We start from the raw sequence: 57,671 nt of genomic DNA, 5'->3' as shown, positions 1-57,671 counted from the left end.
TGGGTAGGCAAAGGCAATTCGCCGACTTCATCAAGGAAGATTGTTCCGCCGTTGGCCTCACCGAAATACCCCTTCCGTTCGCCGATAGCCCCGGTAAATGCGCCCTTCTCATGACCGAACAGTTCCGAGTCAATCGTCCCTTCGGGAATGGCTCCACAGTTCACGGCAATGTACTGTCCATGCTTGCGCCGGCTGTACTGGTGTATTATCTGCGGAAAGCTCTCCTTTCCCACACCACTCTCTCCGGTAATCAGTACAGACAAGTCGGTGGGCGCTACCTGGATAGCGATATCAATGGCACGCATCAGCGCTTCATTGTTGCCGATAATGCCGAAACGTAATTTTACTTGTTGTATTTCCGCTTTTGTCATTCTACAAATCTTCTTCTACACTATCGAGTTTCAGTTTGTCGCTATCGTCACGTTTCTCGTAATATTGCTTGCGCAGCGGATTTGCATGTGCCTCTTTCTCACGCTGGCGGTTACGGAACACATCTATTGCCACATAGATAGCCTGCCGGAATGAATCTTCAGAGGCGATTCCTTTCCCGGCAATATCGTAGGCCGTGCCATGAGCAGGCGAAGTGCGTATCACCGGCAAGCCGGCAGTATAGTTCACGCCCTCGTCCATAGCCAATGCCTTGAACGGTGCCAGCCCCTGGTCGTGATACATGGCCAGGATACCATCAAAATGGGTAAAGTTATCTGAGCCCATAAACCCGTCTGCCGGATAAGGACCATAGCAAAGCATACCCTTAGCAGCCATTTCGTTGATGGCCGGAATGATAATCTCCTGCTCTTCAGTTCCCAGCAATCCGCCGTCTCCTGCATGCGGATTCAGCGAAAGCACTGCAATACGCGGTGCGCTGATAGCAAAATCCTGCTTCAAGGAGCGGTTGAATATCTTCAGTTTTTCTTGTATCAGTTCTTTGGTGATGCTTCCGGCTATCTCTTTAACGGGAATATGTCCGGTCACCAATGCTACCCGGAAGTCATCTTTCATCAGAATCATAAGGGCCTTCTCGCCATCTCCCAATTTTTGCTCTATATACTCCGTATGTCCGGGGAAGGCAAACTCCTCCGACTGGATGGTATGCTTGTTGATGGGAGCTGTGACAATCACGTCTATCATTCCCTCCTTATATTCCTCAATGGCTTTTTCCAGTGCACCAAGTGCAGCTTTACCAGCTTCAACGTCAGGTTTAGAGAACTCAACCTTTACTTCATCATCCGTACAGTTCACTACACTCAAGCGATTGGGAACCGCTTCGGAGGCGGAGTTGACGATACTGAAGTTGGTAGGCAAGTCCAATGATTTACGATGATAAGCTGCCACTTTAGGCGAACCGTAGATAATCGGCGTGCACAATTCCAGCATCACCGGGTCTGCAAACGTCTTTAAAATCACTTCATACCCTACACCATTAATGTCGCCTTGTGTAATGCCGACTCTTATTTTGTTGTCTTCCATTTTTATTACTTATTATTAGTAGTATCTTTTGAGGTTACGCCTACCGGAATTTCCGCACCTTCCTGCTTGCTGCCGGGCAGTTTCAAGGTATAGAGCGAAGCCTCCATCTGACGTACCAGATTACGTTTCATTTTATCAGGTGAATAAATAAATATTTCAGATACGATAATACGCTGATTGGCCTTGTCCAAACGTACATGCGATACGAACGGACCGCCCATGAGGTCACCCTTTATGCGCCACAAGCCGCGGGCCTCCAGTGCATAGTCTCCCTGCACACTGATGGGGCGTACATCGGTCATCAGAGAATCCGTCGACATATACATGCCTTCACGGGCACCAGGGATATTAACCTTCATCACGGAATCGCGTTTATGAACAAAATATTCTTTAGTAAACGTATCCTTATCCGTATAAGGATAAGAGTAGATTACAAAGTTCTGGTCGCCGGTAGCTGCATTCGTACCTGCCCAGAAGAAGTTCTCACCCTCCTTGGTAGATGTCAGTTCGCCCGGCACCCATACATCGCAATCGAACTGGCTTTTCACCTTCGTTGCTATATAGTCGCTATGCTTGTCCTTCAATACTGAAATCTGACGATTCATTTCCGCATGGGTAAAGAAATCGATGATTACCTGCCTATTCTCCTCCACAAATTTCTCGAACGAAGCCTCGTCCGGTGCCTGAATAGTGAGAATAGACTGAGGAGCAGCATATACATTCCTTGCATACTTGAATTTAGGCTGGGTATAGAGGTCCTTGTTCACATCGACAATAATGATATTGCGAATCAGTTTTAAAGTGGCATCATAATTGGAAGGGGCAGTATACATGATTCGGAATGAACGTTCTGACTGGGGAAGCCCCGGAACATCAGAATCAAGCACATCGAAAAGCGCCCTACCGGCAGGACGTTCCCACAAGCCGGGCTCCACCACTACCAGAACTTCATACGCACGACCACTGGAGGTCGGAGTAAACACACCCTTTTTACCACCACCGCAAGCGGAAAAAAGTGTCAGTACGAGAACCATACTTAAATAAAACAAGTGCTTTCTCATATCTCTATCATTTTAGTTTTTCACAAAGCTACGAAGAATGCGTAATATCCTCCCTACCTAAGTTAATAATTTATATTAATTCTTCTTTATTCTCCTCCTGCTTGGCAGTGGACAACATGCCACAAGCGGCAAATATATCCTCTCCACGCGATGACCGTATAGTGGTAAACAGACCGTGCGAAGTCAGATAATCACGGAACGCAGTCATGGTTTCCATATCAGCCCCTTCAAGATTCACTCCAGGTATGGCATGAAAACGAATCAGGTTAATCCGGCAGTCCAGCCCGCGTAGCAGCTTCAGAAGTTCCTTTGCATACGGTAACGAGTCATTCACTCCTTTGAAAACAATATATTCAAAAGATAGTCTGCGCTGTTTGCTAAAATCATAGTTTCTTAACAATTCCACAATCTCCGTGATGGAGAACGCCTTCTCTGCCGGCATCAGTTCGCGGCGTTGCAAAGGTATCGGCGAATGAAGGCTGATAGCCAGATGGCAGTCCGATTCCTCAATAAAACGCTGCAAGCCCTTCTTCAATCCCACAGAAGAAAGTGTAACACGCTTGGGACTCCACGCATACCCATAAGAGGCGGTCATTATTTCCAGCGCTTTCAATACCTCGTCCAGATTATCAAGTGGTTCACCCATGCCCATCATTACCACATTGGTAAGCTTGTCCCTTTCGGGCAACGAATTGATTTGATTAATAATCTGGTTGGATGTCAGATTGGCAGTAAAACCTTGTTTGCCGGTCATACAGAACTTGCAATTCATCTTACAGCCCACCTGCGAGGAGACACAAAGCGTAGCCCTGTCTTCGTCGGGTATATAGACAGCTTCCACGAAATGCCCCTCGCCTGCCCGGTACAAGTATTTCACCGTACCGTCTACAGAGCGCATGGCATCTACCGGCGCTTCGGCACCTACCTCATAGATTTCTTTCAGCAATTCCCGATGCTTCAACGAAAGATTGCTCATTTCGTCTATAGAAGTCACCTTCTTGTCATACAGCCAGGAAGCTATCTGCTTGGCAGAGAAACCGGGCATTCCCAGATTCTTCACCACATTCTGCAATTCAGAGAGCGTCAAGCCCAATAGAGGTCGTTTCTGCATATCGTTTTTCATTAAAAACAAAACTCTTTCAAGAATGCAAAGGTAGGAATAAAGTTGCACAAAGACAACGGAGAGTATAGAAAATGAAATGTACAGAGAATGAAAAAGCCGCCCGGGAGTACCGAACGGCTTTTCAATATGGGTTTTCTATTCTTAGAAGAATAAATAACGTTGGTCTTTTACGTTGGCTTTCAGATACAAGTCACTGATGAACTGGCTTGCCATGCGTGCATGCATGTTAGCCAAGTTAGCCTCTTCAGTTTCCTTGTTGAATGTTTCGTTCAGCTTCTCTTTTGCATAAGGTTGCAGAACGAATACACCACCGTTACCCTTGATAGGAGCACTCAGCTTGTTCACTTCGGCAATAGAAGCGTATGCGCCTACCAGAGGTTCGCTGCTACGCAATGCCGGGATATAGGCAGGAGCAGAGAAAGTAACGTGCTTTACAGAATCACTAACAGCATTTGCCATATTCTTGTACTGCTCGAACGAAGTTGCATTGGCAGCCTTCATATCAGCCATAATCTTCTCTGCTTTCTTGTCACGGAGAATTTCAGCTCTCAACTGATCCTTTACCAAAGCCAGTGGGCGATAACCTTCAGGAACAATACTTGCAACACCTACTACCAGCATACGGTCGCTCTCGCCACATTCGTACAAACCGGAAACTTCACCGGCTTTTGCCTCAAACGCCCATTTCAAAGCATCTTTGGTTCCTCTGATACCACCGATACCATGTTCAGAGCTGTACAAGTCGGCTCTATCCAGCAACTTGTAACCGGCATCTTCCGCATTGGCAATCATTTTCTCTAAAGTATTGTTTGCAGCGATGAACTGGCTAAACTCATTGTATGCCTTGCTGTAAGTTTCCTTGCTGAATTCTACCGGACGCTTGATAACGGCTACCTTATATTTATCCTTGACAGCCTTCTTGTTGGTTACTTGCAAAATGACATTTGCTTGTCCCAACGCCAGATTGGTCAGTTCGTTCTGTCCCAAAGTTGTGACAGCGGTAATGTATTTCAAGTTGTCACCGTCAATCTGTGCGCCTTCGTAGTTAGCAGAAGAAATCCAGGTAGGCTCACCGGTCTGACCGTACTTCTTCGCAACTTCAGCAAAGCTGGCACCACCCTTAATAGCATTGTAGATGCTGTCGGCTAAAGTCTTCGTCTTTTCAGCATCTTCGGCAACTACCTGAATCTGACGGAACTCGATAGAGTCCGGCATAGCAGCAGTAGCCAATTTCTTGAAAGAGTTAAGAGTATTGTCCGATACGTTATAATAAGGTCCGAATACACCACCCACCGCAACAGAATCCAAACGGGCTGTCACATCAGCAGGCAGAGACTTAGTAGTGTAGAACAAGTCTGTATAAGGAGCTTCGGAACCGGTAGAACGGATGAAGGTAGTATAGTCAGAAGGATTGGCAGTAAGTTGTTCGGTGTATTCTTCCATTTCCTTCTGGAGAGCAGCTCTGTCTTCTGCACTTGCAGTAACTTGCACATCAATGAACTTGATATTGCGAGTTTCCACATATTGCTTGAACTGTTCTTTCTTCTTGTCGTATGCAGCCTTCAAATCAGAATCCTTGATAACGATGGTAGAGTCAACGATAGAAGAATAGGGAACTGCAGCAAGCAGCAGGTCTGACTGCTCTACTCTTGCATCAAAAGCGTCCTGAGCTTCTACCGGGTTGGAGAAAAGAGATTTTGTAATCAAAGCCTGATACTTCTCCTGAAGACGTGCCTGGATAAGAGACTTTTCGAGGAAAGACCAGAACTTGTACATGGATTCATAGTATTCTGCATATTGTGAAGGCATCTGCGCCTTATTCATTTTTGAATAGTCCACCAAGAACTTCTTCAACATATCCTTATCAAACGCACCGGTCTGAGGATTACGGAACGGAGTCTGTTGCAGCATCGGATGCACACCGGCATTAATGATAGCCTGAATCTCAGCCTTCGATACAACCAGACCGAGTTTCTTTGCTTCCTTTTCAATCAGCTTATTATTGACGTATGTTCTCCATACTTCATCTTTGATTTGGTTTGTCTGCTCATCGCTCAATGCACTGTTGCCACTGGAGAACTTGATGACTTCTGTATATTCTTCTACCAATGCTTGAAAATCCTGAGCGGAAATTGATTCCCCGTTCACTTCACCTACGTCTTGTGACTGGTGTGGCTGAAGCACTTTCCACGCGTCACCTGCGATGAAAGCAAACAGCGCCAAACCAATAACAATCACCAATAAAGGTCCTTTAGACCGAATGTTTTGTAATGTTGCCATTTTAGTTAATATGATTTATTTGTTTATTATTATTTTCCTAACACGTTCATTTTAGCGCACGAAGATACAAAAAATGCTAATACGCATCCATTTATTCTTTAAAAAATTATGCCTAAATGAAATTATTCAATGACTTTCAGTCTTACCAACTCAATTTTAGTGGCTGTTACCTTGATTATTTTAAACTGATAATTATCCACTTCAATCACTTCATGCAGCTTCGGGAAACTTTGATAACGGTTCAGAATCAGACCGCCCACTGTCAGATAATCATCCGATTCCGGCAGGTCGAGCCCGAAAGTCTCATTTACCTTTTCTATTTCCAGACGGGCCGAAAGCACATATTCACGTTCACCCAGCTGCTTACATACATAGGACGTATTATCATGCTCATCCTCAATATCGCCGAAAATTTCTTCCACCAAATCCTCCAAAGAGACGATACCCGCCGTACCACCGAATTCGTCCACCACTACAGCAATCGTTTTTTTCTGCTGCATGAACAGTTTCATCAGTTTGTGGGCCGACATCGTTTCGGGTACAATAGGCACTTCCTTCACGTTATTCCTCCAGTCCACCGGATTCCTGAACATCTCCGACGAGTGAATATATCCCACCACATTATCTATATTTCCATCATATACTATGATTTTGGAAATACCCGACTCCACAAAAAGACATTTCAATTCTTCCAATGTAGTGGTCAGATCTACAGCTACCACCTCTGTACGCGGTACAATACAGTCGCGTATCTTTATATTCGAAAAGTCAAGCGCATTTTGGAATATCTTTACCTCTGCATCCAGTTCTTCTTCACTTTCCGCATTCTCTATGCTCGACTGGATGAAGTAATCCAAATCCACTTTGCCAAAAGCCTTGGCCGACGCCTCCTTGTTTACTTTCATCCCAAATATCCGAAGGAACAGATACGACAATCCCGATGCAAACTTTGAAACAGGAAACAGAATGACATAACATATGAATAAAGGAATGGCACATACCCTCAGCATCAGATTGGGATTGATTTTAAACAAAGTCTTCGGCAAGAACTCACCGGTTACCAAAATAATAAGAGTGGAAATTACAGTCTGCACCAACACCATTACAAAATGATTGGAAATAATTCCGGCAAGAAGATTCACCTCTATGATTTGTGCCATCAAGATACCATAAATGACAAGCGCAATGTTATTGCCCACGAGCATGGTCGAGATAAAGTTGTTCGGGTTGCGAAGGAAATAGGAAATGATACTGGAAGTGACGCCTGACTTCCTTTCCATCTCAAAACGCAGTTTATCTACGGAAACAAAGGCAATCTCCATTCCTGAAAAGAAAGCGGAGAAAGCCATGGTTATCAATAAAAAAATAACGGTATCCATTTTATCAATTTATGGTATCAGTCTGCAAGCTGTCTGCTGCGGCAGCTTCCTCGTCAACATAGAAGATGCCCTCCGGCTTGCGAATCGTGTAAACGGTCATCTGCTGGTTGGATTCAAAGCCATGTCCCGTAATGATACGGTCAGGCTGTTCGATACGGATAAACTCATCCGAATAAATTCTTTGTGTCCGCTGGTCCCAATACAGCAGCTCTGTATCAAACTGCTCACCTTTCAAATTCTGTATATGCACATTCCCCATCAGTTTCCATAACTCTTCCTTATTAAAGAAGTAGGCTGTATCAGCCTTGATACTCGCCTCCACTTGGAAGATAGAGTCGAACTTCTCCAAATAGACCCCCTTTTCAAAAGCCCAGTAAGGAGGATTCTTCCGGTCAAAGACCAGCCACTCTTCCGTATTGATGCGATAACGTGTTACACCGGAATCAGACACCAGCGTAGTCACCCCACGGGTGTCCATCACCGCCATAGAGTCACGTTCGGTAATGGCATCGCCCAGTTCCTTCTTCTTCCCGGAACACGAAGAAAATAAAAGAAGCATAACCATTGCCCCAAGGACAATGGTTATGCTTGCATTTTTATGATAAACAACGTTGATGGGTTGTAGCAACATAGTTTTATCTGATAGTTGTAGATTCACCTATCCATCCGCCGATAGTGATACGGTCACCGGCTTTGTAACCCAACATAAAGAGGTCTTTAGCCTGGGGAGTGTGGCGGGAATAAGTACCAATCAATTCGTTAGCACGTTCTGTAACTGAAGGATCTACAGCTTTAGCTCTCTGCAGCTTGTCAATTACTACAAAGTAAGTACACTTATTCAGAGCAGGCTCATCGGTCCAGTTAGGATTGGAGCCGTAAAGCTGTGCCAGTAAAATATAAGGCTCTCCATAGTTCTCCTTAAAGCTCATAGCCTTTTGGCAGTAGCTTCTTGCCTGAGAGAGTTTCTTGGCCTGCATCAAGGCTGCGGCAGTAGCGTATGCCATTTCAGCCTTCTTGTCATTATCTGTTTCTTTAGCCAATGCTTCATCAAAATACTTCACGGCATTGTCATAGTCACCTTTCTTATAGTACATGTATGCTACACCTACAGCTGCATCGGCAGTCGGGTCAATCTGATACATGTACTCAGATGCCTTGAAGTAAACTTCGCTTTCGTTGCACTTCATCAATTTCAGGATGTTCAATGCCTTCTTCAAGAAAGCGGAGTCAGTCTTGCTTGCTTCCACCTTAGGACCATAGATATTCTGCAAAGATTCACAATCAGCTACACCACTCTGAATGAACATGGCCACGAGGTTATCCTTGATAGCTTGCAAGTTAGCCTTCTTAGCTTCCTTGGTTTCAGCAGCAAGTGCGTCATCTGCATACTTGGAAGCATCAATATAATCCTGGAAGAACTGGTCGGTATGATTATCATCAGCCTTTACCTTCTGCATGGAAGTATCCAGGAAATAGTGCAACACCGCACCTTTGGAACCACCCTTTTCAGCATGAACAGATTCTTTCAGCCAATTATAAGCCGTATTAAGGTCCGGAGCAGGAGCGAACTGAAGATAATCCACAGCTTTGGCACCCAAGGCATCAGCCACACTCGGCACGCCCTTCATTCCCTTACCAATGAATTCAGGAATATACTTCATTCTCAAATCATATACATCCATCAACTCATCAAAATACTTCTTGTAATCAGCAGAATTTCTATCCTTAATCTGACTCAAGAAACCCACTAAAATCTTCTGAGCATCTGTAAATGTGTAATACCGCAGTGTAGGACAATCCTTCAATACAGCCATACAAGGAGCGTATGCATCCTTAAAGTTACCAGCTCTCACTGCTTCATGAGAGATACTACTGTTCGAATTACAATTTTCAGTCTGTGCGAAAGTGCTGGTCACTCCACCCGAAAGGAGCAAGACAGCCACAAGCGTCTTAATTTTCATTGTATTTAAATTTTAGTTGTTATATTTTTGTCTATTCAATTTCCATTAATCCACTTTACGCTTGAAGAACCAACGTTCGTTAAAGGTTACTCCGATACAAATGCGCAATGTATTTTCGTTCAAGAACGCTGCTTGGGTTCCTTTGGTTCGCACGTATTGCGCAGAAAGGCTCAATACAGAACGGGTTCTCGGTATGGGTAATCCAAAACCGGCAGTAACACCATATTCATCAGCGGCACGTACACCGTCTATCTTATAATAAGGTTTGGAATAATAAGCTCCCAAACGATACTTCACATGAGACAAATAACTTCTTCCCATAGGATTCGGCAGATACTCTGCACCAACGGATATTCTTCCACGGTCGCAAAACGCCTCGTCATTGTTCATATAGCTCACTTTGCTCCAATTCTGGAACATCACATCCGCTCCTACCGTCAGACGATTGTCGTACACGTACGTCACACCTGCGCCAAATGTTGTCGGAATGCCGCAAGTAACAATAGTATCCCTCGTTGCCGAAGTAGCTCCCGTATTGCTATCACCAGTCTGCGTAACTTCGTACGCATCGTTACTCAAATCATGCCCCGGAGAAAAGACGACTCCCAACGTTGCAACATGCTTTTTCCCAAACTGATGGGTGTACTGCGCTCCAAAATCCAACTTATAACTCTTTACAGCCACATTAGACTGTATTGTAATAGGAAATACACTTGAACTGGACGGAAAGGTTTCCGCAGCGGTTCTTGTTATATCTCCCCAAAGATACGAAAAATTCGCACCGACAGAAAGATTTTTAATTATTTTAAAGCCCGCACCTAAATAAAGCTGATGCAGACCTCCTTCTCCCGAATAGCTTACCGTCGTAGATTTGTCTGGGAATTCCGTATCTTCCCGGTACTCTCCCATGCTGTATCCCACATTCGAATAAGGCAACAATCCCAAGCTTATGGCAGCCCATTTACTTGCACGAAACTGCATCGTGATGTAATCAAAACTGGAATTCTTGGCATTTCGTTTCAGAGTACCGTTACTGAGGTTTGTATTCTGTAAAGAGACTGCTCCATCAAAGATAAAAGTCAGCGAATCTACCGCCGTATAGGATGCTGGATTAGCGAAGTTTGTCTGATACTTGTCCCGTAAACCATAGGCAATACCACCCATCGCCCTACTGTTGCTCGAGCCTTGTTCAGATAACTGTCCATATCCATATCGTGTATAGGGAGAATTTGTATTATTTTGAGCGACTGCCGCTCCTGATAATATCGTGAGCAAGAGCACTAACAGTGTTTGTCTATAGCCTGTCATTATTATAGTTTAAAATTCTATTTAATCCTTTCAACACTAAAAATCTGTCTGCAAAGATGATACTTTTTAAGTTTGTATCAAAAGAAAAATCATCCCCGCCCGTTAAAAAAACCAAAAGTTCAGGATATTTATGCTTCATAACCGTAATGTAACCTGAAATTTCATATTCAATACCCTTCAGTACTCCGGCACGGATAGCCGTATCGGTATCCTTCCCCATGGGCACCATCCGCCCCTCAAGAGCCACCATTGGAAGCCGTCCGGTAAACTGATGAAGCGCCTTGAAACGCATCTGCAGGCCGGGAGAGATATTCCCGCCATGATAGCGGGCAGCAGCATCGACAAACTCATAAGTGATACAGGTACCGGCATCAATCACCAGTATATCCCTGCCAGGAAATTGCTCATTGGCTCCTACCACCGCCGCCATACGATCATACCCCAGCGTCCGGGGAGTTTCATAGAGGTTTTCTACCGGAAGAGAAGTCTTTTCATTGAGCCACAGAATGGGGACAGCCATATCTTCCAGTTGCGACAACACCTCTCTACTCAAATCAATGACAGTAGCCACTATCGCTTTTTCAATCGTATATGTACGGCATACTTCAGGCAACCGTTCCAACGTCAGATTGGAGTCATACACCACCTCCACGATACGTCCACCATCAAACACCGCCATCTTGGCGATTGTATTTCCTATATCAATAATGAGATTCACCGTATTGCATAAATTTAGCGGCGCAAAGATATAACATTAATATTGAAATTCAGCAGAAACCATCTCTTTATTAGAAGAACAACTGCACAAGAATTCTTATTCACATCCACACCAAACAACCACAATGCCACTTTTACATTCTGTTGAGATTTATTAAAGCCGCAACATCATACCACAACCACCTGATTATCAATACAACTAAATGCGCTACATTCAGTATACGACTGAGCCCTATTCAGTATACGATTGAATGGCATTCAGTATACGACTGAATCAGGTTCAATATACCACTATTTCTTGCACCCGTATCGTTTGTAAATAGAAAATACCTACCACTCGTACTCGACAGTTGATTCAAAACAACCAATAATGCGAATTAAGAATTGTATCAAGTTCATAATTAAAAAAGATTCTTCGGACACAGATGACCGGAATAACGCGAATAACCGCTTTAGTTCCTAATCACAAATTGGGATAATATTAGTTTTTTCCGTAAGTTTGCAGCATGAAACGAAGCCTACTTATACATATATATATAGTAATCTTTTTCTTCTGTTTGCCTTCAGCAAATGCCCAGGTGACACAACAGCAAAAGACTGCTGCAACAGACTCCGTACGCGTCAGCCTACTGACTTGCGCTGCAGGAGGAGAGATTTATTCCCTATTCGGACACACTGCCATACGGTACGAGAACTATACACGTGGCATTGACGCCGTCTTCAATTACGGCATGTTCAACTTCAACGCCCCTAACTTCATCTTCCGTTTTGCCTTGGGAGAAACGGATTATCAACTTGGAGTAACCGATTATGAGCATTTCGCCGCCGAATACAACTATCTGGGACGCGATGTCTGGCAACAAACGTTAAACCTAACAGAAGAGGAAAAAGAACGCCTGATAGCACTATTAACAGAAAACTACCGCCCTGAAAACCGAGTATACCGCTACAATTTTTTCTACGACAATTGTGCCACCCGCCCGCGGGACCGGATAGAGCGTGCCATCAACGGCACTCTGCAATACGCTGACAATATGACTGCTAACAGTACGGGAATCTCTTTCAGGGATTTGCTGCATAAATACAGTGAAGGCCATTTGTGGTCACGTTTCGGCATGGACCTATGCATGGGCAGCAAAGCAGACGAACCCATCAACCGGCGGCTGGCAATGTTCGTCCCCTTCTACATGCAGGAGTATTTCAATAAAGCGCAGATTGTGGACAAAGAAGGACAAGCACGGCCACTGGTTGCCAAAGAAGAAAAAATCGTAGTAACGGGTAAAACACCAGCCGACTTCGTCAGCAGAGGCATCACACCGATGCAGTCGGCTTCGCTATTACTGATACTTGTAGCAGGCATCAGCATTTACGGCATACGAAGAGGGAAAACTCTTTGGGGCATAGACCTCATACTCTTCTTGGTTGCCGGAATGGCTGGATGTATACTGGCATTTTTAGCACTATTCTCACAGCATCCGGCAGTAAGTCCCAATTATATATTATTTGTATTCCATCCATTTCACCTTTTCTGCCTTCCATTCATGCTATCCAGGGTACGAAAAAGGGAAATAAGCCGCTATATGCTGGTTAATTTTGTAGTTTTAACACTTTTTATAGGGCTTTGGACAATAATTCCGCAGAGAATTCCGCCAGCAGTATTACCTTTGGCACTGTGTTTGCTGATACGTTCTGCAAGCAACCTCATTCTAACATACAAACGAAAGTAATGAAAAAAGGACTGATAACTTCCATACTCGCACTTACATTCAGTGGTCTGCAAGCCCAACCGCTGCCTGCCTCCCCAAAGCTGGTGGTAACATTGACCATTGACCAGTTGCGTACAGACTATATGGAAGCATTTTCGTCCTTATACGGAGAAAAGGGGTTTAAGCGCTTACTGCGTGAAGGTAAAGTATTCCGTCAAGCAGAATTTCCTTTTTGCGGAACGGACCGAGCCTCGGCCATTGCCGCCATCTATACCGGGACAACACCGTCCATGAACGGCATCATTGCAGAGCAGTGGCTGGATGCAGGTACACTACGCCCCATAAACTGTGTAGAAGACCCCAACTTCATGGGCAACTATACCGACGAAAGCACTTCCCCCTCCCAATTACTGACCTCTACTATTGCCGACGAGCTGAAAATAGCTACCCGCAACAAAGGTCTGGTCTATGCCATCGCGCCTTTCCGCGATGCCGCCATATTGGGTGCCGGGCACGCGGGGAACGGTGCTTTCTGGCTTAATAACAATACCGGAAAATGGTGCAGTACGACTTATTATAATGAATTTCCGTGGTGGCTGAGCCAATACAACGACTGGAAATCTCCTGACTACCGTATCAAGGATATGGTATGGACACCTGCACTTCCTTTTACCAACTATACATTTCTGCCCGAATGGCGCAACGAGCCATTCAAATACAAGCTGGATGGTGAACGGACAAACAAGTTCCGCCGCTTGATAACCAGCCCTTTCATCAATGAGGAAGTCAACCTGCTGACCGAAGAGCTGCTGAATAAGAGCACTATCGGACAAGATGACGTGCCCGACCTATTATCGCTGACTTACTACGCAGGAAATTATAACCACCGAAGTACGCAGGAATGTGCCATGGAAATGCAAGACACCTACGTGCGACTGGACCGTAGTATAGCTTCCTTATTAGAGCTCATAGAACGTAAAGTTGGGCTCCACAACGTACTTTTCTGCATCACCTCCACCGGCTATGCCGACCCGGAAGCAGCCGACCCGGGCGTATACCGGATACCGGGTGGTGAATTCTACCTGAACCGCTGTGCCGCCCTGCTAAACATGTACCTCATGGCATCCTATGGCGAGGGACAATATGTGGAAGCTTATTATGACCAACAAATCTATCTCAACCATAAACTTATTGAGAACAAGCAGTTGAGCCTGACTGAAATTCAAGAAAAATCTGCCGAATTTCTGGTTCAGTTTAGTGGCGTGAGCGAAGTATATTCAGCTCATCGCCTGCTTTTGGGCCCCTGGTCACCGCAAATAGAACGTATACGCAATAGTTTTCATCGCAAGCGCTCTGGCGATTTGCTCATGGAAATACTCCCGGGCTGGACTATCATGCAGGAAAATAGTACTGATAACCGTGTAGTACGTACGGCCGATATTCCTGCTCCCCTCATTTTATTGGGAGGTGGAATGAAGGCTGAAACCATCCGTACCCCCATCAGTATTGACCGCATTGCCCCTACCTTGGCAAGTGTAATGCGCATCCGCGCCCCTAATGCAAGTACAGCATCTCCCCTTGACTTTTGATTCTAAAATAATCTGTGCAAATCTGGATAATCTGTATAGAAATCAGTAACTTTGCACGCTCAACTAACTCAGCAATAATAATAAAAACAAATATATAATGGGATTTAATGAATTTTTAAGCTCGATTTTCGGCAACAAATCCACACGCGACATGAAAGAAATACAACCGTGGGTGGAGAAAATCAAAGCCGCTTACCCGGAAGTAGCCAAACTCGACAACGACGCCCTACGCGCCAAGACAGAAGAACTGAAAGCCTACATCCACGATTCGGCAGCCGAACAACGCGCCAAAGTGGAAGAACTGAAAGCCAGCGTTGAAGATACCGAACTGGAAAAACGCGAAGACCTCTTCAACCAAATCGACAAAATCGAGAAAGAGATATTGGAGATTTATGAAAAAGCGCTGGACGAAGTATTACCCACCGCTTTCTCTATTGTAAAGGAAACAGCCAAACGATTCTCTGAAAATGAAGAAATAGTGGTTACAGCTACCGATTTTGACCGCCAACTGGCTGCCACTAAAGACTTTGTACGCATCGAAGGCGATAAAGCCATCTACCAGAACCATTGGATAGCAGGTGGTAACGATACTGTATGGAACATGGTACATTATGATGTACAGCTATTCGGTGGTGTGGTTCTACATAAAGGTAAGATTGCCGAAATGGCAACCGGTGAAGGTAAGACATTGGTAGCTACCCTACCGGTATTCCTCAATGCCCTGACTGGTAACGGCGTGCACGTGGTAACAGTGAACGACTATCTGGCAAAACGTGACTCCGAATGGATGGGTCCTCTTTACATGTTCCACGGTTTGAGTGTAGATTGCATCGACAAGCACCAGCCCAACTCTGATGCCCGTCGCAAAGCTTATCTGGCAGATATCACGTTCGGTACAAACAATGAATTCGGTTTCGACTACCTGCGTGACAACATGGCTATCAGCCCCAAAGACCTGGTACAACGCCAACATAATTATGCCATTGTCGATGAGGTAGACTCAGTATTGATTGATGATGCCCGTACTCCGCTGATTATCTCCGGACCGGTTCCCAAAGGCGATGACCAACTCTTCGAACAGCTCCGCCCGCAAGTGGAACGTCTGGTAGAAGCTCAGAAAAAACTGGCTACCCAATACCTGGCCGATGCCAAGCGCCTGATTGCATCAAACGATAAGAAAGACCAGGAAGAAGGCTTCCTCGCTTTGTACCGCAGTCACAAGTGCCTGCCCAAGAACAAGGCACTCATCAAGTTCCTCAGCGAACAAGGCATCAAGGCCGGTATGCTGAAGACCGAAGAAATCTACATGGAGCAGAACAACAAGCGCATGCACGAGGTGACTGACCCGCTGTACTTCGTTATTGAAGAGAAAATGAACAGCGTGGATTTGACGGACAAGGGCGTAGACTTGATTAGTAGCAATGTAGAGGACCCCACTTTCTTCGTACTCCCCGATATCACAGCGCAACTCTCTGCCTTGGAAAACGAAACAGAGCTGACAGACGAACAGCGCCTTGAAAAGAAGGATGCCCTGATGACCAACTATGCCATCAAAAGCGAACGTGTGCATACCATCAACCAACTGTTGAAGGCATACACCATGTTCGAGAAAGATGACGAATATGTGGTAATTGACGGCCAAGTGAAGATTGTGGATGAGCAGACGGGACGTATCATGGAAGGACGTCGTTATTCTGACGGTTTGCACCAAGCCATCGAAGCCAAAGAAGGCGTGAAAGTAGAAGCTGCCACCCAGACTTTTGCCACCATTACATTACAGAACTATTTCCGTATGTACCACAAACTATCCGGTATGACCGGTACGGCAGAAACAGAAGCCGGCGAGTTGTGGGACATCTACAAACTGGATGTAGTGGTTATTCCGACTAACCGCCCCATTGCCCGTAATGACATGAATGACCGCGTTTACAAGACAAAACGTGAAAAATATAAAGCAGTCATCGAAGAGATAGAAAAAATGGTGGCAGCAGGACGCCCCGTACTGGTGGGTACCACTTCTGTTGAAATCTCTGAAATGTTGAGCAAAATGCTTACCATGCGTAAGATTGAACATAGTGTATTGAATGCCAAACTGCATCAGAAGGAAGCGGATATTGTGGCTACTGCCGGTTTGAAATGTGCTGTAACCATCGCTACCAATATGGCCGGCCGTGGTACCGACATCAAGCTGAGTCCGGAAGTGAAAGCTGCAGGCGGTCTTGCCATCATCGGTACAGAACGCCACGAATCACGCCGTGTGGACCGTCAGTTACGTGGTCGTGCAGGACGTCAAGGCGACCCGGGTTCTTCTGTATTCTTCGTATCTTTGGAAGATGACCTGATGCGTTTGTTCTCCAGTGACCGCATTGCCAGTGTAATGGACAAACTGGGTTTCAAAGAAGGTGAAATGATTGAACACGGCATGATTTCCAAGTCCATTGAACGTGCACAAAAGAAAGTTGAGGAAAACAACTTCGGCATCCGTAAGCGTCTGTTGGAATATGACGACGTGATGAACAAGCAACGTACAGTAGTCTACACCAAACGCCGCCACGCTTTGATGGGCGAACGTATCGGCATGGATATCGTGAACATGATTTGGGACCGTTGTGCCAATGCCATTGAAGCGCCCGACTACGAAAACTGCAAGATGGATGTGCTCCAGACACTTGCCATGGAAGTACCTTTCACCGAAGAGGAATTCCGTAATGAGAAGAAAGAAAAACTGGCAGACAGAACTTTTGACGCTGCCATGGAACTCTTCAAACGCAAGACAGAACGTATGGCACAGATAGCCTATCCGGTCATCAAACAAGTATACGAAACGCAGGGACACATGTACGAAAACATACTTATCCCCATCACAGACGGAAAACGTATGTACAACATCTCCTGCAACCTGAAGAGAGCTTATGAGACAGAATGTAAGGAGGTGGTGAAGTCATTCGAGAAATCCATCTTGCTGCACGTCATCGACGAAGCATGGAAAGAAAACCTGCGCGAGCTGGACGAGCTGAAACACTCCGTGCAGAATGCAAGTTACGAGCAGAAAGACCCGCTGCTGATTTACAAGCTGGAATCTGTGAACTTGTTTGATGCCATGGTGAATAAGATTAATAATCAGACTATCTCTATCTTAATGCGTGGACAAATCCCGGTACAAGAGGCTCCGGCTGAAGCCCCTGAGGCTCCCCAGGCTCCCCGCCAAGTAGAGGTGCGCCAGGCTGCTCCGGAACAACGCCAGGATATGAGCAAGTATCGCGAACAGAAGGTTGATTTGAATGACCCGAACCAGCAGGCCGCTGCGGCACAAGATACACGTGAACAACCAAGACGCGAACCTATCCGTGCCGAGAAGACCGTAGGACGCAATGATCCTTGTCCTTGCGGAAGCGGTAAGAAATACAAAAACTGCCACGGAAGGAATGCATAAATCAAAGCTATAAAATGATAAGGCGATAGGGTGATAAGACGATACCGTCAGGTATCTTTTATCACCCTATCACTTTTTCTCCTGCCACATTATCACATTTTTTATTCGTTCCAGCTTTTGAATATTCAGCTAAAAGAGTACTTTTGCTCCAAAGAACAAAACCAAAGACTATGACCAAATATCACTATTGTCTGTTATTGATGGGTTCTCTGCTGTTAGGCAGCTGCCAGAGTGTAGAACAACTGTCCATTGATTATATGCTTCCGGCAGAAGTCAGTTTCCCGGCAACACTGAAACGTGTGGCTGTTGTCAACAACATGCCAAACGTACCGGACAACAAACTCATCATCACTGAGGAAGAACAGAAAAAAAGCGAGAATGAGGTGGCACGCCTCACCAACTACTACAATGGAGACGCCGCAATAACAACCGAATCCCTTGCAGAGGCCCTTGCCAACGAAAACTACTTTGAAGAGGTTGTGATATGCGACTCTGCCCTCCGGAGTAAAGACATCAATCCCCGCGAAAGCACATTATCGAGAGATGAAGTACTGGAACTTACACAGAATTTGGACGTAGATTTCCTGATAGCCCTGGAAAACATACAAATGCGTTCCAATCGCAAGATAAGTTATATGCCCGACTGGGGTGTGTTCCTCGGCACAGTGGATGTAAAGGTATATCCTACCGTCAGAATATATTTACCTAACCGCAAAGGTCCTATGGTGACCGTCAACAGCAATGACAGTATTTTCTGGGAAGAGGCAGGAAATGGTGAAGCGTCAGTACGTTCCCGCCTCATCAGCGAAGAAGACATGGTGAAGCAAGCATCTGAATTTGCAGGAACGGTTCCGGTAAGACATCTACTCCCCTATTGGAAAACCAGTAACCGCTATCTCTTCAGTGGTGGTTCTGTAAATATGCGTGACGCAGCCGTATATGCCAAAGAAGAAAATTGGAGTAAAGCAGTAGAGCTCTGGAAGCAGACCTACGAAACAAAAAAAGGAAAACAGAAAATGTATGCAGCCTATAACACCGCTTTGGGCTACGAAATGCAAGACAGCATAGATACTGCCTTGGAATGGGCATTAAAAGCGCAAACCCTTGCCCGTGAGAAAAGCAAGACAGACAAAAAAGAGACAGGCGAAATACATGATGGAACCATCTCCTATTATATCTTTATCAGCATGTATGTAGACGAATTGGAGAAACGAAAAGAGGGAATGGCACGCCTGAACATGCAAATGAACAGATTTGATGATGATTTTTAGTCAAATGATGCAGAGATAACCGTTTTTTTTATACCTTTGAACAACCATTAAGAAAAGAAAGTTATTATGAAGCTCAGTCAATCGTCATTAGCACTCTTGGAGGACACTCTTAAAAAAGCAATCGGCAAATACACCTGCGGTTACGAACAGACTATCGTTACAGACATTCATCTGCAACCGAATCAGAATTCGGGCGAACTGTCTATCTTTGATGATGAAGATGAAGAACTTGCCAATACTTCCATTGAAGAATGGATGACATACGAGGGGGATGATTTCTACGAAAATGTAGAGCGTATCTTGTCCTCACTGCTCTGCAACATGAAAAATGAAGGAAAGTTCGACAAGCTGACTATCCTGAAACCATTCTCTTTTGTACTGGTGGATGATGATAAAGAAACAATAGCAGAACTGTTGCTGATGGATGATGATACTCTATTGGTCAATGAAGAGCTACTGAAAGGATTGGATGAGGAACTGGATTCTTTTCTGAAAGAGCTGCTGGAAAAATAATATTCCAAACAATCAGCCTATAAGGAAAAGAGACCTTCTTATAATAAATTAGCCCCTGCGATATAAAACGACCGCAGGGGCTAATTCTTTTTTACCTATACAATACCTAACGTATCTTAATTCCATAGAAAGAACTTGAGGTGGTAACAAAAAGCATATCCTTCTGCCTTCCACCAATTGCCAAGGAAATCGGGCGTTCTTCTATCTGAATACGTCTCTGCTCTTTACCATATTTGTCATAGACAAATATTTCACCATCAGCAACATAGACATTTCCGTCAGCATCGGTCACATTACTGTATTGGCCATAAGGACATATTATTCCTTGTTCTGTCAAACGGCCATCCCCACCAACGGAAAGTTGTACTGTCGTTTTATTCATCTCATTTACAATATAAACCGGTTCTGACTGACCGGGAACTGTAACAGTCAAAGCACAAGAACGTCCCAAATCATAGGTATCCGGAATAATTGTCACGCCATCCGGAGCGACAAAACTATACTCAGGCATACTGGCAACCACCTTGTCAAAGTCACCTCTCCAACGACTGGAAGGGTGAATGACTTTCTGTATATTCTTCATACTGGCTGTAACGACACGCGGCATAGGCTTCATCGTAGCATCCACGTTATCCGGATTAAAAGAATACCCCCAAGCACTCCAGCCACTGTTACCCCAACCACTGTACATCGGATTATCATCCGGCAAGCGCACTACCGTTTCCTGCTTGCCGTTCACCAGATAACCCGGCTGAGGGTCATAGCGGAAAATAACCAGCAGATTGTCTTGCGTATCAGTAGCCAATGTAAAAGGCTTCCAGGGATAATCGGCTATCAAAGTAATCTGCTCCGTGTCTGCCGACCATCTATAGATTTTCTTCAGACGGTTTTCACAGAAGTAGATATTTCCTTTACTGTCGGTAGTAGCTCCGGAGGCCAGTTCAAAACCGGTAGCCAGCTTCACAGGCTTGTCCATGACCGTGCAGGAAGGGCGAAGGCTCTTCTCGCTACCCGAAACAGTGAGACGGGCAAAGTCCCACGAATAAACGGGCAACTTCTTATTCATATCATATATAGGAAACTCTATGACTGGTAATATCTGCGTATAATTGTGCATATTACGGAAAGTGATATTCTTGCAATCCCATATGCGGAAACCTATCCTCTTCGGCATAAAGGCACGGATTACGCGATACATCCACACATTTACCATTTCGATATTTTGACAGTTGGACATTTCTGCCATATAACAATCAGGCCCTTCACGACCTTCTTCCTCAAACTGGAAAGCATAAATTTTCCAGTTGGCCACATTATGGAAACGGGCTTCAGTACGGACATGATGCTCCAAAGACATGGCATAAATACGTCCCGGAGTCTTCGTTTCGCTAATATAAAGCCCACTGGCAGCATACGTACTGGCTGTCCAAACATCCTTAATTGTCCCACCGCCATTGTTTGTAATCCACAAACTCCAATACTGGTTGTCCCAAGCCATATCCTTACCGGTCTCCATGACCGGAGAAGACGGGGAACTAATTCGACGCTCGCCCCTGCGGTAAGACGACTGTCCGGAAACATTCGGAGCCGGTTTGCGCAAGGTGCCGTGCCCGCCTACAAACTTCACATCATTCAAGTACGAACGCTCACCCGCCATCCATTTACAGCCGACAGCACGGTAATTATACGCACCGGTATTAATACCTATACCATTCAGCATGTCGTCGCCGCCTTCGGAAGATTCAACCAAAGGCACAGGCACGCCGAAACCACTGAATGCAGGCTCGCTTTCCTTCAACAGAAATTGAGTCCCAAAAGGATGCAGCCCAATCAGCTTAGTACCGGGAGACAGCTTCAACGTTCTCGTCAGACGATACCACCCCTGGGGCACATAGATGTTTTTATGCAAAGAGACAGCTTTCTCAAAAACTTCCGTATCATCAGTCTCGCCATCACCTTTTGCCCCTAAGTCGCGGATATTGACCCATGTCTCCATTGCCGGAAGAACCGGAAGGTCCTTGCCAAGTGTAACCGGCTGTTTTGCCACCGGCTCTATTTCACATATTTCCCTGAAAGAAGAAGCATCATTCAAATCCTGATACACCAGACCGTAAGTAAACTCCTTGACTCTGTACATTTTTGCTTTTCCGGCAACTTTCTTTCCACTTTGAGCATAGTCCACCAGTACGGGAACATTCCTACAATCCACATTCACCAGATTCAATTGCGAAAAAGTATTTCCCTCCACGCTTACCCTGACACCGGCTTCCGAAATATTCTCCCACAACGAATTCTCCACATGAAGGCGGTCTGCCAGATTCTCTGCCATTTCAAAGGCAACGGGCGTATTCTTCACATGCATATTGACGATGGCAAACCCCACCTCTTTTGAATAGACAGCCGCCTTTCTCTGCCCCTCAAAGTAAGTATCGACCATCATCATAGGCCATCCCGGAGAAGTCCTGGAGGAAATTATCCCATATTCACCGCCATAAAACCTGACGTCTTCCAGTTCATTGCCAACATCATACATGCCGGCTTTTCCCGAACCAATCCGAATGTCGCAATGATTGATAAATCCATGCTGGGCAAAATGCGCACGAATGGCGACGGCTTGAGGATTACCTTTGTCTATACGGAAATCCACATTGGACACCGCACTATAGAAAGTACCTGCACCAGCATCCGAAGGCTTCCTGCCCTCTTGTGCCAGCCCTCCCGTAAACCATATCATATAATTTTGAGTAGTCTGGAAACCGGGTGTATCGGCTCCCAAATAAATCACCGGCCGTTTCTTCCCATAACCAATCAGCCGAATGGATGAGGGAATTTGAATCGTCTTGCTAATGCGATAATTTCCTTCCGGCAGAAACAGTATCCCAAAATTCTTTTCGCGCTTCACCTGATTGATTGCCTCTTGAAGCGCATCGGTCACGTCGGACTTTCCATCAGCCTTGAAGCCGTAATTCTCCGGGGTAAAGTAGAATGCTTCCGGATCGTCCGGTCTTTGCGTATAGGCGGAACCACCCCCTACCGCCCACCCGGACGACATATTACAGATAATCCAACAGACTATCAGCAGGTATCTCATTATTTGATAATTTCTCATTACACAGATTGTTTTAATATGGATTTTCCTTATTTAATACGTACACCAAAGAACTTGGAACGGCCTGTGACAAACAATGTATTGCCATCCTTACCGCCAAACTGTAATGTGGACGGACGTTCGGGAACACGAATCATCCCTTTCTTCTTGCCATCCTTATCAAATACATATATTTCTCCGTCAGCCACATACAAGTTCCCTTCCTTATCTACAGCAGAACCAAATTCGCCCTGCTCCACAAAATAGCTCAAGTTGGAGAGCGTGCCGTCATTGGCCACATCCATCTTCACCATTCTGCGGTCATATTCATCAGATGTATAGAAAGGCTTTCCCGGATAGGCTTCCAGCAGGGAAGAACTACGTGACAAGTCGAAATAATGAGGAATGATAGTTTTTCCATCCGGTGCCAGGAAGCACATTTCAGGAACATAGACCGACACCGCATTGAAATCGTGGAAGTCTCTCCAACGGTTAGAAGGATAAAGAGCCTTATACACGTTCTTCACTTGACCCATCGGAACACGCGGCAACAGTTTGATGGTCTCTTCCGGATTTTCCGGGTCAATGGAGTAGACTCTCATTGTATATGCGGAATTACCATATCCGCTGAAAGAAGTACCTTTTGTATCAGGCATTACCGGCATTTCCTCCGGCTTACCATTAATCAGATATCCCGGCTGCGCATCATATCTGAACAATACCAATAGATTATCTTCTGAATCAAAAGCCAGGTTGGAGGGTTTCCACGGGAAATCTGCCAGCAGCGACAAGCTGTTTGTCTCTACCGACCACTTAAAGATACGACGCATCCGATGGTCGCAGAAGTAAATGTTACCTTTACTGTCGCGCGCAATGCCTTCGGCAAATTCCAAATCAGAAGCCAATTGGTTCACCTTACCTATTTCATTGCCTAACGGTTGCTGATGAGGTTCTTTTCCGGTTACAATCAAGCGAGAAAGTTCCCACGGGCGGATGTCAATGTCTTTGTTGACATCGAACACTGCAATGTTATTCGTATATTTAATCTGAGAATAGTTATGCAGGTTCAGAAATGCGATGTTCTCGCAATTGCGGATACGTACAGAACTGTGATACGGTTCATTGACACGGATAACGCGGAACATATACAAGTTTGCAAAGGTCACATCTTTGCAGTCGTCCATCTCTATCGGTTGGCAATCGGTACTTTCGCGGCTCTCTTCCTCGGTTTGCATGCAATACACCTTCCAGTTGGACACCTTGTTGAAACGTACTTCATTTCTTACATGATGCTCGATGGACATGGCATAGATACGCCCCGGAGTAGAAGTATTGTTGGCATAGAAACCATTGGTGGCATAGGTACTTGCTGTCCAGATGTCTTTAAAGGTGCCGCCACCGTTGTTAGTCACCCACAGACTCCAATACTGGTTGTCCCAAGCAAGGTCCATGCCCGAAGCCGCTACCGGATTATCGGGAGAACTGATACGAGCCGGTCTGTTCCACCGGCCACGTGGTTCCTCAACACCCGGTTTAGGTTTCCATAAACCACCATGCCCGCCTACAAACTTCACGTCATTCATATAAGAATCTGCATTTGCCATCCACTTCACACCTACAGCACGATAGTTATAACCGCCGGTATTGATACCAATGCCCACCAGCATATTTGCACCGCCTTCCGAAGATTCCACCATCGCTTTCGGACCGCCAAAACCACTGAATGCAGCAGTACTTTCGTCCAGCCGGAACTGAGTGCCAAAAGGATGCAGGCCTATCAACTTGGTATCGGGCTTCATCTTCAAAGTTTCGGTAATGCGATACCAGCCCTGGGGCACATAGATATTATCGTACTTGTCAATAGCCTCCTGGATGGCCTTCGTATCATCCGTTTCCCCATCTCCCTTTGCACCGAATTCGCGCAGATTTACCCATGTTGCCATTGCAGGCAGTGCAGGGATGTCCATCAGTTGGGCAACCGGCATCTTCTGTATCGGTTCAATATCAACCAACGTTTCATATTCCGGCATATCCACCATGTTATCCATCTGCAAGCCGTGGTCGTATGACTTTACCTTATAGATTTTATGAGCAACATGGGTGGCCGTATTGCTACGGGTATATTTCGCCAAGGTCGGTACATTCTTACAATATACATTGCGAAAGGTTATCTGATTGTTGCTGTTGTTCTCGTTGGTAATCACCACTGCCGGACCACTTACATTTTCAAAATAGCTGTTTTCCAAAAATAACTTGTCGCAATAATTAGGGTCAATATCAAATACAGCCGGAACATTCTTGGCATACAGATTCACCATTGCCAAACCGGACTCCTGACAACGAAGAGCAGCTACACGTTGTCCCTCAAAATAAGAGTCGACCATCATTACCGGCCATCCGGGAGAAGCTTTTGTCGTATAAATGCCATAATCTCCCCCGTAAAAAGCAACGTTTTCCAACTCATTGCCCACATCGAACAGACCAGCCTTGCCTTTACCTATGTATACGGCCACATAACTGATAAAACTGTGTTGGGCAAAGTGTGTGCGTAGCGCCACTGCATGCGGATTACCATCTTCTATGCGCAAGTTGATATTCGACATGGCACTGTAGAACGTACTGGCACCGGCATCACGGGGTTTCTCACCTTCCTTGACAACGGCTCCCGTAAACCAGAACATGTATTTAGCTTTTCCTTTATCATCAGCTACTTCCTCCTGAAAACCCGGAGAATTCTTAGCCAGAATAAATTCCGGGCGATTCTTTCCATAGCCAATCAAACGAATAGCCGTAGGAATATAAATGGTCTTGCTGATTTTATATTTACCTTCAGGGATAAAAAGGATTCCGAAATTCTTTTCTTTCTTCACTTGATTAATCGCTGCCTGCAAAGCATCCGATACATCCATCTTTCCATCCGCCTTTATAGGATAGTTCTCGGGAGTGAAATAAAAAGCTTCGGAGTCATTGGGTTTTAGAGGATATATCGAATTCAATTGTACAGCATACAACTGAGTACATATCATCCCCAGCAAAATTAAAATAATCGTGTTCAATTTCTTCATGGTCTTATTTTTAATGTATGGATAAAAAAAGACGTTCTGCCGTCAAGCAGAACGTCTCCCTCTGCTATAAATTACAATTTTATAACTACTACCGGCGCATAATTATGCCGTACAGTGCCCACACCCGAAACATCAGCCAGAGCGCCAATACGGAAATAATAATTCTTGCTGTATTTCAAGACATCAGCATTTTGTCCCAGATCGATGGACAATGTATAAATATCAGCGCTATTTATAGCAGTACTCGGACTAAACACTTGCTTATCAGTCCCTCCATTCAACGTCAATTTCACATTGTTACCTACCCACATATCTGAAAAAGCAAACAGCTGAATCTCTTTCAATTTCACTTCTTGTTTACCAGCTTCCAACGAGAATGTAGCAGTAATTACATTGCCATTCTTTTCTACTTTTGGACTTTTGACGCGAATATAAGGAATAACCTTGAAATCATACACATTATCCCCTGACTTAACAACAAAATCCTTCACTTCAAATGGATAAAAATTCCCATTTTCAAAACGGACATCATAAGTGGCAGCAAAAACCATATTGTTACGATATTCTCCGGTATTTGTGATATACCAGGTTTGATCCGTAGCATTAGTAAATCCATGCTCCCTCACTTTAATTGCATTACCGTTTTCCATATCAGAACCTACAAGTTCACCAGTCTGTTCGTCAAGGATAGAACCATGTATGGAAGCATCCGGTCCCTCATAATTATCAATTTCACAAGATGTCAATGCGAATAAGAAGCATGACACAAATAACAATATCTTTTTCATAACTTTCTACTTAATATTATTCAAATTAATGACCTGGATTCTGAACTAAACCATTCGTGGCAATATTAGGTATGCCCCTATAGTAGTTGATGTTCTGGAAAGTACGCCCTCCTCTTGTTTCGTCACCAAAGTAGTTCACCCTTGCAAAGACATATTTAGGCTCTGCACCACGCAAGTCAAGCATCGGCACCAAAGCTTTACGAATTCTATTATTGCTGAACTCAGTATGGAATTCCCTACGACGATTCATATCCCAAAAACGCTTTCCTTCAAACGCCATCTCCACACGACGTTCCTTCAGGACATTCTCCAATGTCAAAGATATCCGGTCGGTGTGTCCGGCTCTACGTCGCAAAGCATTCAAATAGTTCTCAGCCAATTCCTTATCGCCCAATCCACTACCATTTTCCACAACAGCCTCAGCATAATTCAGGTAGACTTCTGCCAAACGCATATCAATATAAGAGGTAGTGGACGAAAGACGGTCGGGAGACATGCTCTCGCCCTCGGGCATATACTTACGGACTCCAAAACCTGTAGCAGTCCAATTGGCATCCTCACCACTGTTCACATTATTAAATCCGGAGAACATGGTTTCACCTTCGGCTCCTAAAGCATAATATGTTGTTCCATTTTTCTGAGTAGACTCGTTTGAATAAGCCACATAGCTATTATTGTCCTTGATAAATCCGCCCTGGATAATAATCTCAGTGCCGGCATAAGATGAACCCGGCACAACCACACTTGCCAACAGACGTGCATCCTTGTTGGCAAACGGTTCATACAAATCGTTGTATTTAACAAAAGGTACCGACATCAAGGTGTTCACTACAGAAGCATTATTCATATTATGGAAATTAGCGATATAAGCATCTTCATTCCCATCCGTACGAGTTACAATCTTTGCACTTTTTCCCGTGCCGTCATCCGTATAATCTTCAAACAAATCAACGATTTCCAACATCGGATTGAAACGTCCATATTTCAGAGCGCCCGGATTGACTTGAGGAAGGATATTAAACTGAGCATAGCTATGTCCCTGATTAGTATTGGTTGTTCCATTAAGATACGCTTTACTGAAAATAATCTCTTCATTCTGGTCATTCAGGAACAAGGCCTGGAAGTTTGATGCAGCCTCCTTAACAGTAGCCGGAGCAGGCTTATAAAGAGATTTACCGGAATTCTCTATAAGGAACTTAGATGCTTCAATACATTCTTTATAGAATGCATCGGCATCGGCAGAAGTCATTCCACCCACCAGTTTCTGAGTGACAGCCTCACCAGCCAAAGGTGCCAGATTCCAATACTTGGCTACAGAAGCTGCATGAAGTGCAACTCTTGACTTCAACGCATAAGCTGCCCACTTGGTTACGCGATACAAATCCGAACCAGAAGTCGCATCGGGCAAAGTAGCAGCAGCAAGGGTACACTCATTCAATACAAATTTCCAAGTATCCAACTCTGTACTGCGAGGAACTGCCACAGCACCCGGTCCACCATTGGCATAATCATCGTCCTGCACTTTGTCAATCAGAGGAACGCCGCCATATCTTTTTACAAGCCCATAATACATATAAGCACGTGCAAAATGGGCTTCACCAGTCATACGATCCGCATCTGCAACAGAAATTGTTCCGGCTTCTTTGGCTTTCTCTACATTCTGCATAAAAATATTCACCTGACGAATATCTCCATAGGGCCAATAATTGAATCCTTCGTAACCTATACCCACTCCTCCGTCACTACGGGTAGCTTCGTCGGTGAGAAATGCCAAATTAGTAGTTTCATTCACACCATCATAACCGCGTTGATTAAAACCAGCGTTCGGACGATAATTAAAATCTTCCATAGGAATCATGGTATATATGTTTGCCAATAGTGCCTTTACACCACCTTCTGTCTCCAATAACTGCTCGGGAGACACTTTATCCAGCGGTTCAAGTTCCAAGAAGGCATTACAACCGGACAATCCCATCAATGCACATAATGAGAATATCGATAAAATATTTTTTTTCATGGTATTTCAGAATTAAAAGTTTATGTTTAACCCAAAGTTATAAGTTCTCATCAACGGATATGCCAGGTTGGCTCCCCAATCCCTTTCCTCACGTTCGGGGTCAGCATCCTTCAAAGCCTTGTTACAGAACGTAAGCAGGTTTGAACCATTGACAAAGATACGGGCACTGTTCAACCCGATTCTTTTCATAAATGATTTTGGCAGATTGTAACCGATCTCCATACTCTTCAAACGGAGATAAGTAGCTTGCGGAAGCCAAACGGAAATACCATAATTCCATCTGCTACCATTATCCGAAGTATTGGAGAAATTGTGGCGTAATGCCGGATAATAACCGGCTACCCATTGTGTGGCAGGATTATACGGATCATCTGTTATATTTGCAGGATGCCAACGATCTACATACTTCGCAATTAAATAAGATTTATTTGTCTTGCCACCATATCCCCAAACATCATCATTGGCATATCCGATGGAGTAACCGGAAGCTCCTTGAAACAGCATATTGAGATCAAAGTTCTTATAAGAAGCCGCCAAAGTCAACCCATACTGGATAGGAGGATTTGCACCGGTTGCCCAAAACTCCGGAACACGGTCACTGCTGTTAATCCTGCCATCACCATTCAGGTCAAGCAATCTGTAACTACCCGGAAGCATCTTAGAGTTACCCAAGTTTCCACCAATCAAAGGAGCCGTTTCATACTGTTCCAAAGAAGTATATTGGCCATCGTATTTATACAACCACATCACATTACTGTTACGGTTTTCCTTTCCATTCAGCCATCTATCCATAGAACTGGTATATTCTGCATGTTCCACATGCAGACTTCTTTCACGGGCATACGTAAAATTAGCACTTACTGAATATGAGAAGTCCTTACCGATTTGTCCTCTGTGTCCCAATTCAATCTCAAAACCCCGGTTCCGGTTAGAATTCAGATTTTCCTTCGGGAAACTTGCACCAAATGTATCAGGAGCAGATTGTGCACGGTCGGCCAAAATGCCTTCATTCTTACGATTGAACCACTCGATAGTACCACTCAACTTACCGTTCCATAAGTCAAAATCCAGACCTACATTGGAAATAGAAGATGTAACCCAAGAAAGCCGGTCAGTCACTACACCAGGAGCTACCATACCCATAATCTGGCTGGCACCATCAAAAACATAACCATTAGAAGCTGAATTATAAGCAGATACATATTGGAAAGGATCACCGGCATCATATCCACTTTGCCCAAAAGAACCCCTGATTTTCAAATTAGTAATAAACGGCAAATTGTCCTTGATGAAACTTTCTTCCGAAAGCCGCCATCCGGCACTTACCGACGGGAAGAACGTCCAACGCTTAGAAGGAGCATAACGATAAGAACCATCATAACGTCCTACTACCTCCAACAAGTATTTACCGGCATAATCATAGTTCGCACGCATCAGATAGGCTGCCAAACGGCCAAAACTACGATACCCTGAATTGGTAGCTGTACCCGGACTTGCCTGATTCAAAATATCATTAGTAAACAACTCTGAATATTGCCGGGAACCGGATAATTCATCGCGTCGTGTACTGCTCAACTCTGCCACAGCTGTCACATTCAAATTGTGCTGATTGAAAGAACGCATATATTGAGCCTGCACCCTACCATAAATCTTCTGATATATTCTCATCGTATTGGAATAAGCGTCAGTACTACCTCCCGTACCGGCAGGCGCATCTGTATAATAATCATACAACGGATAAGAACGGTTTAAAGAAGAGTTGTTACGATTGTTACCGTCAAATGACCCCAAAAGACTCAATGACATCACTTTTACAAAAGGAACTTGCCAATTCAATTCCACATCGGCAGAATACGTCAGGCCTCTGTTCTTGCGATAACCGTCTATATCCGGATCAACCAACGCAAAAGGATTCTTGTTTTCAGGACCGATTGCAGACAAATGATTGGGATTGTCAATCGTATGAGTACCGATACCACGGTCATTAACCATCAAAGTCTTAAAAGTCCACATAAAATCCTCTCTCGGCCTTTGGGTTTCATCCCAACGTCCGGACAGATTCACATTCAGTTTCAGCCCTTTCGTAAGCTCTGCAGTCAGGTTACTTCTCAGATTATATCTATGATAGTATTGGATACCACTCTTCAGCAAACCATTATCGCCATTATAGCCGAAGCTCACATAATACTTCACCTTATCCGTTCCGCCTCTCACAGAAACAGTATGCGATTGCTGGAACGCCAGTTTATTCATAAACATGTCAATCCAGTTATTGTCTGTATAACCCTTAGCCCCGGTTCTATACAGTTCCAGAATATCGTCAGTGTATTCAGGGGCAGCCTGGTCATTACGTGCCCTTTCATTGGCCAACATGCGATAAGCATAAGCATCTACCGTTTCTTCCATACCCGTGGCATTCTTCATACCGAACAATGCCGAGTAAGATACTCTGGTCTTTTCGGCCACACCTTTTTTGGTAGTAACAATGATTACGCCATTAGCCGCATTCATACCATAAATAGCGGCAGAAGCATCTTTCAAAATAGAGATACTTTCTATATCCTCAGAATTCAGCTGTGCAAGTTCTTCGGTACCTTCACGTGTGATACCGTCAATTACCACCAACGGGTCACCATAACCGCGAATGCTCACCATATTGTCGAAAGTTCCCGGCTCTCCGGTTTTCTGACGAATCAATAACCCCGGCATCTTACCTTGAATATTGCTAATCAGATTCTCGGTCTTGGTCGTAGCTATTTCATCAGCACCAATGGCTGCAATGGCACCGGTCAGTGATTCTTTCTTCTGTACACCATATCCTACAACAACCACTTCATCCAATATCTCAGCATCTTCTACCAAAACTATCTTGAACGAATTTCGGCCTGCAACCTTTATGTTTTGCGTCTTATAACCTACATAGCTTATTATAAGAGTAGCATCAGAGCCCACATTGGTCAGAATGAAATTACCGTCAATGTCTGTTATGACACCGTTGGTAGTTCCCTGCACCAAGATACTGGCACCGATCACCGGTTCACCGGTTGCATCGACCACAGAACCTTTCACCGTCGCAGCCTGCAAAGCCATCTGTACCCCATCAGCTCCTACAGCTTTATCATAAAGGATTATATTACGGTCCAATACCTTATAGCCTATATTGGTTCCTTTGAACACATCGTTCAGAACCTTGAATATGGTTTTGTTATTTGCCCGGACCGATACACGGCGCTTAACGTCAATCTGCTTGTTGTTGTAGAAGAAAACAAATTCGGTACCTTGTTCCAGCTCCGTCAGTACTTCATCAACAGTCTTGTTCTCAAGAGTAATGTTTACCATTGTCTTTTGAGCATAACCTTCATTGGCAAAAGTCATACCAACCAAACAAAACAACATAAATAATGCGCATCTCATAGCAAGAGGAATTTTTTTCATGCATCTCATCAGGACACTTTTTGCCCTAAATGATTGGATACAATAGTGTTTTTTCATAATTTTGTATTGATTTCTAGTGAAAAAATAAAGTTACTTTATCTGTCGCCAAACAGATATTTAAAAGTTACTGTGTTTCATGCAGGAAAATGCGCCAACATTTTCCTGCATGTTTTTCTAAACGGACTTGTGTTTCATCATACTACTTTTTAAAGGGTTAATAAACTTCTATTACCTGTCTCTCGGCATTCACATCACCATCTTCAACAAACTTGAAATGAATATTCGAGGATATTCGGAAGTGCTCCAATATTCGCTCCAAACGTTGTTTGGTAAATGTAGCCGTAAAGGAATTCTGCTTCAATGAAGCCTTTTTCAGAATGAATTCCACATTATATCTTTTGCTCAAACTCTTCAATATATCTTCAAACGGAGTGTTCCTGAAAATCAAGCGTCCGTCCTTCCAACATGTTTCCACGTCTACATTGACTTCTTTCACAACGACCTTTTCCCGCACTATATCATAAATAACCTTTTGCCCCGGTATCATCATTACATTATTCCTCCTGCCGTTATCCACATAGGAGAAACTGACTTTACCCGAAACCAAAGTGGTCTGTACCGTCCTGCTCCCCTTGTAAGCCTCCACGTTGAACTCCGTTCCATGTACCGCTATCTCGGAATTGTTCAGCGTGCCGACAATGAACTTCTTTTCATCTTTTGCGACAGAAAAGAATGCTTCACCCACCAACTTCACTTCCCTTTTATCATCGGCAAACCGGGAAGGATAACGCAACGACGACGACGAGTTCAGAACGACTTCCGTTCCATCCGGCAATTCGACAGAAGTAGTCATTCCCGGATTTGTCCTGACTTCCATCATATGTATCTCTTCTTTATCCTTGTCCCAATAAAGGATAGACCACGATACCATCAAAGGGATGAATAAAATGGCGGCCGCCCGTTGCATCCCTCTAAATAATACCTGATACCTATTGACCTTTTTCTGTTTCATCTTACGATGTACATCCTCCAAGGCCTTCTTTACATCCAGCCTGGATGAAATCTGCGCCATGTCCGCTGCCAGACCGAGTGTCTGAACCTGGCGGGCTGTCCTGCGGTTCTCTTCCGATGCCTCCAGCCACTCCTCTACCAGAGCAGTTTCATCCTCCGTTGTCTCTCCTTCATAATACCTGAGAAGCAGATCCTCCATTCCCTCTCTTTTTACCATAATTTTTATTGCTAGCTTTAATCAAAAGACAAACGGGCGAAAAGAACTCCTAAACAAAAAGCTAAAAATATTTTATACACTTAGATTATAATGGGAAAAAAAGCTATTTTTGCCCAACAATAATGAACCCCCACCCTATGAGAAACATACCATTGGAAGATACATCTTTATTATCCGCCATACAAAAAGGAGATAGAAGTGCTTTTGATGTGTTATTTCAAAAGTACTATTCTGTGCTCTGCACCTACTGCTATCGTTTTGTCCGGCTGGAAGATGCAGAAGAGATTGTTCAGGACGTCATGCTATGGCTTTGGGAAAACCGCGAAAGACCCATTATCGAATATTCGCTCAAGCAATATCTGTTCAAGGCTGTCTACCATCGTTGCATGACCCGGATTGCCCAAAATGAAGTGAAGCAACGGGCAGACACCGCTTACTATGAACGAATGTTCGCCATGCTGCAGGAGGTGGATATCTATCAAATCAACGAATTAAGCAAGCATATACAAAGGGCCATCAACGAACTGCCGCCTACTTATAGGGAAGCTTTCATCATGCATCGTTTCCAGAATCTGAGTTACAAGGAAGCTGCCGAACTACTCAACGTTTCCCCAAAAACGGTAGACTACCGCATCCAGCAGGCTTTGAAGATTTTAAGGGTCAAGCTGAAAGATTATCTGCCACTGATATTGATGCACCTGCTCACCTCGCATTAAGACCATACATAAGCGGAACGTCCCCTATACCTTGTCGGCTACACACCGGGACTTAGCCCTAAAGAGTATAGAACTGAGAGGTCAAAACATCCGGATGTTTTACCCCAATACATGGGGATGTTTTCACCCAAAACACCCGGATGTATTACCCCAAAACATCCGGGTGTTTTAATGGAAAGGATGCGGATGTTATGACCTCTCAGTATACGGGTCAGACCGGTTCAGTCCTGATGGGAGAGGCACTAAGTCCCTATATATCCCGTATTCATTAATTATTCTAAAAAAAGTTAGGGAAAACTCCGGGCCACCGGTCATATAAGCAAGAAGCAACCCTATTATTATCATAACCTCAAAATGCACGCAATGAGAAAACTGATTATCCTATTGTCGGCGCTGGTGTACGTCATCCATGCACAAGCGCAATTTTCAGTGACAGCCCATCAGGAAGGATGGGACAATATCCCTCCACAAGTACAAAAACCGGGATTTTCCTTTCAGCAATCCGTACTTGCCAATATGGACGGGGACGATGCCCTTGAAGAAGTAATGCTTTTCGGACATGACAACGGGCACTACCCCACTTTCGACCTTTTCAAGGCCTACTATGCAATCGTAGACAACTATACCAAAGAAATACAATACATTTCCGACGAGATTTATGTCACCGACAAGTACAATCTCCTTGTAGAAGACCGCAACAAGGACGGCATCTCCGAGCTCTACATATCCTACTTCAAAGACGGAAAGTTCAGCGTAGACGAACAAGGTTACAATCTGCGCACCACACGCTGCTACGACCGTATAGAATGGAACCCTACTGGCAAAAACTTTAAATCTTCCGGAAAATGAAAACAAGACTGACACTTATCCTGGTACTCCTTATTTATATAGGAGCTGCCTCGCACACACACGCACAGCAAAAGAAAGTAATCAAAACCATGATGATAGCCGGGCAGGACGGCAGCCATTACTGGCAAGGCGCCTGCGAAGCCATGAAGCAGATATTGGAAAACAGCGGAATGTTCAAAGTGGACTTTGCCTTTACACCCGACTTTGGTGGAGACATCGCCACCTTCAAACCCGATTTCCACCAATATGATTTAATCGTCATCAACTACGGCGGAGCTACATGGACAGAGCCCGTACGCAAGAATTTCGAGAAATACGTTGCCGATGGAGGCGGTGTGGTAGTGATACATTCTTCCGTCGTCCCGATGGCCGACTGGAAAGAATACAACGAGATAATAGGCATGGGAGCCTGGGACGGACGAAACGAAAAGGACGGTCCGTATCTGTACTGGAAAGACGGACAATACGTCTACGACTACTCTCCGGGGTATGCCGGCTACCACGGCTTGCAGCACGAAACCGTCATAGAACACCGCGCCCCCCATCATCCTATCCTGCAAGGATTGCCTCCTCAATGGAAACACTTCAAGGACGAGATATATACCCGCCTACGCGGTCCGGTAAGAAACATGGAAATATTGGCCACCGCCTACGAACGCGGACGACATGAACCGTTGATGTGGACAGTAAGCTACGGGAAAGGGCGCATATTCGTCGACCTCCTGGGGCACTGCGGCAACGACCCGAACATGACTTACTCCATGCGCTGCACCGGTTTCCAGGTGACTTTACTCCGGGGATGCGAATGGGCTGCCACCGGTGCCGTCACTCAAGAAGTTCCCGCAGATTTCCCACTGAAGGATACTTATACATTACGTCCGGAGTTCAAGGCTCCTTTTCATGCTTACCCTGAAACCAAACACTGAATACCATGAAATACATCATCCGAACACTGCTGCTGGCATGCTGCTGCATGCAGGCACAAGCACAAGCTCCGTGGAAACCCGATACGGAACTGGAGAAACAATTACAGCAAAGCAATCATGTGCACCGCATAATGAAAGCTAATCCCGCACACGCCGGACTGACGCGGTGGGAAAAGAAAAAGGTATTGAAAAGCAGGGGACTCCCCCTGGCCGAAGATTTCGGCGCTCTGCGCCACACCGGACCCGGAACCATACATGTGGACCGTAAAGTCACTGTCTCAGGCAAAGGAAGTGTCCGTCTGGACACTCCTGCCTCCCTGGGCAAGAAGAATCCAACAAACCGGAATTACGCCACCCCGGAGATTATCCGTCCCCTCGACCGGGAAGACTTGCGGGAATACAACCGCTTTTCCGTTTGGGTATATGTGGATGCACCGGGCGTTTATCTGACCTTTGCCGGATTCACCCTATACAATGAAGGGGAGAAAATCATGCCGACTCCCGGACGCTTTGAAGGACAACACTTCGAGACTGTCTATCCCAACAAATGGCAGCACATCATATGGGAAATACCGGACCTATACCGTGACTGTGTCACCGGCTTTTCGGTAAACATCATGCTGGCAGGTGCTCCTGCAGGAGCCAGCGAACACATGAGCCTATACATAGACGACATGCGCATCGAAAAGGTAGAAGCGGAAAACAGCCGGGGATTCGACCTGCGAAAAGATGCAATGGCCTACTGCCACAGCGGATACAAGCCGGGAGCACGCAAGCAGGCTTTGGTGCAGCACGTACCGGAAAGGACTTTCAGCCTGCACGATGCCGCCACGGGACAAACCGTTTATCAAGGTAAGGCCAGTCCTCTGAATCAGGACAAGAAGCAGGACAAAGGATTTCTTGTGCTGGACTTCAGCAGTTTCAATACGCCCGGACAATACTTCCTCTCCATCGGTGATGTACAATCAAAGCCTTTCCCCATCGGAAATGATGCCTACCTGTCTACCGCCTGGCACACGCTGAACTTCTTCTTTTCCGAACGTTGCGGTTTCGACCAGCCCGGCATTCATCAGGAATGCCATCAGGATGTATTCGCCTATCATCCCGACGGACGGAGCATGAGCATTGCCGGAGGATGGCACGATGCAGCCGACCTGACTCAAGGAACGGGAAATACAGCCGAATCGTGCATCGCCCTCCTCGAAATGGCCGGTGCCGTACAAAGCAAAGACAGTATCTTCTACGAACGCCTGCTGGAAGAGGCACGCTGGGGAGTGAACTGGATTCTGCGTACCCGCTTCGGTGACGGCTACCGACTGGGTGGACTGATTATCGGCATTTGGACAAAGAATATCCGTGGTGACAAAGACGACATGCAGACAGAAGCACGAAATACGCCTACGGACAATCTGAAAGCCGCTTCCAGTTGCGCACTCGCCGCCCCTCATTTTGAAAAGAAAGACCCAGTGTTTGCACGGTGGTGCCGGAACAGTGCCATTGAGGACTTCCAATTCGCCATCGACCTGCTGGATACACAAAGGACGGAACAGAACGAAACAGAACTTTATGCCCTTGCCACCGTCACAGCCATGCGTTTGTACCGCCTTACACAAGATGTTTACTATCTGGACTGGGCAACCCGGCTGGCACGTACCGTCATGGCGGGCCAACAGTTGGAAAAGCGTACCGACTGGAAAATCCCCCTACGAGGTTTCTTCTATGAATCTTCCCGGAAAAAACGTATTCTGGCCTATTATCACCAAAGCCAAGAGCACTTGATGGCTGAAGGACTCTCGATGCTACTGACAGATGCCCCTACCCATCCGGACGCCCCGTTGTGGAAGGCATCCTGTGAAGCCTATGCAGACTATCTACGCGGGATTTCACAACTGATTGAGCCGTACGGCATACTGCCAAGCGCCGTATACGAGGTGGATAATACCGATTATAAGAATCTGTACCACGAAGGAGAGCAGGTAGGACTTCCCAGCCTGGAAGAATACAATGCGCAAGTACGCAACGGCATCCCTCTCTCGAAGGATTTCTATCTGCGCCGTTTCCCCGTCGCCTATCAGTTCAGGGGATTCCACGCCGTTGTCATGGGCAAAGCCAAGGCTGCCTTTATCCTTGCACGCCTATTCAATGATAAAGCGTTAAGGGATATTGCAACCCGCCAGGTAGAATACATATTAGGCTACAACCCGTTTGCCATGAGTACCGTTTATGGAGACGGATATGACTATCCGCCGCTTTACGGGGCATACGCCGGAAATGTTGTGGGAGCCGTGCCCGTAGGAATCGAAACATTCGAAAATGAGGACGAACCCTACTTCCCGATGCAAAATAACTGCACTTACAAGGAAATCTGGACACACACCACCGCACGCCTGATGTGGTGCGTAGCAGAACTGTTCAAATAAACAGTTCATTATACCGCTAAAAAAAGCTCCGGAGTTGAAGGTTCCGGAGCTTTTTCTCTGTTTTATGTGATGGACAGTTATGCCTTTTTCAATGCTGCAATACTTTCCTTGAGAGATTTGATGATACTTTCAGCATCTGCCTGCTTCTTGCGTTCCATCTCAAGAACGGCGGCAGGAGCATTATTCACAAACTTCTCGTTACCCAGTTTCTTCAGCACACCCTGCAAGAATCCTTCCTTATGCTTCAGTTCGGCCTCCATACGGGCTATCTCGGCTTCCACGTCAATCATATTACCCAAAGGTACGGCATATTCCGTAGTACCTACCATGAAGGAAGCAGCACCGTCGGCCTTGTTCTCCACTATATTGATGGAGGAAAGGTTACACATTTTCATGATAACCGCGTTGAATGCCACAACCGGATTCTCACCGATAACCTGCAACTCAAGTGTCTCTTTTTGGGCGATGTTCTTCTGCAAACGGATGGAACGGATATTGCTGATAACCTCTTTCACCACTTCAAACTCCCGGATGATATCCTCATCTACCAATGCCGACATTGACAACGGGCTTACCATCAAGCTCTCACCGTCTGTACGGTCGCAAAGATGCTGCCACAACTCCTCTGTAATAAATGGCATGAACGGATGGAGCAGATGCAACAAGTTATCAAAGAAACCGATAGTTGCTTCATACACTTTCCGGTTGATGGGCTGGCCGTATGCCGGTTTAATCATTTCCAGATACCAGGAAGAGAATTCGTCCCAGAACAGTTTGTAAACAGCCATCAGCGCTTCACTCAAACGGTACTTGCTGAACAAATCAGCCACTTCGGCAGCCACTTCATTCTGCTTGGCCTCAAACCAGCGTATTGCCAGTTCTGAAGCTTCCGGTACCGGAACTTCCGCACTGACTTCCCAACCTTTAATCAGACGGAAAGCGTTCCATATCTTATTATTGAAGTTACGTCCTTGCTCACACAGTGCATCGTCAAAGAGGATGTCATTGCCAGCAGGAGCTGAAAGCATCATGCCCATACGTACACCATCGGCACCGTATTTCTCAATCAAATCCAGCGGGTCGGGAGAATTACCCAACGACTTGGACATCTTACGTCCCAGCTTGTCACGGACAATACCCGTAAAATAAACATTCTGGAACGGCATCTTACCTTCATATTCATAGCCTGCCATAATCATACGGGCTACCCAGAAGAAGATAATGTCCGGACCGGTCACCAAGTCGCTGGTAGGATAATAGTAGTTTATCTCCTCGTTACCCGGATTGTTGATACCGTCAAACAAAGAGATGGGCCACAACCAGGAGGAGAACCAAGTATCCAGGCAGTCCTCATCCTGACGAAGGTCTTCCAGTTTAAGGTCTGCATTACCCGTTTTCTCTTTTGCCAATGCCAAGGCTTCTTCGGGAGTGGCAGCCACTACATAACCACCTTCCGGCAAAAAATAAGCAGGAATGCGATGCCCCCACCACAACTGGCGGCTGATACACCAGTCCTTGATATTTTCCAACCAGTTCTTGTACGTATTCTTATATTTGGCAGGATAGAACTTCAACTCATCATTCATCACCGGCGGCAAAGCCATGTCGGCAAAGTGCTGCATCTTCAGGAACCATTGCATGGAAAGCTTCGGTTCGATGGGCACGTTGGTACGTTCGGAGAAACCTACCTTGTTGGTATAGGCTTCCACTTTCTCCAACAGACCGGCAGCAGCCAGGTCCTTCTCAATCTGCTCGCGCACATCGAAACGGTCCATACCGATATACAAGCCGGCAGCTTCACTAAGCGTTCCGTTATCATTGAAGATGTCGATGCTCGGCAGATTGTACTTCTCACCCAGCATGTAGTCGTTCACATCGTGGGCAGGAGTTACCTTCAGACAACCGGTACCGAACTCTATATCTACGTAATCGTCCTCGATAACCGGAATAACACGTCCTACCAACGGAACAATCACCTTCTTACCCTTCAACCAGGTATTCTTGGGGTCATTCGGATTGATGCACATGGCTGTATCTCCCATGATGGTTTCAGGGCGGGTGGTAGCAACCACTGCATAACGTCCTTCGGGGTCACCTTCTACCATATACTTCAGATAGTACAGCTTGCTGTGCTCTTCTTTGTAGATTACTTCCTCGTCACTAAGTGCGGTCAGTGCCTTAGGGTCCCAGTTCACCATGCGGACACCACGATAAATCAGACCTTTGTTATACAAGTCAACAAAAACCTTGAGCACGCTTTCACTGCGTTTCTCATCCATAGTAAAAGCTGTACGATCCCAATCGCAAGAAGCACCCAGCTTGCGGAGCTGCTTCAAGATGATGCCGCCATGTTCGTCAGTCCATTCCCAGGCATGCTTCAAGAACTCGTCGCGGGTAAGGTCTGTCTTCTTGATGCCTTGTGCGGCAAGTTTGTTCACCACCTTGGCCTCGGTAGCAATGGATGCATGGTCGGTTCCCGGCACCCAGCAGGCATTCTTGCCTTCCATGCGGGCACGGCGTACCAGAATATCTTGTATGGTATTATTAAGCATGTGTCCCATGTGCAACACACCGGTGACGTTTGGAGGCGGAATGACGACGGTGTAAGGCTCACGACCATCGGGTTTCGAACTGAATAATTTGTGGTCCAACCAATACTGGTACCACTTTCCCTCCACGTCAGCGGGATTGTACTTACTTGCTAATTCCATGTTTTTAAATCTCTATAATTAATTTATTGCGAATAACGGGCGCAAAATTAATGAATTAAAATTTAAATATATATTTTTGTCCCTACAAAATGAGTCAGGAGTTAGTAGGAGTTAAAGGGAGTTATCGCCCTCCGGGCTTAGGAGTTAGAGGTCGATAGTCCTCTTAATGGTAGGTTGAAAATAAAAATGAGAGACAAATTGAAAATCCGGTATGTCGTATTAATCGTATTACTGTCTGTTGTATGGGCAACGCAACTCATTCCAATATTGGGAGAAGTATATGCACAGTCTGTATATCCGGTGATTTCCCATTTCTTGTCCTCCTTTTCAAAACTCATGCCTTTTGCCATAGGCGACTTGTTCATTTTCCTCAGCATCATCGGGCTCCTCTTCAATCCCATCAGGGCACGCTATATCCAGAAGAAGAAGTGGAAACAGATTCTGCTGAACGAAATGGAATACTTGCTGTGGATATATGTATGGTTCTATCTGGCATGGGGACTGAACTACTCACAAAAGGACTTTTATGGCAGGACAAACATTCCTTATACTGCCTATACTCCCGAAATCTTTCAGTCATTTGTAGACAACTATATCGACAAGCTGAATGCTTCCTATACAGATGTCACCTCCATTGACGAACCATTGGTCTGCCGGGAAAGCGTACACGGATACAACCAAATCAGCGATACGCTGGGGATACACCGCCCTCCCCACTCCTCTCCGCGCGTGAAGACCATGCTTTTCACCCCGTTCATTTCCATGGTAGGCGTTACGGGAAGCATGGGACCTTTCTTCTGCGAATTCACGCTGAACGGCGATTTGCTTCCACCACAATATCCTGCTACTTATGCCCACGAGCTGGCACACCTTTTAGGCATCACCAGCGAGGCAGAAGCCAACTTCTACGCTTACCAGGTCTGCACCCGTTCGCAGGTGAAAGAGATTCGTTTCAGTGGGTATTTCTCCGTACTCCCACATGTGCTGGGCAATGCTCGCCGACTGATGAGCGAAGAAGAATACGCAGAGCTTTTCAGCCGGATACGTCCTGAAATCATAGAACTGGCCCAAAAGAACCAGCAATACTGGATGGAGAAATACAGTCCGCTCATCGGAGACATCCAGAACTTTATCTACGACTTGTACCTGAAAGGAAACAAGATTCAAAGCGGACGCAAGAACTATTCGGAAGTAATAGGCTTGCTTATCTCATACGAAGAATGGAAAAACTAAATTTCAAAACCATGCATACAAGAAAAGAACAGATGGAGGCCTTCGGCCGCTTCCTCGACATACTCGACGAGCTCCGCGAGAAATGTCCCTGGGACCGCAAGCAGACCAACGAAAGTCTGCGCCCCAATACTATCGAAGAGACTTATGAACTTTGTGACGCCTTGATGCGCGATGACAAGAATGACATCTGCAAAGAGTTGGGCGATGTGCTGCTGCATGTGGCTTTTTACGCAAAGATAGGCTCCGAAACCGATGATTTCGATATGAAAGACGTATGCGACCGTCTTTGTGAGAAACTTATTTTCCGCCATCCCCATGTCTTCGGCGATGTAAAGGCCGAAACCGCAGGCCAGGTTTCTGAAAACTGGGAACAGCTAAAATTGAAGGAAAAAGATGGGAACAAAACAGTGCTGAGCGGTGTACCCGCTGCCCTACCCTCACTCATCAAGGCCTATCGTATCCAAGACAAGGCCCGCAATGTAGGATTTGACTGGGAGGAACGCGAGCAAGTGTGGGATAAGGTAAAAGAAGAAATCCAGGAATTCCAGGCTGAAGTCGCCCACATGGATAAAGAAAAGGCTGAAGCCGAATTCGGCGATGTCATGTTCAGCCTCATCAATGCTGCCCGCCTCTACAAAATCAATCCGGACAATGCACTGGAACGCACCAACCAGAAGTTCATCAACCGATTCAACTATGTAGAAGCACACAGCATCAAGGAGGGTAAAAATCTCCATGACATGACGCTGGAAGAAATGGATAAGCTATGGAATGAAGCGAAAGCATTGGAAAAAGAAAGCAAACAAGATGATTCTTCTAAAGGTCAGGTTTAGCTGGCTAAAGCGAGGTATCTATCATTAACAAAAGAAGGTTGCTCACATCATTGTGGCAACCTTCCTTATTTGTATTCATTCACTATTCATCTTTTTCCTTGTGTTTTTCGTGGAGAAGCATCCCCCTTTTTATGCATGCCTTTCAGTAATTCACGGTGGAAACGCATTTCAGCCCTTTGCACCAGATAAATCTTTTTACAAGGCAATATTTTCTTGAACTTATCAAAGTAGGTCTTGTCCAACCGGTCAGAAGCGATACGGGCATCATATACACCTTCCATAATTTCCTCATACTGGGCTTCGGTTGTTTTTTCATCTTTCCCTTGTCGAAGCAACTTCCAAGCCTCGTCATTTAGCTGCTTTTTCCGGTCCTGCAATTCAAAATACAATGGGAAGAACTTGGCTGCCTCCTCACTCGTCAGTCCGGCTTTCTCCGTTATAAACGCTTTTTGTTTGGCACGAAACTCTTCAGGTGACAGATGCTGGTCACATCCATCGCTAGCCCAAAGCAGAGGCATAATGCCACATATCATAACCAATAAAACAATTAGTTTCTTCATTTTTAAATAGTTGAGTGTTGTTACCTTATTCTGCATCAGAGTCTGCCAAATAAACATACAATGAATAATCATCCAGCATGGAATTCTCTACGGCCATATTAATATATTCCATTTCTGTTTCCGTATCATCAGCAGCCATACGCTCTACAGATGGAGTATGCTCCGAAGAAGCTACACGGATAATCAATGCCGCACCTATAAACATGGCGGTCATATACAACCAAGGCCTTACCTTCTGCCACATTGTAGGCTCTGTCTGCACAGCAATGAGTTTCTCTTTTTCGGGAAGCCGGTTCATTACCTCTGAAGTAAGATTCTCAAAGTAGCCTTCAGGAACGCGGAAAGGATTTTCCGTCCCTATCTTTTTCTGTATTTTATCTTCTTCTTTCATAAGCTTTCTCCTTTCTGTTTAATTAGACATTGTTTTGTGGCAAAGGTTTAATACTCCTCACCCAAAAACTTTTCTATTTTCTTCACGGCATGGTGATAGGAAGCCTTCAAGGCACCTACGGAAGTACCAAATATATCGGACATCTCTTCGTATTTCATTTCCTGGTAATACTTCAGGTTAAACACCATACGTTGTTTTTCCGGCAAGGCAAGCAAGGCTTTTTGCAAAGCCATCTCTGCTTTATCACCGGAGAAGTAAGGATCACTTTCAAGCTTTTGAAGTGCATCTGCCTCGGGGTCATCCAAAGAGACTGTGGAAGCAGCCCGTTGTTTGTTCAGAAAAGTGAGGCATTCATTCAAGGCTATGCGATAGAGCCAGGTAGAGAGTTTAGCCTCTGCCCTAAAATAATCTATATTAATCCATGCTTTAATGAAAGTATTCTGAAGTAAATCATTGGCATCTTCATGAGAGAGGACCATACGACGAATCTGCCAATACAACTGCTCGCTATATTGGGTAACAATCATCTCAAATCCCCGCTTTTGTGTGCTTTCTTCTTGTAGAAGAGCCAACACTTCGCGTTCATTATAGGAAGGGGTCATAAATTTCTATTCGCATTTGTTGTTTTAGACTGCCAAAGATACGAAAAGTTTAATTCATACCGATACACAAAGTGTTTCTTTGGCAAGCTGAGTATCCGGAAAAATAGCGGATGCTTCTTGAAGCAAGACATTTTCATCTTCGTATCGTGCCGAAAAATGTCCTATCAACAACTTCTTCACCTCAGCCCTCCTGGCTATTTCGGCCGCTTGTGCAGCAGTTGTATGAAATGTTTCTTTGGCACGTGGCGCATCCTCATTCGCAAATGTCGCCTCATGAAAAAGTAAATCAACCCCTTTTATCTGCTCCACGATAGAAGGAAGATAGATGGTATCCGAGCAATAAGCATAACTGCGGGACGGAGCAGAAGGACGGGTCAACAAGTTGTTGGAAACAGTTTTTCCCTCCGGTGTCACGTAATCGGCCCCATTCTTTATACGATTCAATTCGTATACCGGCACTTGGTAGAAATCGACCATTTCACGGATAATATGGTTAGGACGCCGCTTTTCTGCAAACAAAAAACCACAACACGGCATACGATGACGCAAAGGAATGGTAGTAACCGTCAACGAACGGTCTTCATAAATCAGCATCGGTTCTTTCGTATCAAACTCATGGGAAAGGACCTTGTACGTCATCTGCCTATTAAAAAAATCCAGCATAGGTGTCAGTAATGTTTCCAGCCCTTTGGGAGAATGGATATGCAACTCTGCTGTACGTCCTAAAAGGTTAAGTGTAGAAATCAGTCCTAATAAGCCAAAACAATGGTCTCCATGCAAGTGAGAGATAAAAATATGATTCAAACGTGAAAACTTCAGATGTGATTTACGGAACTGCAACTGCGCCCCTTCCCCACAATCAATCATAAACAACTTGTCGCGCACGTTCACAATTTGAGACGTAGGGAAATGACGCGTTGTGGGTAAAGCGGAACCACAACCAAGAATATGTAACTCAAATTTTTCCATTCCAAACCTTCCGAACTGATTTCTACTCCTTGATTTATAGAAGAGCCTTTATCTCTGAAACTCCAAAAGATATTTCAAAAGTTTCTCCGGATTTATTCCCTTTATACAGATAGCCCACCCCTTTATCACACTTCACACATACTTCCAAGAACATGCGCAAGGCTGGATCGGAGGAGTTCAAAGAGTTCTTCACATTTGCCTTCATCTGTTCGGCATTTTCCTTCAAAGCAGACATCTGTACTACAGATTCGTCAATCGTATAATGATAAAGCACCTTATCCGACTCGATTGTCAGTTTATTGAGCATAGTGGCTTCATCCACCTACATCGGGCACGATACGTTGGTCATCTTCACTTGCTCTTCCAGTTTCTTCTTATCACTGCTTTCAGCAGTTGAACCGCCATTCAATATATCTTTCAAGTCCTGAGTAGTCAGATAACATTCCACTTCGTTACCGGATGTCTTTCCTTTATATATGAACTTTATACCGGAATCAGTACCGACAACCAAATCCAGCATCTCTTTAATGGACCCTTGTGGATTACCGAACATAACAGTCACAGCAGACTTCATTGCATCAGGATTCTCTTTCAAAGCGTCTATATTGAGGAAACTTTCATTCATAAGCAGTACATATACCACATCCGACCCATCAAAAGTAATACTGGATATTTCGCCGGAAGCTCCCATATCCATGGGACATTGTTTGTTGGCAGCTGCGATAGCCAGCTTGAGTTTGGACTTCTGGCCGCATGCGGTTAGTAACATCAGCGACAGGCAAGTGAACAACACCATCTTCCCTGCATTTTTGAACATGTTTTTCATAATAAATGAAAATTAAATTATTGAATATTTCTATGATTGCAAAAGTAACCACCCTGCAAAGATAAACATTTATGGAAAAACCATCCTTAATTCCATAAAATTCTATTGACAAATCATAAAAAAGAAGGGCACTTGTTTGCGCAAGTACCCTTCCTTCATTTATAGAACGGAGTAATTATTTCTTTCCAGCTTCCATCTGTTCCTTCAAGGCAGCCAAAGCGTCGATGTCACCCAGAGTAGTAGATGCAGCCTGGTTTTGGATAGCAGGAGCAACGTCTTCTCTCTTACCGGTTGACTTCTTAGTAGCAGCCTTCTTTTCAGCTCTTTCTTCTGCCTTTGCAGCATCTTCGAAGATACGGCTGTGAGAAAGGATGATACGCTTAGCGTCCTTGTTGAACTCAATTACCTTGAATTCAAGCTTCTCGTCCAACTGAGCTTGTGAGCCGTCTTCCTTAACGAGGTGCTTCGGAGTAGCGAAACCTTCTACACCATAAGGCAGAGCAACTACAGCGCCCTTATCCAGCATTTCGATGATAGTACCTTCGTGTACCGAACCTACTGTAAATACAGTTTCGAATACATCCCAGGGATTTTCTTCGAGTTGCTTGTGGCCAAGGCTCAAGCGACGGTTTTCCTTGTCGATTTCCAGAACTTGTACGTCGATGTCTGCACCAATCTGAGTGAATTCAGACGGATGTTTAACCTTCTTCGTCCAAGACAGGTCAGAGATGTGAATCAAGCCGTCAACACCTTCTTCGATTTCAACGAATACGCCGAAGTTAGTGAAGTTGCGAACTTTTGCAGTGTGCTTGCTGCCGATAGGATACTTCTCTTCGATAGTTTCCCAAGGATCAGACTTCAGCTGCTTGATACCCAAAGACATCTTACGCTCTTCGCGGTCCAAAGTCAGGACTACTGCCTCAACTTCGTCACCTACCTTCATGAAGTCTTGTGCAGAACGCAAGTGCTGTGACCAAGACATTTCAGATACGTGAATCAGACCTTCAACACCCGGAGCGATTTCGATGAATGCACCGTAGTCAGCCATAACTACAACTTTACCCTTCACGTGGTCGCCAACCTTCAGGTTAGCATCCAGTGCATCCCAAGGATGCGGAGTGAGTTGCTTCAAGCCGAGAGCGATACGCTTCTTCTCATCATCGAAGTCAAGGATAACGACGTTGAGTTTCTGGTCGAGTTCAACCACTTCTTTCGGATCGCTAACACGGCCCCAAGAAAGGTCTGTAATGTGAATCAAACCATCTACGCCACCCAAGTCGATAAATACACCATAGGAAGTGATATTCTTAACGGTACCTTCGAGAACTTGTCCTTTTTCGAGTTTACCGATGATTTCCTTCTTCTGTTGTTCCAGTTCGGCTTCAATAAGAGCCTTGTGGGAAACAACCACATTCTTGAATTCCTGGTTGATCTTAACAACCTTGAATTCCATAGTTTTGCCAACGAATACATCGTAGTCGCGGATAGGCTTCACGTCGATTTGAGAACCCGGCAAGAAAGCTTCGATGCCGAATACGTCTACAATCATACCACCCTTTGTGCGGCACTTGATGTAACCCTTGATAATTTCTTCGTTTTCCAAAGCTGCGTTTACGCGATCCCAAGAACGGGTAGCACGAGCTTTACGGTGAGACAGAACGAGCTGTCCTTTCTTGTCTTCCTGGTTTTCGATGTATACCTCAACAGTATCACCAACCTTCAGTTCAGGATTGTAACGGAATTCACTCATCGGAATGATACCGTCTGATTTGTAACCGATGTTCACAACTACTTCACGCTTGTTCATTGCGATTACGGTTCCATCAACTACCTCGCGGTCGTTAACCTTGTTCAACGTATTGTCATACGCCTTTTCCAGTTCTTCGTGGCTTGCACTGGCTACTGATTCGCCGTTCTCATAAGCATCCCAGTTGAAGTCTTCAATAGGAGCTACATTCTTTAAATTTTCCATTAATAAATAAATTGTTTAACTCGTTAATTAAGTGAGACTTTATGTTGACTCATTGTAAATCGGGCGCAAAGATAGAAGTATTTTCTTGAACTACAAAACAAAAAGCATTCAAAACAGCAGTGGAATAATCAATTAAAGAATAAAAAAAATGTTACCTTTGCATCGTTTCATTTATACATAATCTCAATAATTTATCATGAAAAAGATAATCGCATGCATTTCCATCATTTGCTATACATTATTATGTTATAGCCAAAATCAGACAACGGACAACAACTACCGTACGCAAAAGAACATTTCCTATCTTCATCCCGGCGAAAAGGACAGTTATAAGCTGGAGCGTTGTAAGCTCGACCTCCATTATCCTACTGATAAAAAAGGATTTGCCACCCTTATCTGGTTCCACGGCGGAGGACTGGAAGCCGGAGAAAAACATTTTCCGAAGGAGTTCCTGGAGCAAGGCTACGCCGTGATAGCCGTAAACTACCGACTCAGCCCGCGTGCCCAAAATCCTGCCTACACGGAAGATGCCGCAGAGGCCGTTGCTTGGACTTTCGAGAATATAGAAGAATTCGGAGGAGATAAAGACAAAATATACATAGCCGGTCATTCAGCCGGTGGTTATCTCTGTCTGATGCTCAATCTGGACAAGAGTTACCTGGCAAAGTGGAATATTGACGCCAACAGCCTGGCAGGCGCTTTCCCCATCAGCGGACAGACCACTACCCACTACACCATCCGCAAAGAACGCGGGCTGCCTTCCGACACTCCGATTATAGATAAATATGCTCCTTCCAATAACGTAAGAAAAGACGCTTCACCCATGATACTTATCACTGGCGACAAAGAGTTGGAGATGCTGGCACGCTATGAGGAAAACGCCCATTTGTATGCTCTCCTCAAAGCATTGGGACAAAAAACCACCCTCTATCAGATGGAGGGATTTGACCACGGTACGGTGGCCGCTCCCGCATGTACCTTGATAAACAGCTATATGAAGAAGGCAGGCAAGAAGTAACCACTACCCTTGCCTTTCTTTTACGTATGCCAATGCCGCTCCTATTGCTGTTCTATATTCAGCATAGGGCGGTATATGAAAATGTACATGATAGATGGCTTCCATTTTAGAAAACACCTCCCGGCACTGGGGCAGTTGGGTGAGATTTCCTATCAGAACGAAATCCTTGATAGGACTGTTCAAAGCTGACAGTACAGCAGCTCCTCCAATGGTTTGAAGTACCGTATAAATTATACCGCAGGCAATATCTTCTTGAGAAGCATTGCTATCTGCTTTCCCGAAAAGAGAGGCGGTAGCACTCACTGGCAAGTCAGGCAAAGCAGTGTTGCAAATATCACCTATCTGCAAGTTGACACGAGTTACATCCCCTTTCTCAGCCAACTCGGACACCTGATGAATATCATGAGTTTTCAACAGCAACCTCGATAATCCCTGCAAGGTACCTCCACCAATCCCCAAGCCGCCAATATGCTGCACCTTGTCTCCGTCTATTTTCACAAAAGAAGTGCCGGTACCCATGCTGACTACAATCAGTTGGTCTATATCCGTTGCATGTCTAGCTCCCAAACCATTGGCAATAAACTCATCCGTTTTGCGAGTAGGCAGTCCATATAGAGGGCTGTTGACAAATGCGCTTCCCACTCCCGTCAGCATCACCTGCTCCACATCGGCCAGCTGTATACCATTGTCATAAATATACTTACCGAATGCTCCGAATAAGGAAGTCACCGGGTCGGTAGCCGTAATAAACATTGGAGACTGTATCTGTTCTCCATTGATTCCAACGATTTTCGTGGTACTTCCACCCACATCTATTCCTATTACTATACCCATAGCTCCAAGTAATTTGCAGCAAAGTTACAAAAGAATCAATAATTGACAATTGATTAATGTGATAATGTGCCAATATGCTAATTGGCTAATTGGCTGCGCTATGTTTATGCTACGCCATCACGTCCTGGTCATTGACACATTGGCACATTAATCACATTACCACATTGCTATCTGTTAAACAGTTCGAAGGTAAATTTGCAACCTATTTCCTGATACTTCCAGTTTGCAAAGCTGGCAAACAAGCCAAAGTCAAATATATGTGTACCAATGCCATACCCTACTTCCAGATAAGGTTTCAAGTGAGGAACCACCAATGCATTCAGATACAGACGTTCATTCAATACATATTGGGTATATTTCATCAGATGGCGGAGCAGGAGGAAAGGAGCTTCATAGGTAAGGTGTCCGCGGATATATTTACGGGAAGAGTTATACCAGCGGCCGTCCAGCAACTGGAACACCCCGCCAATATCATCACTCCAACCCATAGGAAGATTGGAACGCCGCAAATTGGCAAAGTCCACAAAGTACAGTTCCTTCTGATTGGTAAACTCTCCCCAACCAAAACGCCAATAAATATCACGCATCAAGCCCAAAGAAACCTGATGCTGCAAATCAATCTCTACACGCTCGTACGAACCACTGCTCTGCAACACTCCACTGAGTCCCCGCTCCCAATCTACTGAGATGGAAGGATACTTGGAATGAAGATTTACTTTACGGTCGCCATTCATATAATAGTATTGTCCCGGAGTCCAGGTGAGGCGGACGCGGGGAGCAAAACTATTATAGGTATGGCGGAACTTGTTCAGGATATTCGGGTCAAAATTCGGAAAGAAGGATGAACCTCCGGAACCGGCACGGGTGGCCGACTTGGTAGGCGGCATGCTCGGGTAGTTCAGTTCAAACCGGGAGCGGTTCACTTCCGTACGTCTGTGCATGGATACACCCACTTCCAGCGACAGACCGTTTACTATTTCCCAGCTATGACGCAGATTCAGATACAAATCCTTGAAATAATCCAAGTGTATCTGGTTGAAGTCAAAAATACTGTCGGGGATGGCTTTCAGGTCGTCCAGCACATCACTGCTGTAAATCCGGTTACCGTTACCAAACTCCAGATGCAATGCTGCACGCTTACGGGGCCAATAATCAAAATCGGACCTCACCCTCCAGTAAAACTCTTTTTCCTTAAAATTATAACCTATCCGGGGAACGATGCGCAGCAGGCGATCACCGGTAAAAATACGGTTGTACTTGAACTCCTGCCGATACGAAATTCCATGCTTGCCGCTATAGCTCAAAAGAAAAGGATTGATTAGTGGTGAACAGCGCACACTCCCCAATTTATCAAGGTCTACCGTATAGCGACTGATCAATGCATCTCCAATCTGCCCCCAAAACTCCAAGTTCTTATTCACCGGTTTCTTTTTCCGGGCGAGCGTATCCCGACGCAAGAAGAAATCCTGATACAGTGTCTCCTCATGCGGAGTCAAAGGAATGGGACGCAAAGTTTTAAAGTAAGCAGTATCACGTAGATAAGCATTCGTATCAGTACGCAACGTGTATGAATCGGACAAGTCATATTTACTTTTCTTCACCGACCTCCGTATATCACTGCCAGAAGTTTTCTGAATGATGTTCTTATAATCGAGTACAGCTTCATAAGTGCCATCTACCACATTTCCCAAAAAACGAAACGTTGCATCCACATCATACTGCAACGGAAGAAATTCGTCCGAATCGCCCACATTACCCATCTTCACCAGATTATTGAACCGCACCATCTCATTACGTCCGGAAAAACGCATCTCGCGTACACTCCACACGTTATCACTCACAATCAGATAACCGCCCACCAGCTGAAAGCTTTTGCTTTTTGGCATAAAACGGATTTTATACTGAAGGGCATGCCGTTCCCCCATCACCGTATCAATCCGATAGGTATAATATTTTTTGGCATTGGGTGCTAAAGGAGAGAGTAGTTTGTCATATAATAAGGTAGAAGAATAGATGTTGATGTGAAAATATTCCGGCAGCCGTCCGTCCATTTCCCAAAACTCGGAAGCAGTACCGACACTTGCCTTTACCTTCTGGTCATAGATGTCGGGAGCAGTAAAATGCAAATCGCTATAAGTTTCCATCATATATTCCCGCACCCCTTTCTTGGGCCGGAACATGGAAGGGATGTAGCGGAGAATATGATTCTTCTTACGGATATTCACCCAGCCCTTTATGTAAAGCTCAGCCTTGTAACTTTCAATAATACGTTCATAAAGGGGGGCAAAGAAGATGACTTTCTCCATGATGGAGTCTGCCGAACTCACATGTTTGTCAACCGGATAAGATACACGCTCCGCCCCTGCCTTCTGTACAAAAGAAAACAAGAAGCAAATCCAAATCCATATAAACAACAAACGTTTCAACCGCAATTTCTCCTTATAGAATCGGGACAAATATACGGAAGAATTTGTGTAATGCAAAAACATGTTCCATAAAGAAGCGGGAATGACACTTGTGACACCCTTTATTATAAAACATATGTTACGCGCGAGAGACAATAATACACAAGCACACATAGTTTGTGCGAGATAAATACGAACCTATATTAATTGTTATAAAAAGGGTGCCACAAGTGTCATGTACAGAATGATTCGTAATTGTGACACATGAAAATTACTAATCACGACGCACTAAAATTACTAATCGTGATGCGGAAAGATTACTAATCATGGCATGTAACAAACGCAAGCTTTTGGTCGTTTTTCCATAACAAGCAGACTTTTTTAGGGGGTCTATTCTCAAAAAACACTAATATTTTCGAGAATACCCCCTAAAAAAGAGGGGGTAGTTCAGAAAAAACATGTATTTTTGCGCCCAACAACCAATAAAAGGAGAGACTTATATGTCAAAAATGCGATTTTTTGCTTTGCAAGAACTTGCCAATCGGCAACCTCTTGAAGTGACCACCCCTTCAAACAAACTGTCCGACTACTACGGCAGCCATGTCTTCGACCGTAAGAAAATGCAGGAATACCTGCCTCGTGAAGCCTACAAAGCCGTGACCGACGCCATCGAAAAAGGCACTCCCATCAACCGCGAAATGGCAGACCTGATTGCCAACGGCATGAAAAGTTGGGCAAAGTCCCTCAACGTCACCCACTACACGCACTGGTTCCAGCCTCTGACGGACGGAACAGCCGAGAAACATGACGGCTTCATCGAATTCGGAGAAGGAACGGAAGTGATTGAACGTTTTTCCGGCAAACTGCTCATCCAGCAGGAACCGGATGCATCCTCTTTCCCCAACGGGGGTATCAGAAACACATTCGAAGCACGAGGATATACTGCTTGGGATGTTTCCTCACCTGCCTTTGTGGTAGATACCACACTTTGCATCCCCACTATCTTCATCTCTTATACCGGCGAAGCGCTCGACTACAAGACTCCATTGCTCAAAGCCTTGGCAGCCGTAGACAAAGCAGCGACAGACGTATGCCAGTTGTTCGACAAGAATATCACACGCGTTTATACCAATTTAGGCTGGGAACAAGAATATTTCCTCGTCGACTCGGCACTGTACAATGCCCGCCCGGACCTTTGTCTGACCGGACGTACCCTGATGGGACACTCCTCGGCCAAAGACCAGCAGCTGGAGGACCACTATTTCGGCTCCATCCCCCCACGTGTCACAGCTTTTATGAAAGAACTGGAAATCGAATGTCACAAACTGGGTATCCCGGTCAAGACCCGCCATAACGAAGTAGCTCCCAACCAGTTTGAGCTGGCGCCTATCTTTGAGAATGCCAACCTTGCCAACGACCACAACCAGCTTGTGATGGATCTGATGAAACGCATCGCACGCAAGCATCACTTCGCCGTACTGCTTCACGAAAAACCCTACAACGGCGTGAACGGCTCCGGCAAGCACAACAACTGGTCGCTTTGCACCGATACGGGTATCAATTTGTTTGCACCGGGCAAGAATCCGAAAGGAAACATGCTGTTCCTTACCTTCCTGGTAAACGTACTGATGATGGTATACAAAAACCAGAACTTGCTGCGCGCCTCCATCATGAGTGCCGGAAACAGCCACCGTCTGGGAGCCAATGAAGCACCTCCCGCCATTCTGTCCATCTTCCTGGGCAAACAGCTGTCTTCCATCCTCGACGAGATAGCTCGCCAGATAAGCAGCAGCAAGATGACATCGGAAGAAAAGACAACACTGAAATTAGGCATCGGACGTATTCCCGAAATATTACTGGATACCACCGACCGTAACCGTACTTCTCCATTCGCCTTTACCGGCAACCGCTTTGAGTTCCGTGCCGCAGGTTCGTCCGCCAACTGTGCCGCCGCCATGATTGCCATCAATGCAGCTATGGCAAACCAGTTGAACGAATTCAAAGTCTCCATCGACAAACTGATGGAAGAAGGAGTCGGCAAGGATGAAGCCATCTTCCGCATTATGAAAGAGACCATCATCGCCTCCGAGCCTATCCGCTTTGAGGGTGACGGCTACTCCGAACAATGGAAGCAGGAAGCCGCCCGCCGTGGGCTGACCAACATCTGCCACGTTCCCGAAGCCCTGATGCACTACATGGATAACCAGTCCCGTTCCGTACTCATCGGCGAACGTATCTTCAACGAAACGGAGCTTGCCTGCCGCCTGGAAGTAGAACTGGAGAAATACACCATGAAGGTACAGATAGAAAGCCGTGTGCTGGGCGACCTTGCCATCAACCACATCGTACCGACTGCCGTTATCTACCAAAACCGTCTGCTGGAAAATCTCCGTGGCCTGCGCGAGACCTTCTCTCCCGAAGAATACGAAGTCCTCAGTGCCGACCGGAAAGAGCTTGTACGCGAAATTTCCAAGCGCGTAACAGCCATCAAGGTACAAGTACGCGAAATGACCGAAGCCCGCAAAGTAGCCAACCACATGGATAACTACAAAGACAAGGCTTTCGCTTACGAAGAAACCGTACGCCCTTATCTGGAAAGTATCCGTGACCACATCGACCACCTTGAGATGGAAATTGATGATGAAATCTGGCCGCTTCCGAAATATAGGGAGCTGCTGTTTACAAAGTAGGCCTCTCCCTAGCCCCTCCCCCGTAGGGAGGGGGATAGAGATACTACGATAAACAATTAAGTTACTACGATTTACGATTTGACGGTTTACGGTTGGAGTTACTCATACAATCATAAACCCACCTGCTAATGAGTAGTTGTTTAACAATACAAACTTCAATCGTAAATCGTCTAATCGTAAATATATAGATTTTCCTTCATCTCCCCCCCTACGACATCTTTTTGTCATATTTGTGCAATATTTAATTTTTTCTTTTTACATTTGTGCTGTATAACACAGTTTTGCAGCAGTTATGGTAAAAGTAAACTTGTCTGATATTAATGTTCCGGAGTTGATTGCAGATATATGGTCTCCCTTGAATGACGAACAACGGGAATTCCTCGCCAACCACTTCACACTCCAGAACTACAAAAAAAACGAAGTCATCCATTGCGAAGGCGAGACACCTACGCATTTGATGTGTCTGCTGAGTGGAAAGGTCAAAATCTATAAAGACGGAGTCGGTGGTAGAAGCCAGATTATCCGTATGATTAAACCTGTCGAATATTTCGGTTACCGCCCTTACTTTGCAAAAACAGACTATGTCACGGCAGCATCTGCATTCGAGCCGTCTCTTGTTTGCCAAATCCCCATGACTGCCTTGATGACTCTGCTCACACAAAACAACGACCTTGCCATGTTCTTCATCAAGCAATTGTCCGTTGACTTGGGCATTGCCGATGAACGCACTGTAAACCTGACGCAGAAACATATCCGCGGAAGACTCGCAGAATCCCTACTATTCCTCAAAGAAAGTTATGGTTTGGAGGAAGACGGCTCCACCTTGAGTATCTATCTCTCGCGTGAAGATCTGGCCAATTTGTCAAACATGACCACTTCCAACGCCATACGTACGTTGTCACAGTTTGCCACAGAACGGTTAATCACCATCGACGGGCGTAAAATCAAAATCATAGACGAAGAAAAGCTGAAGAAAATCAGCAAGATAGGATAAGGAATAAGTGACAAGGGATAAGCGATTAGGGGTTAGCATAATAAAAACACATTATTGCCATCCTAACCCCTAATCACTAATCACTAAATCAGTCCTTTCGCAGACAAATATCTTTCCGCTTCAATGGCTGCCTGGCAACCAGTTCCGGCAGCGGTGATGGCTTGACGATAGTGAGGATCAGCAACGTCTCCGGCGGCGAATACGCCCGGCACTTTGGTACGCGGTGTTCCCGGCTCGGTGACGATATAACCTACTTCGTCCGTATCTACATAAGGTTTGAAAATATCTGAGTTGGGTTTATGGCCGATAGCCAAGAAGAAACCGTCAATAGCCACATCATAGCGCTTCTCATCAGGTTCACCCATACGCTGTACCAAATGTACACCTTCCACACCGTTCTCTCCAAACAAGCCTACGGCATTATGTTCGAACAGTACTTCAATCTTGTCATGCTTCATCACACGCTCCTGCATAATCTTGGAAGCGCGAAGATAAGGTTTGCGGACAATCAGATAAACCTTGGCAGCCAGTCCGGCAAGGTAAACAGCTTCCTCGCAGGCAGTATCTCCACCCCCTACAACAGCTACCGTTTTCTTGCGGTAGAAGAAACCGTCACAAGTGGCACAAGCGCTGACACCCATTCCCGCATATTTCTTTTCATCCTCCAGCCCCAGATACTTCGCAGCGGCACCTGTAGCAATAATCAGCGTTTCAGCCTCAATCATCTTTTCGTCATCAATCGTAATCTTGTAAGGTGCTTCAGCAAGATTGGCTGCGGTAGCAACTCCATAACGCAAATCTGCACCAAAACGTTCGGCTTGCTTCCGCAGGTCTTCCATTAATTCCGGACCTCCGATACCTTGGGGATAACCGGGGAAATTCTCCACATCAGTAGTGGTTGTCAACTGGCCACCGGGCTGCAATCCTGCATAAAGTACCGGTGAAAGATTGGCACGGCCTGCATAAATAGCGGCAGTATAGCCGGCAGGACCCGAACCGACAATCAGACATTTTACTTTTTCTGTTTCCATCATTATATTATTTACTATTTGACTATTTACAATTTACTATTTAGCGCATGTCGATGACTTCAGCCGTGGGATAGGCTTTTTTGTCAAAGACAAAGAAACTATCCGGATAGGATTGTCCGGTCTGGTAGTTATTAATAAGGATAGTAGTCATATACTTACTCCCCCGTGGTGCCAAGTCCACTTGATGCAGACGATACGTATCCTTTGTCACAAACAGATAGACACTTTCAGGGTCTCTTCTCTTGTCGGCAGCAGTCAT

Annotated in this window: 42 protein-coding genes (2 of these 42 running past the window's edge); 14 read left to right on the top strand and 28 right to left on the bottom strand. The window is 45.3% G+C overall.

Annotated elements, in window-relative coordinates; all coding sequences use genetic code 11:
• From ACESTD_RS00890 to ACESTD_RS00845, 10 genes are all read right to left on the bottom strand, one after another.
• Positions 1-371: the start of a sigma-54-dependent Fis family transcriptional regulator gene (locus ACESTD_RS00890; RefSeq protein WP_005831941.1), read on the bottom strand. Its footprint begins 880 nt before the window's first position; only the first 371 of its 1,251 coding nucleotides appear in the window; its start codon is at positions 369-371; the stop codon falls past the left edge of the window.
• A 1-nt stretch (position 372) separates the two neighbouring features.
• Positions 373-1,470 (bottom strand): 4-hydroxythreonine-4-phosphate dehydrogenase PdxA, encoded by a 1,098-nt coding sequence (gene pdxA, locus ACESTD_RS00885; protein WP_005831943.1) that lies wholly within the window; start codon positions 1,468-1,470, stop codon positions 373-375.
• Between the two features lie 5 nt (positions 1,471-1,475).
• Positions 1,476-2,531 carry a DUF4837 family protein gene (locus ACESTD_RS00880; RefSeq protein ID WP_022401942.1) on the bottom strand — a complete coding sequence of 352 codons (1,056 nt, stop codon included), beginning with the start codon at positions 2,529-2,531 and terminating at the stop codon, positions 1,476-1,478.
• Between the two features lie 70 nt (positions 2,532-2,601).
• The gene (gene rlmN, locus ACESTD_RS00875; protein WP_022401941.1) at positions 2,602-3,642 is read right to left on the bottom strand and encodes a 23S rRNA (adenine(2503)-C(2))-methyltransferase RlmN; all 1,041 of its coding nucleotides are present in this window, start codon (positions 3,640-3,642) and stop codon (positions 2,602-2,604) included.
• A 153-nt stretch (positions 3,643-3,795) separates the two neighbouring features.
• A complete protein-coding gene (locus tag ACESTD_RS00870; protein ID WP_022401940.1) occupies positions 3,796-5,934 on the bottom strand; it encodes a SurA N-terminal domain-containing protein in 2,139 nt (712 codons plus the stop codon).
• A 122-nt stretch (positions 5,935-6,056) separates the two neighbouring features.
• Positions 6,057-7,313: a hemolysin family protein gene (locus ACESTD_RS00865; RefSeq protein WP_005832856.1), complete on the bottom strand. Its 1,257-nt coding sequence runs from the start codon at positions 7,311-7,313 to the stop codon at positions 6,057-6,059.
• 4 nt (positions 7,314-7,317) lie between these two features.
• Positions 7,318-7,944, bottom strand: a complete 627-nt coding sequence (lptC, locus tag ACESTD_RS00860) for an LPS export ABC transporter periplasmic protein LptC (protein ID WP_005832858.1) — start codon at positions 7,942-7,944, stop codon at positions 7,318-7,320.
• A 4-nt stretch (positions 7,945-7,948) separates the two neighbouring features.
• A complete protein-coding gene (locus tag ACESTD_RS00855) occupies positions 7,949-9,274 on the bottom strand; it encodes a M48 family metallopeptidase (RefSeq protein WP_118930898.1) in 1,326 nt (441 codons plus the stop codon).
• A gap of 45 nt (positions 9,275-9,319) precedes the next feature.
• Positions 9,320-10,582, bottom strand: coding sequence for a hypothetical protein (locus ACESTD_RS00850; protein WP_057089747.1), 1,263 nt, complete (start codon positions 10,580-10,582; stop codon positions 9,320-9,322).
• Positions 10,569-11,300, bottom strand: a complete 732-nt coding sequence (locus tag ACESTD_RS00845) for a type III pantothenate kinase (RefSeq protein ID WP_005831955.1) — start codon at positions 11,298-11,300, stop codon at positions 10,569-10,571. Before ACESTD_RS00845 ends, ACESTD_RS00850 begins: the two co-directional genes overlap by 14 nt.
• Before the next feature lie 505 nt (positions 11,301-11,805).
• Between ACESTD_RS00845 and ACESTD_RS00840 the strand changes: the two genes are divergently transcribed.
• From ACESTD_RS00840 to ACESTD_RS00820, 5 genes are all read left to right on the top strand, one after another.
• Positions 11,806-13,026 (top strand): DUF4105 domain-containing protein, encoded by a 1,221-nt coding sequence (locus tag ACESTD_RS00840; protein ID WP_373158592.1) that lies wholly within the window; start codon positions 11,806-11,808, stop codon positions 13,024-13,026.
• Positions 13,026-14,594, top strand: a complete 1,569-nt coding sequence (locus ACESTD_RS00835; RefSeq protein WP_195288418.1) for an alkaline phosphatase family protein — start codon at positions 13,026-13,028, stop codon at positions 14,592-14,594. Before ACESTD_RS00840 ends, ACESTD_RS00835 begins: the two co-directional genes overlap by 1 nt.
• Before the next feature lie 97 nt (positions 14,595-14,691).
• The gene (gene secA / locus ACESTD_RS00830; RefSeq protein ID WP_005831963.1) at positions 14,692-18,027 is read left to right on the top strand and encodes a preprotein translocase subunit SecA; all 3,336 of its coding nucleotides are present in this window, start codon (positions 14,692-14,694) and stop codon (positions 18,025-18,027) included.
• Positions 18,028-18,197: 170 nt separating this feature from the next.
• Positions 18,198-19,298, top strand: coding sequence for a DUF6340 family protein (locus ACESTD_RS00825; RefSeq protein WP_098031968.1), 1,101 nt, complete (start codon positions 18,198-18,200; stop codon positions 19,296-19,298).
• Positions 19,299-19,364: 66 nt separating this feature from the next.
• Positions 19,365-19,811, top strand: coding sequence for a hypothetical protein (locus ACESTD_RS00820; protein ID WP_373158591.1), 447 nt, complete (start codon positions 19,365-19,367; stop codon positions 19,809-19,811).
• Between the two features lie 106 nt (positions 19,812-19,917).
• Here the strand turns inward: ACESTD_RS00820 and ACESTD_RS00815 are convergent, their stop codons facing one another.
• The 6 genes from ACESTD_RS00815 to ACESTD_RS00790 all read right to left on the bottom strand — a co-directional run bounded on the left by ACESTD_RS00815 (position 19,918) and on the right by ACESTD_RS00790 (position 33,432).
• A complete protein-coding gene (locus ACESTD_RS00815) occupies positions 19,918-22,920 on the bottom strand; it encodes a glycosyl hydrolase family 28-related protein (RefSeq protein WP_195288417.1) in 3,003 nt (1,000 codons plus the stop codon).
• 29 nt (positions 22,921-22,949) lie between these two features.
• Positions 22,950-25,964, bottom strand: coding sequence for a glycosyl hydrolase family 28-related protein (locus ACESTD_RS00810; RefSeq protein WP_174647074.1), 3,015 nt, complete (start codon positions 25,962-25,964; stop codon positions 22,950-22,952).
• A 71-nt stretch (positions 25,965-26,035) separates the two neighbouring features.
• Positions 26,036-26,752, bottom strand: a complete 717-nt coding sequence (locus ACESTD_RS00805) for a DUF3823 domain-containing protein (RefSeq protein WP_005831972.1) — start codon at positions 26,750-26,752, stop codon at positions 26,036-26,038.
• Between the two features lie 25 nt (positions 26,753-26,777).
• Positions 26,778-28,769 carry a RagB/SusD family nutrient uptake outer membrane protein gene (locus ACESTD_RS00800; RefSeq protein ID WP_057252344.1) on the bottom strand — a complete coding sequence of 664 codons (1,992 nt, stop codon included), beginning with the start codon at positions 28,767-28,769 and terminating at the stop codon, positions 26,778-26,780.
• Between the two features lie 12 nt (positions 28,770-28,781).
• Positions 28,782-32,183, bottom strand: coding sequence for a TonB-dependent receptor (locus ACESTD_RS00795; RefSeq protein WP_373158590.1), 3,402 nt, complete (start codon positions 32,181-32,183; stop codon positions 28,782-28,784).
• A 235-nt stretch (positions 32,184-32,418) separates the two neighbouring features.
• The gene (locus ACESTD_RS00790) at positions 32,419-33,432 is read right to left on the bottom strand and encodes a FecR family protein (RefSeq protein ID WP_302607761.1); all 1,014 of its coding nucleotides are present in this window, start codon (positions 33,430-33,432) and stop codon (positions 32,419-32,421) included.
• A gap of 137 nt (positions 33,433-33,569) precedes the next feature.
• Here ACESTD_RS00790 and ACESTD_RS00785 point away from each other — a divergent pair, with 137 nt between their 5' ends.
• The 4 genes from ACESTD_RS00785 (at position 33,570) to ACESTD_RS00770 (ending at position 38,343) form a co-directional block, all read left to right on the top strand.
• Positions 33,570-34,148 (top strand): RNA polymerase sigma-70 factor, encoded by a 579-nt coding sequence (locus ACESTD_RS00785; RefSeq protein WP_008665234.1) that lies wholly within the window; start codon positions 33,570-33,572, stop codon positions 34,146-34,148.
• 354 nt (positions 34,149-34,502) lie between these two features.
• The gene (locus tag ACESTD_RS00780) at positions 34,503-34,997 is read left to right on the top strand and encodes a hypothetical protein (RefSeq protein WP_098031966.1); all 495 of its coding nucleotides are present in this window, start codon (positions 34,503-34,505) and stop codon (positions 34,995-34,997) included.
• Positions 34,994-35,923 (top strand): ThuA domain-containing protein, encoded by a 930-nt coding sequence (locus tag ACESTD_RS00775; protein WP_009038079.1) that lies wholly within the window; start codon positions 34,994-34,996, stop codon positions 35,921-35,923. Before ACESTD_RS00780 ends, ACESTD_RS00775 begins: the two co-directional genes overlap by 4 nt.
• A 5-nt stretch (positions 35,924-35,928) precedes the next feature.
• Positions 35,929-38,343, top strand: a complete 2,415-nt coding sequence (locus ACESTD_RS00770; protein WP_373158589.1) for a glycoside hydrolase family 9 protein — start codon at positions 35,929-35,931, stop codon at positions 38,341-38,343.
• Positions 38,344-38,420: 77 nt separating this feature from the next.
• On the opposite strand, the gene ACESTD_RS00765 is transcribed toward ACESTD_RS00770, so the two are convergent.
• Entirely contained in the window at positions 38,421-41,054 is a 2,634-nt protein-coding gene (locus tag ACESTD_RS00765; RefSeq protein WP_005831983.1) for a valine--tRNA ligase, read from the bottom strand.
• Positions 41,055-41,240: 186 nt separating this feature from the next.
• Between ACESTD_RS00765 and ACESTD_RS00760 the strand changes: the two genes are divergently transcribed.
• Complete coding sequence (locus ACESTD_RS00760; RefSeq protein WP_373158588.1) at positions 41,241-42,287, top strand: DUF3810 domain-containing protein; 1,047 nt, start codon at positions 41,241-41,243, stop codon at positions 42,285-42,287.
• 11 nt (positions 42,288-42,298) lie between these two features.
• On the top strand, positions 42,299-43,120 hold the full coding sequence (gene mazG, locus ACESTD_RS00755; RefSeq protein WP_057097781.1) for a nucleoside triphosphate pyrophosphohydrolase: 822 nt from the start codon (positions 42,299-42,301) through the stop codon (positions 43,118-43,120).
• A gap of 86 nt (positions 43,121-43,206) precedes the next feature.
• On the opposite strand, the gene ACESTD_RS00750 is transcribed toward mazG, so the two are convergent.
• The 7 genes from ACESTD_RS00750 to rpsA all read right to left on the bottom strand — a co-directional run bounded on the left by ACESTD_RS00750 (position 43,207) and on the right by rpsA (position 48,440).
• A complete protein-coding gene (locus tag ACESTD_RS00750; protein WP_035449335.1) occupies positions 43,207-43,680 on the bottom strand; it encodes a hypothetical protein in 474 nt (157 codons plus the stop codon).
• Between the two features lie 25 nt (positions 43,681-43,705).
• Positions 43,706-44,071, bottom strand: a complete 366-nt coding sequence (locus tag ACESTD_RS00745; RefSeq protein WP_005831990.1) for a hypothetical protein — start codon at positions 44,069-44,071, stop codon at positions 43,706-43,708.
• Positions 44,072-44,118: 47 nt separating this feature from the next.
• On the bottom strand, positions 44,119-44,673 hold the full coding sequence (locus ACESTD_RS00740) for an RNA polymerase sigma factor (RefSeq protein WP_005831992.1): 555 nt from the start codon (positions 44,671-44,673) through the stop codon (positions 44,119-44,121).
• A 54-nt stretch (positions 44,674-44,727) separates the two neighbouring features.
• Positions 44,728-45,642, bottom strand: a complete 915-nt coding sequence (locus ACESTD_RS00735; RefSeq protein WP_195288414.1) for a ribonuclease Z — start codon at positions 45,640-45,642, stop codon at positions 44,728-44,730.
• 34 nt (positions 45,643-45,676) lie between these two features.
• Positions 45,677-45,949, bottom strand: a complete 273-nt coding sequence (locus tag ACESTD_RS00730; RefSeq protein WP_373158587.1) for a hypothetical protein — start codon at positions 45,947-45,949, stop codon at positions 45,677-45,679.
• Positions 45,950-45,964: 15 nt separating this feature from the next.
• On the bottom strand, positions 45,965-46,468 hold the full coding sequence (locus ACESTD_RS00725) for a hypothetical protein (RefSeq protein ID WP_373158586.1): 504 nt from the start codon (positions 46,466-46,468) through the stop codon (positions 45,965-45,967).
• Between the two features lie 175 nt (positions 46,469-46,643).
• A complete protein-coding gene (rpsA, locus tag ACESTD_RS00720; RefSeq protein ID WP_005831997.1) occupies positions 46,644-48,440 on the bottom strand; it encodes a 30S ribosomal protein S1 in 1,797 nt (598 codons plus the stop codon).
• A gap of 196 nt (positions 48,441-48,636) precedes the next feature.
• Between rpsA and ACESTD_RS00715 the strand changes: the two genes are divergently transcribed.
• Positions 48,637-49,458 (top strand): alpha/beta hydrolase, encoded by an 822-nt coding sequence (locus ACESTD_RS00715; RefSeq protein ID WP_005832910.1) that lies wholly within the window; start codon positions 48,637-48,639, stop codon positions 49,456-49,458.
• 3 nt (positions 49,459-49,461) lie between these two features.
• Here the strand turns inward: ACESTD_RS00715 and coaW are convergent, their stop codons facing one another.
• Together coaW and ACESTD_RS00705 are read right to left on the bottom strand one after the other, a co-directional pair.
• On the bottom strand, positions 49,462-50,292 hold the full coding sequence (gene coaW, locus ACESTD_RS00710; protein WP_008665214.1) for a type II pantothenate kinase: 831 nt from the start codon (positions 50,290-50,292) through the stop codon (positions 49,462-49,464).
• Positions 50,293-50,459: 167 nt separating this feature from the next.
• The gene (locus ACESTD_RS00705) at positions 50,460-52,781 is read right to left on the bottom strand and encodes a DUF5686 family protein (protein WP_034522728.1); all 2,322 of its coding nucleotides are present in this window, start codon (positions 52,779-52,781) and stop codon (positions 50,460-50,462) included.
• 416 nt (positions 52,782-53,197) lie between these two features.
• Between ACESTD_RS00705 and ACESTD_RS00700 the strand changes: the two genes are divergently transcribed.
• Both ACESTD_RS00700 and ACESTD_RS00695 read left to right on the top strand, forming a co-directional pair.
• Entirely contained in the window at positions 53,198-55,387 is a 2,190-nt protein-coding gene (locus tag ACESTD_RS00700) for a glutamine synthetase III (RefSeq protein WP_005832915.1), read from the top strand.
• Between the two features lie 292 nt (positions 55,388-55,679).
• Positions 55,680-56,381 (top strand): Crp/Fnr family transcriptional regulator, encoded by a 702-nt coding sequence (locus ACESTD_RS00695; RefSeq protein WP_005832010.1) that lies wholly within the window; start codon positions 55,680-55,682, stop codon positions 56,379-56,381.
• A gap of 83 nt (positions 56,382-56,464) precedes the next feature.
• On the opposite strand, the gene trxB is transcribed toward ACESTD_RS00695, so the two are convergent.
• Complete coding sequence (gene trxB, locus ACESTD_RS00690) at positions 56,465-57,415, bottom strand: thioredoxin-disulfide reductase (protein WP_008665210.1); 951 nt, start codon at positions 57,413-57,415, stop codon at positions 56,465-56,467.
• 37 nt (positions 57,416-57,452) lie between these two features.
• A protein-coding gene (locus ACESTD_RS00685; protein WP_081106164.1) for a LolA-like putative outer membrane lipoprotein chaperone crosses the window boundary here: on the bottom strand, positions 57,453-57,671 show its final stretch. Its footprint extends 432 nt past the window's final position; 219 of the gene's 651 nt are visible here — the last part of the coding sequence; the start codon falls outside the window, past its right edge; it ends in the stop codon at positions 57,453-57,455.

The organism is Bacteroides sp. AR20 (assembly GCF_964250605.1).
Classification (GTDB): domain Bacteria; phylum Bacteroidota; class Bacteroidia; order Bacteroidales; family Bacteroidaceae; genus Bacteroides; species Bacteroides uniformis.
Note: the sequence above shows the minus strand (reverse complement) of the source record. Positions and strands in the feature narration are given on the sequence as shown.

Excerpts from the sequence above, each read along its gene's own strand:
- pdxA (WP_005831943.1), bottom strand. The coding sequence starts at position 1,470 with ATGGAAGACAACAAAATAAGAGTCGGCATTACACAAGGCGACATTAAT.
- ACESTD_RS00880 (WP_022401942.1), bottom strand. The coding sequence starts at position 2,531 with ATGAGAAAGCACTTGTTTTATTTAAGTATGGTTCTCGTACTGACACTT.
- rlmN (WP_022401941.1), bottom strand. The coding sequence starts at position 3,642 with ATGCAGAAACGACCTCTATTGGGCTTGACGCTCTCTGAATTGCAGAAT.
- ACESTD_RS00870 (WP_022401940.1), bottom strand. The coding sequence starts at position 5,934 with ATGGCAACATTACAAAACATTCGGTCTAAAGGACCTTTATTGGTGATT.
- ACESTD_RS00865 (WP_005832856.1), bottom strand. The coding sequence starts at position 7,313 with ATGGATACCGTTATTTTTTTATTGATAACCATGGCTTTCTCCGCTTTC.
- lptC (WP_005832858.1), bottom strand. The coding sequence starts at position 7,944 with ATGTTGCTACAACCCATCAACGTTGTTTATCATAAAAATGCAAGCATA.
- ACESTD_RS00855 (WP_118930898.1), bottom strand. The coding sequence starts at position 9,274 with ATGAAAATTAAGACGCTTGTGGCTGTCTTGCTCCTTTCGGGTGGAGTG.
- ACESTD_RS00850 (WP_057089747.1), bottom strand. The coding sequence starts at position 10,582 with ATGACAGGCTATAGACAAACACTGTTAGTGCTCTTGCTCACGATATTA.
- ACESTD_RS00840 (WP_373158592.1), top strand. The coding sequence starts at position 11,806 with ATGAAACGAAGCCTACTTATACATATATATATAGTAATCTTTTTCTTC.
- ACESTD_RS00835 (WP_195288418.1), top strand. The coding sequence starts at position 13,026 with ATGAAAAAAGGACTGATAACTTCCATACTCGCACTTACATTCAGTGGT.
- secA (WP_005831963.1), top strand. The coding sequence starts at position 14,692 with ATGGGATTTAATGAATTTTTAAGCTCGATTTTCGGCAACAAATCCACA.
- ACESTD_RS00825 (WP_098031968.1), top strand. The coding sequence starts at position 18,198 with ATGACCAAATATCACTATTGTCTGTTATTGATGGGTTCTCTGCTGTTA.
- ACESTD_RS00820 (WP_373158591.1), top strand. The coding sequence starts at position 19,365 with ATGAAGCTCAGTCAATCGTCATTAGCACTCTTGGAGGACACTCTTAAA.
- ACESTD_RS00815 (WP_195288417.1), bottom strand. The coding sequence starts at position 22,920 with ATGAGAAATTATCAAATAATGAGATACCTGCTGATAGTCTGTTGGATT.
- ACESTD_RS00810 (WP_174647074.1), bottom strand. The coding sequence starts at position 25,964 with ATGAAGAAATTGAACACGATTATTTTAATTTTGCTGGGGATGATATGT.
- ACESTD_RS00805 (WP_005831972.1), bottom strand. The coding sequence starts at position 26,752 with ATGAAAAAGATATTGTTATTTGTGTCATGCTTCTTATTCGCATTGACA.
- ACESTD_RS00800 (WP_057252344.1), bottom strand. The coding sequence starts at position 28,769 with ATGAAAAAAAATATTTTATCGATATTCTCATTATGTGCATTGATGGGA.
- ACESTD_RS00795 (WP_373158590.1), bottom strand. The coding sequence starts at position 32,183 with ATGAGATGCGCATTATTTATGTTGTTTTGTTTGGTTGGTATGACTTTT.
- ACESTD_RS00790 (WP_302607761.1), bottom strand. The coding sequence starts at position 33,432 with ATGGTAAAAAGAGAGGGAATGGAGGATCTGCTTCTCAGGTATTATGAA.
- ACESTD_RS00785 (WP_008665234.1), top strand. The coding sequence starts at position 33,570 with ATGAGAAACATACCATTGGAAGATACATCTTTATTATCCGCCATACAA.
- ACESTD_RS00780 (WP_098031966.1), top strand. The coding sequence starts at position 34,503 with ATGCACGCAATGAGAAAACTGATTATCCTATTGTCGGCGCTGGTGTAC.
- ACESTD_RS00775 (WP_009038079.1), top strand. The coding sequence starts at position 34,994 with ATGAAAACAAGACTGACACTTATCCTGGTACTCCTTATTTATATAGGA.
- ACESTD_RS00770 (WP_373158589.1), top strand. The coding sequence starts at position 35,929 with ATGAAATACATCATCCGAACACTGCTGCTGGCATGCTGCTGCATGCAG.
- ACESTD_RS00765 (WP_005831983.1), bottom strand. The coding sequence starts at position 41,054 with ATGGAATTAGCAAGTAAGTACAATCCCGCTGACGTGGAGGGAAAGTGG.
- ACESTD_RS00760 (WP_373158588.1), top strand. The coding sequence starts at position 41,241 with ATGAGAGACAAATTGAAAATCCGGTATGTCGTATTAATCGTATTACTG.
- mazG (WP_057097781.1), top strand. The coding sequence starts at position 42,299 with ATGCATACAAGAAAAGAACAGATGGAGGCCTTCGGCCGCTTCCTCGAC.
- ACESTD_RS00750 (WP_035449335.1), bottom strand. The coding sequence starts at position 43,680 with ATGAAGAAACTAATTGTTTTATTGGTTATGATATGTGGCATTATGCCT.
- ACESTD_RS00745 (WP_005831990.1), bottom strand. The coding sequence starts at position 44,071 with ATGAAAGAAGAAGATAAAATACAGAAAAAGATAGGGACGGAAAATCCT.
- ACESTD_RS00740 (WP_005831992.1), bottom strand. The coding sequence starts at position 44,673 with ATGACCCCTTCCTATAATGAACGCGAAGTGTTGGCTCTTCTACAAGAA.
- ACESTD_RS00735 (WP_195288414.1), bottom strand. The coding sequence starts at position 45,642 with ATGGAAAAATTTGAGTTACATATTCTTGGTTGTGGTTCCGCTTTACCC.
- ACESTD_RS00730 (WP_373158587.1), bottom strand. The coding sequence starts at position 45,949 with ATGCTCAATAAACTGACAATCGAGTCGGATAAGGTGCTTTATCATTAT.
- ACESTD_RS00725 (WP_373158586.1), bottom strand. The coding sequence starts at position 46,468 with ATGAAAAACATGTTCAAAAATGCAGGGAAGATGGTGTTGTTCACTTGC.
- rpsA (WP_005831997.1), bottom strand. The coding sequence starts at position 48,440 with ATGGAAAATTTAAAGAATGTAGCTCCTATTGAAGACTTCAACTGGGAT.
- ACESTD_RS00715 (WP_005832910.1), top strand. The coding sequence starts at position 48,637 with ATGAAAAAGATAATCGCATGCATTTCCATCATTTGCTATACATTATTA.
- coaW (WP_008665214.1), bottom strand. The coding sequence starts at position 50,292 with ATGGGTATAGTAATAGGAATAGATGTGGGTGGAAGTACCACGAAAATC.
- ACESTD_RS00705 (WP_034522728.1), bottom strand. The coding sequence starts at position 52,781 with ATGTTTTTGCATTACACAAATTCTTCCGTATATTTGTCCCGATTCTAT.
- ACESTD_RS00700 (WP_005832915.1), top strand. The coding sequence starts at position 53,198 with ATGTCAAAAATGCGATTTTTTGCTTTGCAAGAACTTGCCAATCGGCAA.
- ACESTD_RS00695 (WP_005832010.1), top strand. The coding sequence starts at position 55,680 with ATGGTAAAAGTAAACTTGTCTGATATTAATGTTCCGGAGTTGATTGCA.
- trxB (WP_008665210.1), bottom strand. The coding sequence starts at position 57,415 with ATGATGGAAACAGAAAAAGTAAAATGTCTGATTGTCGGTTCGGGTCCT.